49 protein-coding genes, 4 tRNA genes, 3 rRNA genes, 1 pseudogene and 1 other annotated feature (2 of these 58 only partly in view) are annotated in these 57,671 nt (G+C 43.6%); of the genes and pseudogenes, 39 read left to right on the top strand and 18 right to left on the bottom strand.

The window, feature by feature from the left end; genetic code table 11:
- From LDO37_RS15060 to LDO37_RS15045, 4 genes are all read right to left on the bottom strand, one after another.
- Positions 1-89, bottom strand: the start of a protein-coding gene (locus tag LDO37_RS15060) for a putative bifunctional diguanylate cyclase/phosphodiesterase (RefSeq protein WP_126606214.1). It extends 2,236 nt beyond the left edge of the window; only the first 89 of its 2,325 coding nucleotides appear in the window; its start codon is at positions 87-89; its stop codon lies off the left edge, out of view.
- A 245-nt stretch (positions 90-334) separates the two neighbouring features.
- Positions 335-1,504, bottom strand: coding sequence for a prephenate dehydratase (pheA, locus tag LDO37_RS15055; protein ID WP_126606213.1), 1,170 nt, complete (start codon positions 1,502-1,504; stop codon positions 335-337).
- A 15-nt stretch (positions 1,505-1,519) separates the two neighbouring features.
- Positions 1,520-1,645, bottom strand: a sequence feature (Phe leader region).
- 115 nt (positions 1,646-1,760) lie between these two features.
- Complete coding sequence (hpf, locus tag LDO37_RS15050; RefSeq protein ID WP_101112311.1) at positions 1,761-2,093, bottom strand: ribosome hibernation-promoting factor, HPF/YfiA family; 333 nt, start codon at positions 2,091-2,093, stop codon at positions 1,761-1,763.
- A 377-nt stretch (positions 2,094-2,470) separates the two neighbouring features.
- On the bottom strand, positions 2,471-3,193 hold the full coding sequence (locus LDO37_RS15045) for an outer membrane protein assembly factor BamD (RefSeq protein ID WP_126606212.1): 723 nt from the start codon (positions 3,191-3,193) through the stop codon (positions 2,471-2,473).
- A gap of 136 nt (positions 3,194-3,329) precedes the next feature.
- Between LDO37_RS15045 and rluD the strand changes: the two genes are divergently transcribed.
- The 17 genes from rluD (at position 3,330) to LDO37_RS14960 (ending at position 19,867) form a co-directional block, all read left to right on the top strand.
- A complete protein-coding gene (gene rluD, locus LDO37_RS15040; RefSeq protein ID WP_126606211.1) occupies positions 3,330-4,304 on the top strand; it encodes a 23S rRNA pseudouridine(1911/1915/1917) synthase RluD in 975 nt (324 codons plus the stop codon).
- Between the two features lies 1 nt (position 4,305).
- Positions 4,306-5,031 (top strand): peptidoglycan editing factor PgeF, encoded by a 726-nt coding sequence (gene pgeF, locus LDO37_RS15035; protein WP_126606210.1) that lies wholly within the window; start codon positions 4,306-4,308, stop codon positions 5,029-5,031.
- Between the two features lie 439 nt (positions 5,032-5,470).
- Entirely contained in the window at positions 5,471-8,047 is a 2,577-nt protein-coding gene (gene clpB / locus LDO37_RS15030; RefSeq protein WP_126606209.1) for an ATP-dependent chaperone ClpB, read from the top strand.
- Positions 8,048-8,565: 518 nt separating this feature from the next.
- A 16S ribosomal RNA gene (locus LDO37_RS15025) occupies positions 8,566-10,096 on the top strand.
- 66 nt (positions 10,097-10,162) lie between these two features.
- Positions 10,163-10,239: transfer RNA gene (locus tag LDO37_RS15020), tRNA-Ile, on the top strand.
- Positions 10,240-10,276: 37 nt separating this feature from the next.
- Positions 10,277-10,352, top strand: a tRNA-Ala gene (locus LDO37_RS15015).
- 312 nt (positions 10,353-10,664) lie between these two features.
- Positions 10,665-13,551, top strand: a 23S ribosomal RNA gene (locus LDO37_RS15010).
- A 144-nt stretch (positions 13,552-13,695) separates the two neighbouring features.
- Positions 13,696-13,811: ribosomal RNA gene (gene rrf, locus LDO37_RS15005) — 5S ribosomal RNA — on the top strand.
- Together the 16S, 23S and 5S rRNA genes with 4 tRNA genes alongside form the textbook arrangement of a ribosomal RNA operon.
- An 88-nt stretch (positions 13,812-13,899) precedes the next feature.
- A tRNA-Asp gene (locus LDO37_RS15000) sits at positions 13,900-13,976 on the top strand.
- A gap of 35 nt (positions 13,977-14,011) precedes the next feature.
- A tRNA-Trp gene (locus LDO37_RS14995) sits at positions 14,012-14,088 on the top strand.
- 490 nt (positions 14,089-14,578) lie between these two features.
- Positions 14,579-15,364 carry a DUF3450 domain-containing protein gene (locus LDO37_RS14990; RefSeq protein ID WP_126609866.1) on the top strand — a complete coding sequence of 262 codons (786 nt, stop codon included), beginning with the start codon at positions 14,579-14,581 and terminating at the stop codon, positions 15,362-15,364.
- Between the two features lies 1 nt (position 15,365).
- The gene (locus tag LDO37_RS14985) at positions 15,366-16,697 is read left to right on the top strand and encodes a MotA/TolQ/ExbB proton channel family protein (RefSeq protein ID WP_126609865.1); all 1,332 of its coding nucleotides are present in this window, start codon (positions 15,366-15,368) and stop codon (positions 16,695-16,697) included.
- A 1-nt stretch (position 16,698) separates the two neighbouring features.
- On the top strand, positions 16,699-17,244 hold the full coding sequence (locus LDO37_RS14980; RefSeq protein WP_101110866.1) for a MotA/TolQ/ExbB proton channel family protein: 546 nt from the start codon (positions 16,699-16,701) through the stop codon (positions 17,242-17,244).
- On the top strand, positions 17,241-17,648 hold the full coding sequence (locus LDO37_RS14975) for an ExbD/TolR family protein (RefSeq protein ID WP_101110865.1): 408 nt from the start codon (positions 17,241-17,243) through the stop codon (positions 17,646-17,648). The genes LDO37_RS14980 and LDO37_RS14975 overlap by 4 nt, the downstream gene beginning before the upstream one ends.
- Before the next feature lie 9 nt (positions 17,649-17,657).
- Positions 17,658-18,272, top strand: coding sequence for an energy transducer TonB (locus LDO37_RS14970; protein ID WP_126609864.1), 615 nt, complete (start codon positions 17,658-17,660; stop codon positions 18,270-18,272).
- A 2-nt stretch (positions 18,273-18,274) separates the two neighbouring features.
- Positions 18,275-19,480, top strand: a complete 1,206-nt coding sequence (locus LDO37_RS14965; RefSeq protein WP_224055253.1) for a tetratricopeptide repeat protein — start codon at positions 18,275-18,277, stop codon at positions 19,478-19,480.
- A 54-nt stretch (positions 19,481-19,534) separates the two neighbouring features.
- Complete coding sequence (locus LDO37_RS14960) at positions 19,535-19,867, top strand: DUF1904 domain-containing protein (protein ID WP_126609862.1); 333 nt, start codon at positions 19,535-19,537, stop codon at positions 19,865-19,867.
- A 43-nt stretch (positions 19,868-19,910) separates the two neighbouring features.
- On the opposite strand, the gene LDO37_RS14955 is transcribed toward LDO37_RS14960, so the two are convergent.
- From LDO37_RS14955 to rdgC, 4 genes are all read right to left on the bottom strand, one after another.
- A complete protein-coding gene (locus LDO37_RS14955; RefSeq protein WP_101110861.1) occupies positions 19,911-20,165 on the bottom strand; it encodes a YfhL family 4Fe-4S dicluster ferredoxin in 255 nt (84 codons plus the stop codon).
- 3 nt (positions 20,166-20,168) lie between these two features.
- Positions 20,169-21,554 carry a prephenate-dependent tRNA uridine(34) hydroxylase TrhP gene (gene trhP, locus LDO37_RS14950; RefSeq protein ID WP_126609861.1) on the bottom strand — a complete coding sequence of 462 codons (1,386 nt, stop codon included), beginning with the start codon at positions 21,552-21,554 and terminating at the stop codon, positions 20,169-20,171.
- Positions 21,555-21,723: 169 nt separating this feature from the next.
- Positions 21,724-22,647 carry a hypothetical protein gene (locus LDO37_RS14945; RefSeq protein ID WP_126609860.1) on the bottom strand — a complete coding sequence of 308 codons (924 nt, stop codon included), beginning with the start codon at positions 22,645-22,647 and terminating at the stop codon, positions 21,724-21,726.
- Between the two features lie 146 nt (positions 22,648-22,793).
- On the bottom strand, positions 22,794-23,705 hold the full coding sequence (rdgC, locus tag LDO37_RS14940; protein ID WP_224055252.1) for a recombination-associated protein RdgC: 912 nt from the start codon (positions 23,703-23,705) through the stop codon (positions 22,794-22,796).
- 182 nt (positions 23,706-23,887) lie between these two features.
- Here rdgC and phoB point away from each other — a divergent pair, with 182 nt between their 5' ends.
- The 3 genes from phoB to LDO37_RS14925 are packed head-to-tail and all read left to right on the top strand — an operon-like array spanning position 23,888 to position 26,847.
- A complete protein-coding gene (gene phoB / locus LDO37_RS14935; protein WP_101110881.1) occupies positions 23,888-24,577 on the top strand; it encodes a phosphate regulon transcriptional regulator PhoB in 690 nt (229 codons plus the stop codon).
- 18 nt (positions 24,578-24,595) lie between these two features.
- Complete coding sequence (phoR, locus tag LDO37_RS14930; RefSeq protein WP_126610100.1) at positions 24,596-25,903, top strand: phosphate regulon sensor histidine kinase PhoR; 1,308 nt, start codon at positions 24,596-24,598, stop codon at positions 25,901-25,903.
- The gene (locus LDO37_RS14925) at positions 25,900-26,847 is read left to right on the top strand and encodes a PstS family phosphate ABC transporter substrate-binding protein (protein WP_126610099.1); all 948 of its coding nucleotides are present in this window, start codon (positions 25,900-25,902) and stop codon (positions 26,845-26,847) included. Before phoR ends, LDO37_RS14925 begins: the two co-directional genes overlap by 4 nt.
- 76 nt (positions 26,848-26,923) lie before the next feature.
- On the opposite strand, the gene ppx is transcribed toward LDO37_RS14925, so the two are convergent.
- Together ppx and ppk1 are read right to left on the bottom strand one after the other, a co-directional pair.
- A complete protein-coding gene (ppx, locus tag LDO37_RS14920) occupies positions 26,924-28,420 on the bottom strand; it encodes an exopolyphosphatase (protein ID WP_126610098.1) in 1,497 nt (498 codons plus the stop codon).
- Positions 28,407-30,506 carry a polyphosphate kinase 1 gene (gene ppk1, locus LDO37_RS14915; protein WP_126610097.1) on the bottom strand — a complete coding sequence of 700 codons (2,100 nt, stop codon included), beginning with the start codon at positions 30,504-30,506 and terminating at the stop codon, positions 28,407-28,409. The genes ppx and ppk1 overlap by 14 nt, the downstream gene beginning before the upstream one ends.
- Before the next feature lie 195 nt (positions 30,507-30,701).
- Here ppk1 and LDO37_RS14910 point away from each other — a divergent pair, with 195 nt between their 5' ends.
- From LDO37_RS14910 to LDO37_RS14890, 5 genes and pseudogenes are all read left to right on the top strand, one after another.
- A complete protein-coding gene (locus tag LDO37_RS14910; RefSeq protein WP_126610096.1) occupies positions 30,702-32,909 on the top strand; it encodes an ABC transporter permease subunit in 2,208 nt (735 codons plus the stop codon).
- A 25-nt stretch (positions 32,910-32,934) separates the two neighbouring features.
- On the top strand, positions 32,935-34,581 hold the full coding sequence (gene pstA, locus LDO37_RS14905; protein ID WP_126610095.1) for a phosphate ABC transporter permease PstA: 1,647 nt from the start codon (positions 32,935-32,937) through the stop codon (positions 34,579-34,581).
- A 2-nt stretch (positions 34,582-34,583) separates the two neighbouring features.
- Positions 34,584-35,405, top strand: coding sequence for a phosphate ABC transporter ATP-binding protein PstB (pstB, locus tag LDO37_RS14900; RefSeq protein ID WP_101110852.1), 822 nt, complete (start codon positions 34,584-34,586; stop codon positions 35,403-35,405).
- 63 nt (positions 35,406-35,468) lie between these two features.
- Positions 35,469-36,167 (top strand): phosphate signaling complex protein PhoU, encoded by a 699-nt coding sequence (gene phoU / locus LDO37_RS14895; protein ID WP_101110851.1) that lies wholly within the window; start codon positions 35,469-35,471, stop codon positions 36,165-36,167.
- A gap of 266 nt (positions 36,168-36,433) precedes the next feature.
- Positions 36,434-37,644: pseudogene (locus tag LDO37_RS14890) on the top strand (IS4-like element ISVsa5 family transposase).
- A gap of 70 nt (positions 37,645-37,714) precedes the next feature.
- On the opposite strand, the gene LDO37_RS14885 reads toward LDO37_RS14890, so the two are convergent.
- The 4 genes from LDO37_RS14885 to LDO37_RS14870 all read right to left on the bottom strand — a co-directional run bounded on the left by LDO37_RS14885 (position 37,715) and on the right by LDO37_RS14870 (position 41,055).
- Positions 37,715-38,329: a YadA C-terminal domain-containing protein gene (locus LDO37_RS14885; protein WP_126610094.1), complete on the bottom strand. Its 615-nt coding sequence runs from the start codon at positions 38,327-38,329 to the stop codon at positions 37,715-37,717.
- A gap of 173 nt (positions 38,330-38,502) precedes the next feature.
- Complete coding sequence (locus tag LDO37_RS14880) at positions 38,503-39,420, bottom strand: LysR family transcriptional regulator (RefSeq protein ID WP_126610093.1); 918 nt, start codon at positions 39,418-39,420, stop codon at positions 38,503-38,505.
- A gap of 72 nt (positions 39,421-39,492) precedes the next feature.
- Positions 39,493-40,230, bottom strand: a complete 738-nt coding sequence (locus LDO37_RS14875) for a copper homeostasis protein CutC (protein ID WP_126610092.1) — start codon at positions 40,228-40,230, stop codon at positions 39,493-39,495.
- A 216-nt stretch (positions 40,231-40,446) separates the two neighbouring features.
- A complete protein-coding gene (locus LDO37_RS14870) occupies positions 40,447-41,055 on the bottom strand; it encodes a peroxiredoxin C (RefSeq protein ID WP_101110847.1) in 609 nt (202 codons plus the stop codon).
- A gap of 186 nt (positions 41,056-41,241) precedes the next feature.
- Here LDO37_RS14870 and LDO37_RS14865 point away from each other — a divergent pair, with 186 nt between their 5' ends.
- Entirely contained in the window at positions 41,242-42,147 is a 906-nt protein-coding gene (locus LDO37_RS14865; RefSeq protein ID WP_126610091.1) for a hydrogen peroxide-inducible genes activator, read from the top strand.
- A gap of 65 nt (positions 42,148-42,212) precedes the next feature.
- Here the strand turns inward: LDO37_RS14865 and LDO37_RS14860 are convergent, their stop codons facing one another.
- The 3 genes from LDO37_RS14860 to LDO37_RS14850 all read right to left on the bottom strand — a co-directional run bounded on the left by LDO37_RS14860 (position 42,213) and on the right by LDO37_RS14850 (position 44,403).
- Entirely contained in the window at positions 42,213-43,202 is a 990-nt protein-coding gene (locus tag LDO37_RS14860) for a BtrH N-terminal domain-containing protein (protein WP_126610090.1), read from the bottom strand.
- Between the two features lie 10 nt (positions 43,203-43,212).
- Positions 43,213-43,761 (bottom strand): PadR family transcriptional regulator, encoded by a 549-nt coding sequence (locus tag LDO37_RS14855; RefSeq protein WP_126610089.1) that lies wholly within the window; start codon positions 43,759-43,761, stop codon positions 43,213-43,215.
- Positions 43,762-43,959: 198 nt separating this feature from the next.
- Positions 43,960-44,403: a CBS domain-containing protein gene (locus tag LDO37_RS14850; protein WP_126610088.1), complete on the bottom strand. Its 444-nt coding sequence runs from the start codon at positions 44,401-44,403 to the stop codon at positions 43,960-43,962.
- 353 nt (positions 44,404-44,756) lie between these two features.
- On the opposite strand from LDO37_RS14850, the gene LDO37_RS14845 reads away from it, so the two are divergent.
- From LDO37_RS14845 to secF, 6 genes are all read left to right on the top strand, one after another.
- Positions 44,757-45,917 (top strand): S1 family peptidase, encoded by a 1,161-nt coding sequence (locus LDO37_RS14845; RefSeq protein ID WP_126610087.1) that lies wholly within the window; start codon positions 44,757-44,759, stop codon positions 45,915-45,917.
- A 174-nt stretch (positions 45,918-46,091) separates the two neighbouring features.
- Complete coding sequence (gene queA / locus LDO37_RS14840) at positions 46,092-47,144, top strand: tRNA preQ1(34) S-adenosylmethionine ribosyltransferase-isomerase QueA (RefSeq protein WP_126610086.1); 1,053 nt, start codon at positions 46,092-46,094, stop codon at positions 47,142-47,144.
- A gap of 242 nt (positions 47,145-47,386) precedes the next feature.
- Complete coding sequence (gene tgt / locus LDO37_RS14835; protein ID WP_104400506.1) at positions 47,387-48,517, top strand: tRNA guanosine(34) transglycosylase Tgt; 1,131 nt, start codon at positions 47,387-47,389, stop codon at positions 48,515-48,517.
- Positions 48,518-48,605: 88 nt separating this feature from the next.
- Positions 48,606-48,938 (top strand): preprotein translocase subunit YajC, encoded by a 333-nt coding sequence (yajC, locus tag LDO37_RS14830; protein ID WP_101110838.1) that lies wholly within the window; start codon positions 48,606-48,608, stop codon positions 48,936-48,938.
- Between the two features lie 21 nt (positions 48,939-48,959).
- A complete protein-coding gene (gene secD, locus LDO37_RS14825) occupies positions 48,960-50,816 on the top strand; it encodes a protein translocase subunit SecD (RefSeq protein WP_101110837.1) in 1,857 nt (618 codons plus the stop codon).
- 9 nt (positions 50,817-50,825) lie between these two features.
- A complete protein-coding gene (secF, locus tag LDO37_RS14820; RefSeq protein WP_126610085.1) occupies positions 50,826-51,773 on the top strand; it encodes a protein translocase subunit SecF in 948 nt (315 codons plus the stop codon).
- Positions 51,774-51,958: 185 nt separating this feature from the next.
- Here the strand turns inward: secF and suhB are convergent, their stop codons facing one another.
- Entirely contained in the window at positions 51,959-52,762 is an 804-nt protein-coding gene (gene suhB, locus LDO37_RS14815) for an inositol-1-monophosphatase (protein ID WP_101110835.1), read from the bottom strand.
- Positions 52,763-52,994: 232 nt separating this feature from the next.
- On the opposite strand from suhB, the gene trmJ reads away from it, so the two are divergent.
- From trmJ to hscA, 7 genes are all read left to right on the top strand, one after another.
- Positions 52,995-53,726: a tRNA (cytosine(32)/uridine(32)-2'-O)-methyltransferase TrmJ gene (gene trmJ, locus LDO37_RS14810; RefSeq protein ID WP_126610084.1), complete on the top strand. Its 732-nt coding sequence runs from the start codon at positions 52,995-52,997 to the stop codon at positions 53,724-53,726.
- A 113-nt stretch (positions 53,727-53,839) separates the two neighbouring features.
- Complete coding sequence (iscR, locus tag LDO37_RS14805) at positions 53,840-54,346, top strand: Fe-S cluster assembly transcriptional regulator IscR (protein WP_126610083.1); 507 nt, start codon at positions 53,840-53,842, stop codon at positions 54,344-54,346.
- A 50-nt stretch (positions 54,347-54,396) separates the two neighbouring features.
- Positions 54,397-55,611, top strand: a complete 1,215-nt coding sequence (locus LDO37_RS14800) for an IscS subfamily cysteine desulfurase (protein WP_104400501.1) — start codon at positions 54,397-54,399, stop codon at positions 55,609-55,611.
- Between the two features lie 33 nt (positions 55,612-55,644).
- Positions 55,645-56,028 carry a Fe-S cluster assembly scaffold IscU gene (iscU, locus tag LDO37_RS14795; RefSeq protein WP_101110831.1) on the top strand — a complete coding sequence of 128 codons (384 nt, stop codon included), beginning with the start codon at positions 55,645-55,647 and terminating at the stop codon, positions 56,026-56,028.
- Between the two features lie 64 nt (positions 56,029-56,092).
- Positions 56,093-56,416 (top strand): iron-sulfur cluster assembly protein IscA, encoded by a 324-nt coding sequence (gene iscA, locus LDO37_RS14790; protein WP_101110830.1) that lies wholly within the window; start codon positions 56,093-56,095, stop codon positions 56,414-56,416.
- A gap of 104 nt (positions 56,417-56,520) precedes the next feature.
- The gene (gene hscB, locus LDO37_RS14785) at positions 56,521-57,036 is read left to right on the top strand and encodes a co-chaperone HscB (protein ID WP_101110829.1); all 516 of its coding nucleotides are present in this window, start codon (positions 56,521-56,523) and stop codon (positions 57,034-57,036) included.
- Between the two features lie 13 nt (positions 57,037-57,049).
- Positions 57,050-57,671 carry the 5' end (the start) of a Fe-S protein assembly chaperone HscA gene (gene hscA / locus LDO37_RS14780; protein ID WP_126610082.1) on the top strand. The gene runs 1,232 nt beyond the window's last position, so 622 of the gene's 1,854 nt are visible here — the first part of the coding sequence; its start codon is at positions 57,050-57,052; its stop codon lies beyond the right edge, outside the window.

Below are 57,671 nucleotides of genomic sequence, written 5' to 3'. Positions count from 1 at the left end.
TGCCCTAAGTAAATGATGTAACTTGAAATAGCGGCACTGAGTACAACGACTGGGATTATGAGAAGTAGGGTTCGTTTGCTGAGCTTCATTCTATATACATACGTTCCATCAATGAATACGACTTACCCAAACTGAGGGAAAACAAGGATCTGGAGATTGGGTTTTCACGCAACGCGAATAGGTGAAAGTTACCTTAAAATAGGATCGTTGTAGTGTGAGAAATGACTTAACTTTAAGAATTGAGCGCTCTTCTGCGCTGAATAGGGTGGAAAATGGGAGTAAGCTCACCCTTTGTGTGGGAGTGAGCCACGTATAACCTGAGAGAGATTACCTGTTAACCCAAGGAGACTTGTGTTGCTTCTACATTTTCGATCGGGTAGCAGCCAAGCACTTTTAAATGAGTGGTCAGCTTTATAACTTCTGAAATAGCATTATTCATTTCTTCCGAGTCGAGATGCGCTTCTAGATCGATATAGAACATTTCTTCCCAAGGGTTACCCATTATAGGGCGCGACTCCAATTTGGTCATATTGATGCCATATCGCTGCAAGACTAAGAGAGTCTCGACAAGCGAACCTGCTTGCTGCGATGTCGACATGATCAACGTTGTCTTTGCAGGGATCTGGGTAGACACTTCAACCGGTTTGCGCGCAACCACAATAAAACGCGTGTGGTTTTCGGTTTGATTGGCAATATTGCCTTGAATGGACTGCAAGCCATACAGTTTCCCACTAGAAGCATTACCAATAGCCGCGACATCTTTTCTGTCTAAATCTTTCACTTTCTGCATTGCATCCGCAGTGCTGACACAAGACTCCAAGGTGACACCATTTAAGTGAGAGAGAAACTCACTGCATTGCTGATGAGGTTGTGGATGTGAGTAAAGCGTTTTTATATCTTCGATTCGAACGTCAGAAGTAGCGACAAGGCAATGCTCAATTGGAAGAGTCAGTTCACCGACGATATACAGCGTAGTATGCTGCAGGAGATCGTAGACTTCGTTTATTGAACCTGAGCTTGTGTTTTCAATTGGGAGAACACCGTAGTCAGCATGACCAGACTCAACGGTAGAAGCGATTTCTTTGAAATGTTCGCAATTCAGCTCAATGAGTTCAGTATTTTTACGGCTAAAATACTGGTGGCTTGCTAAATGCGAATATGAGCCTCTTGCACCAAGAAACGCTACGCGAGCTAATGGTTTCCTGCTCTCACCTGGATTTACTAGGTTTTGTAAGTATGCCTGTTGCAGCAATACTGAGTCTTCAATAATGGTATGAAAAATCTTAGTGATGTATGGGGCATCTAATTGATACTTATCTTTACCATTATTAATCAGCTTTACGAGTAGTTGTTGCTCGCGTTTGGCGTCGCGTACAGGCTTTGATGTTTCAACTTTGCTTTTTGCTACTTCGATACTGAGTTCACGCCTTTCCGATAGCAATTTTAGAAGCTGATCATCCAGCTCGTTAAGGCGCGATCTTATACCGTCCAGTCTGTCTGTCATTTTGTTATTATCCTTATAAAAAAAGCCCCCCAATTTTGGGAGGCTTTCTGTTCGTTTTTGACTTTTCTTTTAGTAAACGACTTCTGCCCCCCAATTCAGGAGATAAAAAAGAAGTCAAAAAAGAACAGGGTGATTGTTTGCATATTTACTGTTGTTTGGTGGGTGTTTATACACAATAAGCAATGCAGCTATATATCGTCAAGTAAAAAAATGGCGCCGTTTGGCGCCATTAAGTAAGACTAAAATAAAGATAGTGTTATTCGGTTTCTTCCAACTCAGGTTTGTTGGAATGGCTAGCTCTACGAGCTTCTGGCTTATGACGCAGTTTGTTCAGCTGACGTTCTAGTTTTTGTTCGGCTTCATTGACTGCAATGTATAAGTCTTCATTTGTAGCTGAAGCGATGAGTTGTCCTTTTGGTACTGAGATGATCGCTTCAATCTTCATTTGTTTGTTCGGCTCTTCACTGATGGTTGCTTGGCAACCAATAAACTCAACTTGCCACTTTTCTAGCTTTTTGAATTTACCTTCAATGTGATTGCGGATGGCAGAGGTGATGTCGATGTTTTTACCAGTGATGTTTACTTTCATATTGTTTTTCCTCTGTTTCGTCCCTCATTGGGTTAACTCCAGATTACTTATCCGGCTTGAAAAGAATGTGATCTAAATCAATATTTTTAATGGAGTAATTCGATTTGGATACGAATGTGATCTCAGACAAAACCTAGATGGAATTCTGAAAAAAAGACTTGTTGAACGGGGAAAAATGTTTAAATTGGTAAGGGTAAGCACGCTAGAAATACTCTATTTTTAGGGGGCAAATACGACTCAACAAAGACGACCGTCTAAAGTTTGCTCGCTAAGTATTTGTGATGCTAATCACATCAATATATCCCGTTTCCTCCAATTGATTTATTTGAAAATAAAAAAGCAGCCGAAGCTGCTTTTCTGTCTGCATTTAGGAAAACCTAAACAGGGTTAAGACTGATCAATTTCTCAGTTCGTTCTATCGCATCTTCCAAACCAAGCATTTTGTATGCCTCTAGCTGGATGGCGAGAGATTTACGTGCTGCTTCTGTGTCTGGAAAAGTCTTTTGGAGTTCCTGACATCGATTAATGGCGGCAATCCAAGCTTCGCGTCTTAGATAAAAATCGGCGGTTGCTAAATCATACTCTGCCAAGCGATTCTTAAGGGAGAACATGCGTTGCTGCGCATCTTCAGCGTAAGGGCTACCTGGGTATCGTTGAAGTAGACGTTTGAAATCATTGAATGCTGATTTCACTGGCTCTGGGTCTCTATCTGAACGATCAACATTAAATAAATCGTGCATGTTGTTTCTATCTTGAGCCATGTGCGTCAAACCGCGCATATAGAGGACCCAGTCAGACTTTTCATGCGTCGGGTTGAGTCGAGTGAATCGAGATATCGTGGCTAAGCCAAGTGCCAAATCATTATTCTTATAGTACGCGTAGATCAGATCCAGTTGTACTTGTTCAGAATAGGGACCAAAAGGATAGCGTGAATCTAACGCCTCTAATTTATCAATTGCGGTACGCCAATGACCTACTTGGAGCGATAACTTCGCATCAGAATACAAATTTGCTGGTGGCAAATCAGGCACAACGTCTCTGTTAGAGCATCCAACCAGAAGCCCCAAAGCCAATAAGCCTGATAATGTATGCTTTTTCATGTCCGCACTTTGTTCCTTACATTAAATATTTCTTGGTGTCCGTTACTTTCGTTCGGTTAACGGATACAATGACGCAATTCTATTATTTTATCCATACTAGTGGGTATTAGTCTCACGGTTTTTAAAAAAGTTCGATATGGCTCAGCAGATTGAATTAACAAGTACAGTAAAAGACAGCCAATTGGGTCAACGCCTAGATCAGGCTGTCGCCGAATTATTCACCGATTTTTCTCGCTCACGCTTAAAAGAGTGGCTTTTGGGAGGCAAAATCCAAGTCAATGGTGAGGTTATAACGAAGCCTCGCGTAAAAGTCATGGGGGGCGAAGAAATTGTCCTTCAAGCAGAACTGGAAGATGAGGAGCGTTGGGAAGCTCAAGATATTCCCCTAGACATTATCTATGAGGACGATGACATCATCGTTATCAATAAGCCTAGAGATTTTGTTGTTCACCCTGGTGCAGGTACACCTGACGGAACGGTTTTGAATGCGCTTCTGCATCATTATCCTGATATCGCAGAAGTACCGCGTGCAGGCATTGTTCATCGTCTAGATAAAGATACAACAGGTCTAATGGTCGTTGCGAAAACGGTACCCGCTCAAACGCGTTTGGTCCGTGCTTTGCAGAAAAGAAATATTACTCGTGAATATGAAGCCATTGCAATTGGTCGAATGACGGCGGGTGGTATGATTGAAAAAGGCATTGGTCGTCACTCTACTAAGAGAACATTGATGGCCGTGAGTGAACTAGGAAAACCTGCGGTTACACATTACCGTGTGGCAGAGCATTTCCGTGAACACACTCGTATCCGGCTCCGTTTGGAAACGGGCCGTACACACCAGATTCGTGTTCATATGTCCTACTTACAACATCCTTTGCTAGGAGATATTGCGTACGGTGGTCGGGCTAGAATTCCAAAAGGTGCATCAGATGAGCTGACGGATATGATCCGTGGATTTGATCGACAAGCCCTTCACGCTGTGATGCTTCGATTTGCTCACCCTACAACCAAAGAAGAATTGGAGTTTCATGCTCCTGTTCCAGATGACATGGTTAAAATGGCAGAAGCTCTGCGCTTGGATGCAAAAGAAAACCCGCTAGACGATTATTGATATGAAGTGGATTTATCCGAATTGGGATGCACCCAAAAATGTGAAAGCGATTAGCTCCACGCGCTTGGGAGGTGTATCTCAAGGTTCTTACGCTGGTTTGAATCTTGGGACACACGTGGGTGATGAAAGCGACCTTGTTGCTGAAAATCGTTCTCGCTTAATGACGGCATCCGGTATGCCTTCAGCTCCAATTTGGTTAAATCAAATTCATTCTACCCATGTCGTGTCAATGGTTTCCGCTTCGGAGGAAATCATTAGTGCGGATGGAACATTTACCACTCAGCCTAATATTGTTTGTTCCGCCATGACAGCAGATTGTTTGCCTGTATTACTAACGGACACGAAGGGTACACAGATCGCGGCAGTTCACGCTGGATGGCGTGGTTTGGCTGGTGGGATCTTAGAAAAAGCACTACAAAATTTTTCTGGAGACGTAATGGCTTGGTTAGGGCCTGCTATAGGTCAGGCTGCGTTTGAAGTTGGGGAGGATGTTGTTGAAGCGTTTACTTCTGTAAACGATCGAGCTATCTGCGCTTTCGAACAAGGTCAAAATTCAGGGAAATGGTTTGCAAACATGAGTATGCTTGCCACTCAGCGCCTCAATTCAGAAGGGGTATCACTGGTTTACGATAGTGGGCAGTGTACATTCAGTGACCCTCACTTATTTTATTCTTATCGACGTGATGGCGTTACTGGTCGTCAATCCAGTTTTATTTGGTTGGAATAGTTCTCCTCCTATACAAAACTATGTATACCCAAATGACCTCAAAATGCAGGATTCAGAGCCTCATAGTCTGTTCCAGTTCAAGGAGAAGGACGCAGTGGAATGACGAGTCCTTTCCAAGTTCTTTGACGATGAAATGGAACAGAATATGGGCTCCCAAGGGCGAGTTTAACTGGCTTTCATACTTCGTTACCGATTCTTGATTTAGAATAACTATATCTTCAAATCGATGCCTTGCCTGAAAGCCAGTTAACTCTCGCTGAACCTAGCATCTTGAGGTTACTTGGGTATATATCGTGAATAGGCTCATCTATATCTGTTCTTTTTAGTGAATTCTTTGGGTTCAGTAGGAATATATACTTAGTTCCTCCCCTTGAAATTGTAGTATGGCGTACCTATCTCCTAACCTAGTTAAAGAACATTAAAAAGGTTGGAGGTTGTTATGCGTCTTGATCGATTCACCAGCAAATTTCAGGTTGCTATTTCTGACGCACAATCCTTAGCGCTAGGGCGCGATCATCAATATATAGAGCCAGTTCATCTATTAGTTTCGCTTCTAAATCAAGATGGCAGTGCCATAAGACCTTTGCTGACTATGCTGAATGTCGACGTTGTACAGTTGCGTTCAAAATTAAGCGAGATGATGGATCGTTTGCCAAAAGTCAGTGGTATTGGTGGCGATGTTCAATTGTCTTCTGCCATGGGCACACTATTCAACATGTGTGACAAGGTTGCTCAGAAGCGCCAAGATGCTTATATCTCATCTGAAATCTTCTTATTGGCTGCCATTGAAGATAAAGGTCCACTTGGCATATTACTTAAAGAGTTGGGATTAACAGAAGCTAAGATTTCAGAAGCCATCGAAAAAGTACGTGGCGGGCAGAAAGTGGACGATCCTAATGCTGAAGACAAACGCCAAGCGCTCGAAAAATTTACCATAGATTTAACCGAGCGAGCAGAGCAGGGCAAGTTAGACCCTGTGATTGGTCGTGATGATGAAATCCGTCGTACCATTCAAGTACTGCAGCGCCGCACAAAAAATAACCCTGTCATTATTGGTGAGCCTGGCGTAGGTAAAACAGCCATTGTCGAAGGTTTGGCTCAACGCATTATCAACAATGAAGTACCAGAGGGGCTTAGAGGTCGTCGAGTTTTATCCTTGGATATGGGGTCATTGGTCGCGGGTGCAAAATATCGAGGGGAATTTGAAGAGCGTTTGAAATCCGTTTTGAATGAATTATCGAAAGAAGAAGGTAATGTCATTCTATTTATAGATGAACTTCATACGATGGTTGGAGCGGGTAAAGGTGAAGGCTCTATGGATGCCGGCAATATGCTAAAACCGGCATTGGCGAGAGGAGAGCTTCATTGCGTCGGCGCGACAACTCTAGATGAATACCGCCAATACATCGAAAAAGATCCCGCCTTAGAACGTCGCTTTCAAAAAGTATTGGTAGATGAACCGTCGGTTGAAGATACTGTGGCGATATTACGTGGTCTTAAAGAGCGCTATGAATTACACCATCACGTCGAAATTACAGATCCAGCAATTGTTGCTGCAGCGGGTTTATCACACCGATACGTATCAGACCGCCAATTGCCTGATAAAGCTATTGACTTGATCGATGAAGCAGCTTCAAGCATCAGAATGCAAATAGACTCGAAGCCGGAATCTCTAGATAAACTTGAACGCAAGATCATCCAGCTAAAAATCGAGCAACAAGCTCTAGTGAATGAACATGATGATGCGAGTTCTAAACGCCTAAAAGCACTCAACAGTGAATTGGAAGTAAAAGAGCGTGATTACGCGGAACTAGAAGAAATTTGGAAAGCAGAAAAAGCAGCACTTTCTGGCACACAGCATATTAAAAGCGAACTCGAACAAGCTCGGATGGATATGGATTTTGCAAGAAGGGCTGGCGATTTAAATCGGATGTCTGAACTGCAATATGGGCGAATTCCTGAATTAGAAAAGCAGTTAGATCTCGCGACTCAAGCTGAAATGCAAGAGATGACTTTGCTTAAAAACAAAGTGTCGGATGCTGAAATAGCAGAGGTGCTTTCGAAACAAACGGGTATACCCGTTTCCAAAATGCTTGAAGCAGAAAAAGAAAAGCTGCTCCGCATGGAAGAGGTACTGCATAAGCGCGTTATTGGTCAGCAAGAAGCGGTTGAGGTTGTATCGAATGCCATAAGAAGAAGCCGAGCAGGGCTTTCTGATCCCAATAAACCGATCGGTTCTTTCCTATTCCTAGGACCAACAGGAGTCGGCAAAACTGAACTTTGTAAAACATTGGCGAGCTTTATGTTCGATAGTGAAGATGCCATGGTACGCATCGATATGTCCGAGTTTATGGAGAAGCACTCTCTTGCACGTTTAGTCGGAGCACCTCCTGGTTACGTTGGGTATGAAGAGGGTGGCTATTTAACAGAAGCTGTGCGTCGTAAACCTTACTCGGTCATTCTGCTTGATGAGGTGGAAAAAGCGCACCCTGATGTTTTCAACATCCTCTTGCAAGTTTTAGACGATGGGCGGTTAACAGATGGGCAGGGTCGAACGGTTGATTTTCGTAATACCGTAGTGATCATGACGTCTAATCTTGGCTCATCTCGTATTCAGGAAAACTTTGCCACTCTAGATTATGAAGGAATCAAAAATGAAGTGATGGAGGTTGTAGGCAAACACTTCCGTCCTGAGTTTTTAAATAGAGTGGATGAAAGTGTCGTGTTCCATCCTTTAGGGAAAGCACACATAAAGTCTATCGCATCTATACAGTTATTAAGGCTTGGAAACCGTATGGCTGAAAAAGGTTATGAGTTGGAAGTATCAGATAAAGCGCTAGATCTGATTTCTGAGGTAGGTTTTGATCCAGTCTTTGGTGCAAGGCCACTTAAGCGCGCGATTCAGCAAAGTGTCGAAAACCCATTAGCAAAAGCCATTCTTGCAGGGAAAGTGAATCCCGATAAGAAGGTACAGTTACTTGTAAACAAAGATAGAATCATTGCTCATCAAGCTTAAGATAAAATTGGTGAGTTAATAAAAGAGGGGTTTTCCCCTCTTTTTGCTTACATATAGCCCACTATGGTGTGATTCTGAGCAATCAAACGGTTAACATCATTTTTTTTTGATTTTGTACTTGCGCGTTGAAACGAAGTCCCTATAATGCCGCCTCGTTGTCACGGATTAATCGAGATATTAAGAGTGACAGCAAGACGGAATAACTGAGTTGAAAAAAGTGTTTGACACAACAACTTAAGTAGCTAAAATGTCCGTCCGCTTTGAGAAGAACATTCGAAAAAGCAACGCTCTTTAACAATATAGACCTATCAATCTGTGTGGGCACTCGTTGATGATAATCCAAATAGATACTTCGGTATCAATTTAGGTTTCAATGAACTGAGTGACCAATCGATGATAGCTTTCTTTAGAAAGCAATCATTGGCACAGTCAATTCATTATCGTTCTGTTGGAACGATAATAGCTTTAAATTACATACGTAGTTTGAAGTCAGTATTCATTGAGCCGAACAAAATCTTAAATTGAAGAGTTTGATCATGGCTCAGATTGAACGCTGGCGGCAGGCCTAACACATGCAAGTCGAGCGGAAACGAGAATAGCTTGCTATTCGGCGTCGAGCGGCGGACGGGTGAGTAATGCCTGGGAAATTGCCCTGATGTGGGGGATAACCATTGGAAACGATGGCTAATACCGCATAACGCCTTCGGGCCAAAGAGGGGGACCTTCGGGCCTCTCGCGTCAGGATATGCCCAGGTGGGATTAGCTAGTTGGTGAGGTAAAGGCTCACCAAGGCGACGATCCCTAGCTGGTCTGAGAGGATGATCAGCCACACTGGAACTGAGACACGGTCCAGACTCCTACGGGAGGCAGCAGTGGGGAATATTGCACAATGGGCGCAAGCCTGATGCAGCCATGCCGCGTGTATGAAGAAGGCCTTCGGGTTGTAAAGTACTTTCAGCAGTGAGGAAGGGTGTGAAGTTAATAGCTTCCTATCTTGACGTTAGCTGCAGAAGAAGCACCGGCTAACTCCGTGCCAGCAGCCGCGGTAATACGGAGGGTGCGAGCGTTAATCGGAATTACTGGGCGTAAAGCGCATGCAGGTGGTTTGTTAAGTCAGATGTGAAAGCCTGGGCTCAACCTCGGAACCGCATTTGAAACTGGCAGGCTAGAGTACTGTAGAGGGGGTAGAATTTCAGGTGTAGCGGTGAAATGCGTAGAGATCTGAAGGAATACCAGTGGCGAAGGCGTACCCTGGACAGATACTGACACTCAGATGCGAAAGCGTGGGGAGCAAACAGGATTAGATACCCTGGTAGTCCACGCCGTAAACGATGTCTACTTGGAGGTTGTGGTACTTGAGCCGTGGCTTTCGGAGCTAACGCGTTAAGTAGACCGCCTGGGGAGTACGGTCGCAAGATTAAAACTCAAATGAATTGACGGGTATCGCACAAGCGGTGGAGCATGTGGTTTAATTCGATGCAACGCGAAGAACCTTACCTACTCTTGACATCCATAGAACTTAGCAGAGATGCTTTGGTGCCTTCGGGAACTATGAGACAGGTGCTGCATGGCTGTCGTCAGCTCGTGTTGTGAAATGTTGGGTTAAGTCCCGCAACGAGCGCAACCCTTATCCTTGTTTGCCAGCACGTAATGGTGGGAACTCCAGGGAGACTGCCGGTGATAAACCGGAGGAAGGTGGGGACGACGTCAAGTCATCATACTCTTACGAGTAGGGGCTACACACGTGCTACAATGGCGCATACAGAGGGCGGCCAACCAGCGATGGTGAGCGAATCCCAAAAAGTGCGTCGTAGTCCGGATTGGAGTCTGCAACTCGACTCCATGAAGTCGGAATCGCTAGTAATCGTGGATCAGAATGCCACGGTGAATACGTTCCTATACACACCGCCCGTCACACCATGGGAGTGGGCTGCAAAAGAAGTAGGTAGTTTAACCTTCGGGGGGACGCTTACCACTTTGTGGTTCATGACTGGGGTGAAGTCGTAACAAGGTAGCCCTAGGGGAACCTGGGGCTGGATCACCTCCTTATACGATGATTATCGTGATGAGTACCCACACAGATTGATACGGTTTATAACAGTTAAGAGTAATGTTGGGTCTGTAGCTCAGCTGGTTAGAGCGCTCGCCTGATAAGCGGGAGGTCGGTGGTTCAAGTCCACTCAGACCCACCAATCTTGCCAAAAGCAAGATTCCAGCAACATTATTGATGGGGCTATAGCTCAGCTGGGAGAGCGCCTGCCTTGCACGCAGGAGGTCAGCAGTTCGATCCTGCTTAGCTCCACCATCTTTAAGTATTTTCTTAATACAGAATATTTAGAAATGGTTCTTAACGAATCACGCTCTTTAACAATTTGGAAAGCTGACGAATAACAACAATCCCCTTATCTTCGGATAAGCGTTGTTATTCAAATTAAAAGTTCTCAAATCCTAGATGACTTGTTCATTTAGGTACCAACACACATTCAAGTGTTCTTGGGTTTTCACGAAAGTGAAAACATATTTGAGTCCGGCAAAATCGAAGTGTTGTCTCGCTCATAATAAAGAGACAACGATAAACCTTGGTTGTTTGCCATACAGAAACCTTTTGGGGTTGTATGGTTAAGTGACTAAGCGTACACGGTGGATGCCTTGGCAGTCAGAGGCGACGAAGGACGTATTAACTTGCGATAAGCGTAGATTAGGCAGTAAAAGCCACTTGAGTCTACGATTTCCGAATGGGGAAACCCACTTACATAAGTAAGTATCCTGTTGTGAATACATAGCAGCAGGAGGCAAACTGGGGGAACTGAAACATCTAAGTACCCCGAGGAAGAGAAATCAACCGAGATCCCGAAAGTAGCGGCGAGCGAAATTGGGTTAGCCCTTAAGCTTTTTGTGCGTCAGGTGAAGTCTCTGGAAAGGGACGCGATACAGGGTGATAGCCCCGTAACCGACAACGCACATTGAGTGAAATCGAGTAAGGCGGGACACGTGATATCCTGTCTGAATATGGGGGGACCATCCTCCAAGGCTAAATACTACTGACTGACCGATAGTGAACCAGTACCGTGAGGGAAAGGCGAAAAGAACCCCTGTGAGGGGAGTGAAATAGAACCTGAAACCGTGTACGTACAAGCAGTAGGAGCACCTTTGTGGTGTGACTGCGTACCTTTTGTATAATGGGTCAGCGACTTATATTCAGTGGCAAGGTTAACCGTTTAGGGGAGCCGTAGGGAAACCGAGTCTTAACTGGGCGTTCAGTCTCTGGATATAGACCCGAAACCAGGTGATCTAGCCATGGGCAGGTTGAAGGTTGAGTAACATCAACTGGAGGACCGAACCGACTAATGTTGAAAAATTAGCGGATGACTTGTGGCTAGGGGTGAAAGGCTACCAATCAAACCTGGAGATAGCTGGTTCTCCCCGAAAGCTATTTAGGTAGCGCCTCGGACGAATACTACTGGGGGTAGAGCACTGTTAAGGCTAGGGGGTCATCCCGACTTACCAACCCTTTGCAAACTCCGAATACCAGTAAGTACTATCCGGGAGACACACGGCGGGTGCTAACGTCCGTCGTGGAGAGGGAAACAACCCAGACCGCCAGCTAAGGTCCCAAATTACTACTAAGTGGGAAACGATGTGGGAAGGCTCAGACAGCCAGGATGTTGGCTTAGAAGCAGCCATCATTTAAAGAAAGCGTAATAGCTCACTGGTCGAGTCGGTGCGCGGAAGATGTAACGGGGCTAAGTAGTAAACCGAAGCTGCGGCTGCAATCTTTTGATTGCGGGGTAGGGGAGCGTTCTGTAAGCCGTTGAAGGTGGTCTGTAAGGGCTGCTGGAGGTATCAGAAGTGCGAATGCTGACATGAGTAACGATAAAGGGAGTGAAAAACTCCCTCGCCGGAAGACCAAGGGTTCCTGTCCAACGTTAATCGGGGCAGGGTAAGTCGACCCCTAAGGCGAGGCTGAAAAGCGTAGTCGATGGGAAACGGGTTAATATTCCCGTACTTCTTACAATTGCGATGGGGGGACGGAGAAGGCTAAGTGGCCGCGATGGTTGTCCAGGTTCAAGTGCGTAGGCTGATGGTTTAGGTAAATCCGGACCGTCATTAAGGCTGAGACACGACGTCGAGCTGCTACGGCAGTGAAGTCATTGATGCCATGCTTCCAGGAAAAGCCTCTAAGCTTCAGATTGTAAGGAATCGTACCCCAAACCGACACAGGTGGTCGGGTAGAGAATACCAAGGCGCTTGAGAGAACTCGGGTGAAGGAACTAGGCAAAATGGTACCGTAACTTCGGGAGAAGGTACGCTCTTGACGGTGAAGTCCCTCGCGGATGGAGCTATTAGGAGTCGCAGATACCAGGTGGCTGCAACTGTTTATTAAAAACACAGCACTGTGCAAAATCGTAAGATGACGTATACGGTGTGACGCCTGCCCGGTGCCGGAAGGTTAATTGATGGGGTTAGTCTTCGGACGAAGCTCTTGATCGAAGCCCCGGTAAACGGCGGCCGTAACTATAACGGTCCTAAGGTAGCGAAATTCCTTGTCGGGTAAGTTCCGACCTGCACGAATGGCGTAATGATGCCACGCTGTCTCCACCCGAGACTCAGTGAAATTGAAATCGCTGTGAAGATGCAGTGTACCCGCGGCTAGACGGAAAGACCCCGTGAACCTTTACTACAGCTTGGCACTGAACATTGAACCTACATGTGTAGGATAGGTGGGAGGCTTTGAAACCATGTCGCTAGATATGGTGGAGCCGTCCTTGAAATACCACCCTTGTAGCTTTGATGTTCTAACTTACCCCATTATCTGGGGTGAGGACAGTGCCTGGTGGGTAGTTTGACTGGGGCGGTCTCCTCCCAAAGAGTAACGGAGGAGCACGAAGGTGGGCTAAACACGGTTGGACATCGTGTGGTTAGTGCAATGGCATAAGCCCGCTTGACTGCGAGAATGACAATTCGAGCAGGTGCGAAAGCAGGTCATAGTGATCCGGTGGTTCTGAATGGAAGGTACATCGCTCAACGGATAAAAGGTACTCCGGGGATAACAGGCTGATACCGCCCAAGAGTTCATATCGACGGCGGTGTTTGGCACCTCGATGTCGGCTCATCACATCCTGGGGCTGAAGTCGGTCCCAAGGGTATGGCTGTTCGCCATTTAAAGTGGTACGCGAGCTGGGTTTAGAACGTCGTGAGACAGTTCGGTCCCTATCTGCCGTGGGCGTTGGAAGATTGAAGGGGGCTGCTCCTAGTACGAGAGGACCGGAGTGGACGAACCTCTGGTGTTCGGGTTGTCATGCCAATGGCATTGCCCGGTAGCTAAGTTCGGAATCGATAACCGCTGAAAGCATCTAAGCGGGAAGCGAGCCCTGAGATGAGTCTTCCCTGATACTTTAAGTATCCTAAAGGGTTGTTCGAGACCAGAACGTTGATAGGCAGGGTGTGTAAGCGTTGTGAGGCGTTGAGCTAACCTGTACTAATTGCCCGTGAGGCTTAACCATACAACACCCAAGGGGTTTTGCGCAGAAATTGTTCCAGACAATTTCCTGCACTTCCTACATCCATGTAGGTCGTGGACTCAGATAAGAACAGATTGAATGTGTAAGAACCAGAACTTAAAAACAGCTTTCCAGATTAAGAATTTGCTTGGCGACCATAGCGTTGTGGACCCACCTGACTCCATGCCGAACTCAGAAGTGAAACGCAATAGCGCCGATGGTAGTGTGGGGTTTCCCCATGTGAGAGTAGGACATCGCCGTTTCCTTGTTTTCAGATTTTGAAAAATCTGAAGGCAAAACTAAATAAAGCAATCTAACCATAAGACTTTATTTAGTAAGAGATACCACTGCGGAGTGGTAGTTCAGTTGGTTAGAATACCGGCCTGTCACGCCGGGGGTCGCGGGTTCGAGTCCCGTCCACTCCGCCACTTATTCGAGTGTCGACTCATAAAATACGAATTACAGGGGTGTAGCTCCAATTGGCAGAGCAGCGGATTCCAAATCCGCGTGTTGGGAGTTCGAATCTCTCCACCCCTGCCATATTTGAAAGCCTCGTCGAAAGACGAGGCTTTTTTGTACCTATTGATTTCTCAATTTTGGAAACTGCTAGCTAAGGTACTGTTCGATCCAATCAGCCTTCTCGCATACCTACTTCGTTCTCTTTGCTATATACATAAACATGAGTCGATAGCAGAGTTTTTTTGTCTACTGCTTTATTTATCTGAATTACCAACCGAGTTAAACCCATACACTAAAGGTTTCTTGCCCATTAGACGATTATGCTGTTAAGTCGTAATCGGCTTGAACTAAAAATGTTAAGAATCTCGATAATTTACATTTAGAATCTTATCAAATGTAAAAGATAAGAAAGTTAATGAAAATTATTCCCATCTTTGATTTAATATTCGCCTTAATTGCTATACATCGATTTTGAAACTAGGCGACCTTATTAGGTAGTATCTTAAGTTTCAAAACGTTGTTCATTCATACCACATGTGCTTGGCGATACGGATTCGCCTGAGAATTACTAATGAAAGAGATAGTTTCTAAAGGGGCAAAAACTCTAGTTGTGATAGTCGCAGCTATGGGAATACCTAATACTTTGTATGCTGATGACTTGGATAAAGCCAGAGCAATTGAAAAGAAAACCAATAAGGTTATTCAAAAAGCTCAATCGAACGTAGATGCTAACGTCGAGGCGTCATTTACTCTTCAATCCGAGATAGAGCAATTAGAAACTCAAATAGATAACCTAACTCTTTATAGAGATCATTTGACTAAATTGGTCTCTAGTCAAACTTCAGAATTAGTTAGCTTGGAACAACAGCTAAATGATATTGAAGATACTCGCCAAGGTATTGTTCCTCTCATGTATCGAATGATTGATGGGTTAGATTCCATTATTAGTCAGGATGTTCCTTTGCGAAAAGTAACACGTCAGAAGCGATTGGAAGATATTAGACTCTTGATGGGGCGAGCTGATATAGCTGAAGCAGAGAAGTACAGAAGAATTCTTGAAGCCTACCAAATAGAAATAGATTATGGGACCAAGTTAGGGGCCTATCCTGCCGAAATTCAATTCGAAGGCACCACTCGTCAAGTTGAGCAATTGTATTTCGGTCGAGTAAGTCTTGTTGCGAGAAGTCTAGATCATAAGCAATTTTGGGTATGGCGCCAAGAAAGCAAAACTTGGAATGAGCTATCTAAAGACAAAGGGTTGGAAGTAAACAAAGCTTTTGCTATGGCTGCAAAACAGCAGGCTCCTTCAGTAGTTACATTACCTCTTTCAATTAGTTCTATAGAGAAGGGGCTGTAGTATGAAATATGTTCTGAATACATTAGGCCTTATTGCAGCCATTGTTACTTTCTCTTCATTCGCTGAACAAAGCCTTTCCCAAATCGACAATAGTGCAAATAAGGTTTACCAAGCTGAACGCGCACACAATGCTACGCGTGTTCAGCTAACAAAAGAGCAAAAAATAGAATTGGCGAACAAGAAAGCGCAATTAGAAAAAGCGTTAGCCGAACTAGAAAAAGAAAATACCCAACTTAGTGAGCAGTTTAGTGTCAATGAACGACTGCTGTCAGAAAAAGAAAAACAGCTGCAAATTGAAACAGGTAGCTTAGGTGAATTATTTGGTGTTGTAAGGCAGTCTGCTAAAGAAGTAAAACAAGACTACCAAAATTCACTTATTACAGATGCTGACGAACAGTTGATTCTTGTGGAAAGAGTGATCAGTACAGATGCGCTACCTTCGTTAAAAATGCTGGAAGATTTTTGGTTATCAGCATCATTTAAAATTCAAGAGAGCGGACAATTAAGCAAAGTTACGGTTCCTTTTGTTAACGGAGACGGTACGCATTCAGATCAAGCCGCTATTAGGTTAGGTGATATGGCTTTGATTTCAAGCCTGGGCTACTTGAAATGGGATTCAAAAAACAAGTTTTCAACGGCGTATCAGGCGCTTCCTAAAGATGCTTCAACGAGTTCAGATGTTACTGCTGGTGCCGATATTCTTTTAGATCCCACTCGCGGTCTGTTGCTTGAACAATATGCAAACCAACCAAATTTGAAACAACGAATTGAGCAAGGTGGGGTGGTAGGTAAGATAATCATTGCGCTTTTGGCTTCTGGTTTATTGATTGCCTTGTTCAGAGGAACTGTTTTACTGATAACTCAAGCTCGAATTTCTCAACAGCTTAAAAAACCAGAACAGCCAGGAAACAACCCAATGGGGAGAATTCTCCAGGCATTTGATAATGACAAGCAGCAGTCAATCGATGCTATAGAGCTTCGATTACTAGAAAGAATACTTGATGAACAGCATGGACTAGAGAAAGGGCTTTCAATGCTTAAGTTGATGGCCGCACTAGCTCCAATGCTAGGTTTACTCGGTACCGTAACGGGCATGATTGAAACTTTCCAAGTGATAACGCAGTTTGGCAATAGTGATCCGAAAGTGATGGCTGGCGGGATCTCTATGGCACTGGTTACCACTGTGATGGGACTTGTTGCTGCGATGCCTCTACTACTTGCTCATAATTTCCTTTCAAGTAGAGCGGAAGCAATCAAAGATACTCTTGAAAAGCAAGGCGTGAGTATAGTCGCTCAACGAGCAGAGTCTGAGCAAATGGCTGAGGCTGCTTAAAATGATCGAAAACTTAGCACTGGTTTACCAGCAAACAGAAGTCAATACATTGGCTGAGTTTATGGCGAAAGGTGGACAAGTACTCTGGTGGTTGGCTGGTGTGGTTTTTTTATGTTGGTTATTGATTGTTGAACGTATTATTTTCTTTAGCTTTAGTTTTGGGAAGCAAAAGAGAAGCTGGATCGAAGCATGGCAAAAGCGTGAAGACCATCAGTCGTGGTATGCATTAGCGCAAAAAAATGGCGTGATGCAGAAAGCCAATTTACAGCTGAATCAGCATTTAGATTTTATCAAGGCTCTTGTTAGTTTATGTCCTATGTTGGGATTACTTGGCACAGTAACAGGAATGATAGCTGTCTTTGATTTAATGGCACTGGCTGGTAGTAGCGAACCAAAATTGATGGCATCTGGTATATCGATGGCTACCCTTCCAACTATGGCTGGTATGGTCGCAGCATTAGCGGGTATGTTTGCCCACTCAAGGCTTGTAAAAATGGCAAATAAAAAAGCACTGAAACTCGAACAACAATTAAGGAGTGGCGAATGAGGTTAGTTCGTCCAACAAAAGCAAAGGAAGATGCAACGGTCGATTTGACTTCCATGCTGGATATCGTATTTATCATGCTTATATTTTTCATCGTGACTAGTTCGTTTGTGAAAGAGTCTGGTGTTGAAGTTAATCGCCCGCAAGCGGCTCACGCAAGTAGCCAGAAAGACGCTGGGATATTTATCGCTATTACGGCTTCTAATGACGTCTACATCGATAAGCGAAGAGTGGACGTTGAACGAGTTCAGGCTGTTTTGGAAACAGTTCTACTTGATAAGCCAGATGCCAGCTTAGTTATTCAGGCAGATAAGCATTCATACAATGGCACAGTTGTTGAGGTGATGGATGCTGCGAAGGGGGCTGGTGTCGATAAGATCGCGCTGGCTACCGAAGACAAAAGGTAAGTATGTTTCATGAAAAGATTGTTACTTGCCTTACCGTTAGCGTTTGTTATTGCTTCTTCGTTATTCTATTTTATGGCTTGGATGGTAAGTAGCCAAAAAGGGAAGCTCGAAGAATCGAAACCAGCGGTAATGTTTGATTTGGTAATGCAAGAACCTGAAGCAAATGTTCAGCGCCGACAGAGGCAATTACCTGATCCACCAAAGTTGCCGGATCAACCGAAACCATTGCCAACTTCAACCCCTAATGTAACTCAAACGCAGATGCCTCAAATGTTGTCGGCACCTAAATTGGCTTTGGCTAACTTAGGCGTAGCGATTTCTATGCCTTCTCTCGATGGGATTGGTCAAGACCAACAAGCTTTACCTCTCTATCGTGTCGAACCTAGATACCCGCCTAGAGCTCAAAAACGTCGCATGGAAGGGTATGTCATATTGAGCTTCACAATTGATGAACAGGGGCGTCCAGAAGATATTAATTTATTAGAAGTTCATCCAAACAAAATTTTTGTTCGTGAAGCTATGAATGCACTTAAGCGATGGAAGTATCAGCCAAAACTTGAGGGTGGCAAAGCGGTTAAGCAGTTGAACCAAAGAGTGAAGATAGAATTTAAAATGAGCAAATAACCATGAAGCGAATTTTTTCAATACTGTTAGGTGTTTTGCTAATTGTTACGAACATGAATGTTCACGCGGACAAGTTATCTAGCTACGCGGGTAAAAAACTTCATAAAGCCAGTCAGTTACAGCAGGAAGATAAGCTAGATGAAGCCATCTCTCTGATGGAAAACATGGATTTGAAGTCTGATTATGACAAAGCATTCGCCAATAGAATTTTAGGTGTTTATTACTGGCAGTCTGAAAAGGCAAGCAAGGCCATCGTAGCGCTGAATAAGTCCGTTGATGTAAAAGCACTGCAACCTAAAGAACAATGGAAAACAAGGCAAATGCTCGCCGACATACAGTTCTCCGAGCAGAAATTTAATGATGCTAATAGAAACTACTTAACACTTTTAAAAAATGATTATCCTACTTCTGACAGTAGCGAGAAAAATCAATTAGCTAAAGATAAAAATGATATTCAGCTTCGTATGTCCATGGCTTATTATCAGCAGCAAAATTGGAAGTCGTCATTAAGCCGTATAAAACGCTATCAACCTCGTGATACTAAGGAAACGCTACAAGCACTTAAAATTCGAGTTGTATCTGAACTTCAGCTAGAAAAATGGAAAGATGCTGAAAAAACCGTTGGTAGGATAATTCGATTCGAACCCAATCAAAAGTCGTGGTGGCAGCAACTTATTTCTACTCAGCTTCAGCAAGGAAAACAACGCAGTGCTTTGGAAAGTTATGCGTTAAGTAAACTTCAAGGAATACGACTAACGCAGAGCGAGTACGTTGTTTTGGCACAGCTTTATGGGCAACATAGAATGCCAGAGAAAGCTGCACGCATACTTAAAGAGATGTTTAACGAGTACCCTAAATCCCAAAGCGAAAAACATTTGAAGCTACAGGCAAATTATTGGCAAATAGCGAAAGAATGGAATAAAGCTATCAATGGATGGCAACGAGTAGCCAGTATGAATCCCAAATACCATTGGCGCCTTGCACAACTTTTGATCCAACAGTCTCGCTACAAACAAGCGTTGGGAATAATTGATAAAGCTAAACCCTACGCAAATCGAAATGATTTCTCGATGGCAAAGATACGGCTGTTGTACAAACTGAATCGATATCAAGATGCGTTAGCTGAAGCTAAAAGGCTGGATGAAAAGGTTCCATCCAGCGCTGCTAAGGGGTGGGTAAGCTACCTAAGCAATAAGGTTTCTTCCTAACAAACTTTACCAAGCGTGATATGCTTTCGCTCAAATTACAAAAGGAAGCATGTCATGCCACATCTACGTTATAGAGCTGTAGAGCCTCAAACAGTCCAATCTTTATCAGAAACACTGATAGAAGATCTTCAGCCTTTAATGGATTGCCCAAAAGAAGACTTCACATTTGAGTACATCTATACCACATTTTTCCACAGTGGAAATGTCGACCCAGCCTACCCATTTGTGGAGGTATTGTGGTTTGACCGAGGCCAGGACATTCAAGATAAAGTGGCTATGGTATTAACAGATGAAGTCCGTAAGGTTGTAGGGAAGGACGTGGACGTTGCTGTAATATTTACAGCACTGACTGCGACTCAATACTATGACAATGGTAAGCATTATTAATGCTCGAACGAATTGAAAAAGTCCTGGGAATTCCCAGGACTTTTTATGCTAGACCTTGAATAATGACAAACTTTTCTAACAGCTGTTCATCAGTCTCAATATTATTGGGATCCGTGATGATACATTTTGTTATTGGACATACCGACTGACAAGTCGGCTTCTCATAATGACCTTTGCACTCAGTACATAAATTTGGGTCAATTTCGTAAATGCTGTCTCCCATTGTAATTGCCCCATTTGGGCACTCGGGATCGCACATGTCGCAATTGATGCAGCTGTCTTTAATCAGCAGTGCCATTTCTTACTTACCCGTAGCGTTACGTGTATCCTGCCCTGGGTTGAGGTTACGCATAAGTAGACCATAACTAAGATCCATATCTTCAGGCACTGGGATAAATACAAAGTGACCGTTGCCTTTTGCATCGTCTACTGGCTGAGATTTTCTATTCTCCATCGCTTCAAGCGTAAATATCACATTGCCATTTGGCGTCATAAGTTCAAGGCTATCACCTAAAAGAAACTTATTTTTCACCTCAACTTCAGCAAGATCTCCACGTCTCTTACCCGTAAATTCACCGACAAACTGCTGCGAATCGGATATAGAATAGCCATAATCGTAGTTTTGGTAAGCGTCATGAGTATGACGGCGAAGGAACCCTTCGGTGTAACCTCTGTGCGCGAGGCTCTCTAATGTCCCCATCAAAGACTCATCGAATGGCTTGCCTGCAACGGCATCATCGATGGCTTTACGATACACCTGCGCTGTACGAGCGCAGTAGTAAAATGATTTGGTACGCCCTTCAATTTTAAGAGAGTGAACCCCCATTTTCGTGAGGCGTTCAACGTGCTGAATGGCCCGAAGATCTTTCGAGTTCATGATGTAAGTACCGTGCTCATCTTCAAACGCAGCCATTTTTTCTTCTGGACGGTGGCTCTCAGATAGTAAAACAACTTCATCGGTCGGTTTACCAAGTCCAAGCGTGTTGTCTGGTCGCTCGTCTTTGACTTCGATGGATTGAGCTTCAGCAGGGTCGAATTTCTCTACAATCTGACCTGATTCGTCTTCTTTGCCTTTTTCTACATTGTATTCCCAGCGGCATGCGTTTGTGCACGTACCTTGGTTTGGGTCGCGTTTATTCATGTACCCAGAGAGAAGGCAGCGACCAGAATATGCCATACATAAGGCACCATGTACGAATACTTCTAATTCTGTTTCCGGGCAATGTTCACGAATCTCTTCAATCTCTTCTAACGACAACTCACGGGATACGATCACGCGTTCAATGCCGTTGGCAGCCCAAAACTTCACTGTCGCCCAGTTAACAGCATTAGCCTGAACAGATAGGTGGATTGGCATATCTGGGAACGCTTCACGAACCATCATGATAAGACCTGGATCAGACATAATCAGCGCATCTGGACCCATTTCTACAACAGGTTTGAGATCGCGGATAAAGGTTTTTAGCTTTGAGTTATGCGGTTGAATATTACAAACCACGTAAAGCTTTTTACCTTGAGCATGAGCTTCATCGATGCCTATTTTTAGGTTTTCATGATTGAATTCGTTATTGCGAACGCGAAGGCTATAGCGAGGTTGACCTGCGTAGACCGCATCGGCGCCATAGGCAAATGCGTAGCGCATATTTTTAAGGCTTCCCGCCGGCGACAGTAATTCTGGTTTGAACATTGCTTCTTCTCTATTTCTGATTTCAAGTCAGACCGATGCCACCCAGTGGCATCGGAGGGCGCAAATTTTACGCTTTCTGGAAGCTTCTTACCAGTAAATTTGTAAGGGTTATTATGAACAGCATCGGTTTAGAGCGCTTTCTATCTCTACCACTTATTCTTAACAACAATTAGAAATGACACGGAGAATGGTTAGTACTTTTTAAGTTACCTTGTTTAGTTACATAAAGGCTAAAAGAACCAATTGGTGGCAAAGATTGAAAACATTTCCCATCCTCTAACTCTAGCTCAACACGAGTATTTTCTTTATCACCAACGAAAAATTTAATGGTAGAGTACTTATTAGTCAGACTGGAAAGGATATATTGCTTGTTACTTATTATCTTACCATCCGAGCTGTTTTCTATTTTACTCAATGTTCCATTGGTGTAAGAAAAGCTACGTTTTCTGTTTGAACCTTGGCTATTTAAACGCGGGGTATAGTTGATGGAGGACACCCTAGAGTTATTGTCCCATTCTACTGTCTGTTCACCGAAATCATTTGTAAGCAACGCTAGGCGCCCATCATTCCGATATTGTCTGAACTCTTCAGAATCAACTTGGTTTGTGTTGGATTTGAAACTTCTTACCTCTTTTAGCTGGTTATCTTCGTATTGGAATAAAAAATATTTATCTGAGTCACTGTTAGTATAATAGAGATCTACTCGTACTAACTGTCCATTTTCATATTGATACTTCTCGATATATTCAGATTTATCTTCATATAGCTTCTCTACCTCGATAATGCGATTAGTAGAGTCATACTCATATCTCATAGTCATAGAGGCATGGCCATTCAGAGAGCTTATTTGGTTTGACTTGCTTTGAGGATTTTTGAATCCATACTCTTTGATTATGTAGCCATCATCATTGTATGTTGAGGTGTAGCTAACGTCGTAAATCTCATCATCGTCAAAGTAAAGAATTTCTTTTGATATTCGATATGAAGTTTTAGCTGGTTCTTGGAGCGTACTTACAGGTGTATCAGAACCAGCATTACAGCCCAGTAGAAGGATGGATGTAATGAAAGGGAATAGTGAACAGTTAAGTTTCATGATGCGATATTGAATATAAAATAGATGATTGACTGTAAACTCTTAGTGTCTCTAAATCCCTAAAATATTAAATATTTATGATATCAATCATAATATCGGGCGTCTAAATTTAAGAAGGTACTTGCTAGTACCTTCTTATTAGAAAATCACTCGCTATGCGGCAATCCACCCAGCGCTTCGAATAGCGAAGGGAGAAAGGCGCTGAATTCGCCGCACATCAGGGAGAAATCGGCATCAAATCTTGCGGCTTGATCATCTCGAGGAATGTCTTCATTTTGATCTTTTAGCTCATCACTGAACTTTAAGCGCTTAATGCTACTGTCTTCTGCGAGAACAAATTCAATTCGGTCTTCCCAGTTTAGCGCGAGTTTGGTAACAAGTTTGTCTGCTTCAATGTGGGATAAGATCTCATCAGCAGAAAGCTCCTGTTTTTTGCAGCGGATAACACCGCCATCTTCTAAAACAGATTTCAATTCAGCCTCATCCAAAATAGTAAAGCCTGATGCCGCATTGGATGATTTCACCCAATCAGTCATTGTCGATTCAACCGCTTGTTCTGGAATGGCTGGAACAACAGGTAGGCTACCCATGGTTTTACGCAAAAGCGCCAATACGTCTTCTGCTTTTTTGTAGCTGCTGGCATCAACCAGAATGAAGCCTTCTTTCGGCAAGATAAGGACATAGGTAACATTGCTTTTACTGAAAGCACGCGGTAGTAAATCAATAATGATGTCTTCTTTTAGCGTGTCTTTTTCTTTTTTCTTCAGTGGGCGACCTTCTTCTGATTCCATCGCCTCTACTTTTGCGTTTAGAGATTCTTTAATCACGGACGCAGGAAGCATTTTTTCTTCTTTCTTGGCGCAGATAAGAATTTGGTTATCAGAAACATGAGTCATCATGTCTCCATGTCTACCCATTGCAGTCGTCCAGCCAAACTTTTGTTTATCTTGGCTACCACAAGGCGTGAAACGGAATTCTTGCAGCTGTTCTTCCAGTTTGTCGGCGTTAAATTCGATACCACGATTGAAGCGATATACTAGGCAGTTTTTAAACCACATATCTGATCTCATCTCTTTCTATTTAGGGAACTGATGATAGGGGATTTTTTCTCAGTTGTCTTATTAGACCGAGGAAAAATCATAATGAAAGTTATATGAAAATTTGTTTTCAAGGGTCACAAAAGTGTCATAATTAATCATGATAATGCATGACGTTGATTAAATTTAAAGGTAATTCAATTATGTCTAGAAGGATTCTGGTGGTTGAAGATGAAGCGCCGATCAGAGAGATGCTGTGTTTTGTGCTTGAACAAAAAGGTTACCAAGCTGTTGAAGCGGAAGATTACGATACTGCCATCAGCAAATTATGTGAACCATACCCAGACCTGATTTTGTTGGATTGGATGCTACCAGGTGGCTCTGGCATTAATTTTATTAAGCATTTAAAGCGCGAAGAACTGACAAAAAATATTCCTGTCGTCATGCTGACAGCACGCGGTGAGGAAGAGGACAAAGTTCGTGGGCTTGAGGTGGGAGCGGATGATTACATCACCAAACCATTCTCACCTAAAGAACTGATAGCTCGACTCAAAGCTGTTATTCGTCGTGTGACACCTACCGCATTAGAAGACATCATTGACGTTCAAGGGTTAAAACTCGACCCTGTATCTCACCGAGTGACGGCCAATGAAGAAGCTCTGGATATGGGGCCGACTGAATTTAAAATGCTGCATTTCTTCATGACTCACCAAGAGCGTGTATATAGCCGTGAGCAATTGCTTAACAATGTTTGGGGTACCAACGTTTATGTCGAAGATCGTACAGTAGATGTACATATTCGACGCCTTCGAAAAGCACTTGAAGGTGCTGGTCATGATAAGCTGGTTCAAACTGTGCGTGGCGCAGGCTACCGCTTCTCTACACGAGCTTAAGAACAAAGCGGAGAGCGAATGGTAGAAAGGTTAACTTGGAAAAAGCTAGTTTGGTCGCTGGCTTTTTTTTACCTACCCTGGGTTGTAGTAGGTTGGATATTTGGACACATGCCGTGGTTGCTTCTTGCCGCTACGGCTATTCAGCTTGGGTGGCAGTTACATAACCAAGTTCGCCTATCTACATGGCTTTGGGACGACAAGCGCTTAACCCCTCCTGCTGGAACTGGAATGTGGGAATCTCTATTTAATGGGATTTACCGCATTCAGCAAAGACAAAGAAAGAAGCGTAAAGAGCTGACGAACCTTATTCGTCGTTTTCGCAATGGTGCAGAATCCCTTCCTGATGCAGTAGTGGTATTTCGAGGGGAAGGCAATATCGTATGGTGCAACAAGCTTGCTCAGCACCTATTGGGGTTTCGATGGCCAGACGATTCAGGTCAGCCTATTTCCAATCTCATTCGCACTCCCGATTTTATCAAGTACCTAAATAAGCAGGACTTTTCTGAGCCTTTGGAAATGCGTTCACCTTTAAACGTGGAACGTATTCTTGAACTTCGTATCGTGCCTTATACCGAAGGTGAACACTTAATGGTTGTGCGCGATGTATCTCAGGTGAAACAGTTGGAAGGTATGCGACGCAATTTCTTTGCAAATGTCTCTCATGAATTACGCACCCCGATGACAGTACTTCAAGGCTATTTAGAGATGACTCAAGACCCTGAAATGCTAGTTGGTCCCATGTGGGGCAAAGCTCATGGGGTGATGACGGAGCAGCTTAACCGCATGAACAGTTTGGTAAACCAACTTCTCACGCTCTCTAAAATTGAAGCAGCACCAATGCATGAATTGGATGAAGTGGTCAATGTCCCCGCAATGCTGGAGGTACTAGAAAAAGAGGCATCCACATTGAGTGGCGATAACCAACATGTACTGAAATTTAATGTGGATCCAAAACTGAGAGTCTTGGGGGACGAAGATCAGCTTCGCAGCGCCATTTCCAACTTGGTTTACAATGCGGTGAAGTACACGCCTCCAGGCGCAGAAGTTGCTGTCCAATGGCGAGATACCCCAGATGGACCTGAGTTAAAGGTTTCAGATACAGGGGATGGTATTGAGCCTCAACACATTCATCGCCTGACAGAACGTTTTTATCGAATCGATAAGGATCGTTCGAGAGAGACAGGAGGAAGTGGACTAGGATTGGCTATTGTGAAGCATGCACTTAGTCACCATGATTCATATCTCGATATTCAAAGTGAAGTTGGAAAAGGGAGCTGTTTCTCTTTTGTGCTTCCTAAGAAATTGTCGGTAGAGTCACTCCGATGAGAAGTTTTGTCCTTCTATTCACTACATTATTTTTACCTCAGATTATCCATGCTGAAGAGGCTTTGGATCCCTACCAAAAAGTGAATGGGATATCAGGAAACTTATCGTCTGTTGGCTCTGATACGTTAGCAAGCATGATGACTTCTTGGGTAGAAGAGTTTAACGATATTTATCCCAATATAAATGTCCAAGTCCAAGCATCAGGCTCATCGACGGCAACCCCTGCTTTAGTAGAAGAAACCGCTCAATTTGGACCAATGAGCCGACCAATGCGCGCTCGAGAGGTTGAAGCATTTGAGCGTCAACACGGTTACAAGCCGACAGCTTTAAGAGTGGCTATAGACGCCATTGGAATTTTTGTGCACCGTGATAACGCAATACAGGGGCTTAACTTTACCCAGATCGACAGCATTTTCTCGTCAACATTGCGTTGTGGAGCAAAAGAACCCATTCAAAACTGGCAACAATTGGGGATCAAGCAAGAGTGGGCGAAAAGACGTTTGCAGTTGTTTGGTCGTAACTCAGTGTCGGGTACGTACGGCTACTTCAAGAAAAATGCACTGTGTGGTGGGGATTTCAAGCGAAATGTAAACGAGCAGCCAGGAAGCGCTTCTGTCGTCCAATCCGTTGCTTCATCCATTAATTCTATTGGTTATTCTGGGGTTGGCTATTTGGTATCGGGTGTGCGACTTTTGCCTATTGCTAATCAAGGTGATGATTTTATAGAGGCTAGTCGAGATAATATTCTTTCTGGTGATTACCCGCTTTCACGCTTCCTATACGTTTATGTAAATAAACATCCCACAAATCCTTTAGGTGATCTAGAAGCTGAATTTGTTCGGTACATATTTTCTGAGCAGGGGCAGGCTCTTGTATCTAAGGATGGCTACGTGCCAATTTCATATGAAATGGCGCAAGCAGAGCTTGAAAAAGTCGGGCTTTAACGCGTTTAACTTGTAGCGAGTTAGACTTTTAGTATGCTAGGTTTTAGCGTATATAAGCCTGAACAGGACGATGTTTTTAGTATTCCAAAACCCAGTCAGCAGTCTTCCAGATTTCCCTTTCAAGGGCTAAATCGGCTTCCAGAAGCTTGTTGTCTTCTAGCCAGTTTTCATCGGCACACTTCAAGCGCCACGTATGTTCTTCTAGCTCGATTTGAATGTTAGGTGTCGGTGAGTCATTCCGTTGCCCGTTAATCAACACCGCAAGGCGCATAATACGGATTAAAGGAAGGATATGCTTTGTTTTAAATAAGGCAAACTCGGGGAGATCGTGCAGCTTTAGAGCTTTGCGTTGAAAGCGAGCCAGTGTAGCGAGTACAAGTTGCTGCTCCTGATTAAACCCTGGCATATTCGTATTTCTTAGGATGTACTCGGAATGGCGATGAAAGCCCTGGTAGCTGATACTCAGTCCAACTTCATGCAATAAAGCACTCCATCCAAGCAAATCAAACAATTCACTGGATTTTTTGATGCCTATTTGGGGGGCTAATTGTTTAAGAAAACCATTGGCTTGTTTACGAACCTTATCGGCATGTTCTAAATCGACTAAATGCTTTCTCGCGAGGTTTTCCGTTGTCCGCATGCGAATGTCACTTCGTTCAAATCGCTCTTCCATTTCGTAGAGCAAACCTTCACGTAACGCACCCGGAGAAAAATGCAGTTTCTCAATCGAGAGGGCTTTGAATATGCCTTCTAGGATCACCACACCCGCAGCAAATACGGGTTGCCTTTCTTCTGCGAGCCCCGGTAAAGAAATATCATCAATAGAGTCAAACTGCAGCAGTTCATCAATCAAATGTTGAAGCCTTTTAAGGGTGATGATGCCGTCTTCGTACCCCATATTGATGAGGACTTCGCGTACCGCTTTTGTGGTTCCTGATGAACCTATGGCAACATCCCAGCCATGCTTTATGTACTTATTAGCAAGGGACTCTAAACGTTGCTCAACAGCAATTTCAGCATTAGTGAAGTTTTTACGGTTGAGTTTACCGTTCGTAAAATACTTCTCGGTAAAACTGACGCAACCCATGCGCTTACTATTGATCATAGTGGGTTCAAAACCAGTACCAATGATCATTTCCGTACTGCCTCCACCAATATCGATCACCAACTTAGTTTCGGATTCTGGTTGAGTGTGAGCGACACCGGTGTAGATTAATCGACCTTCTTCAAGACCGGATATGATTTCTATGGGAAAAGGTAAAATACTGGCGGCTCGTTGAATAAAGATATGAGCATTATTGGCTTGCCTGAGCGTATGGGTTGCAGCAATACGTACGTTTTCAGGAGCAAAGCCCTGCAAGCGTTCTGCAAATATCGTTAAGCAATCTAATCCACGCTGTATTGCGGCATTGTCGATATTGTTTAAATCATCCAAGCCAGATGCTAACCGGACTCGCTGTTTATGGCGACTTACGATTTGAAGATCTTGTTCGACGACTTTTGCAACGACCATATGGAAGCTATTTGAGCCCAAGTCGATAGCCGCAATCTCTCTCGATTCAATGTTTGTCATGACTTATTGATGATGCCATTTTTTTCTTTTCCTGTTTTTCAATGTGCTTCAAATAGTCATAAATAGCAATTTGTGAACGAACTTTTCTTTTATTTCCGCGTGGTACATATGTATTACTCATTTCTTTATCAATACGACGAGCCTTTACGGTATCGGTAAAATGTATATTGATGATATCAATGATCCTACGCTTGAGTTTTGGGTCACGTATCGGGACGGCAACTTCAATTCGGTGATCAATATTTCTCGTCATCCAATCAGCAGAAGAAATGTACACGAGAGGATCGCCACTATTTTCAGTAATTAACACGCGGGGGTGCTCTAAGAATCGGTCGACAATACTTATTATTTGAATATTTTCGCTGACACCTTCAATACCGGGGACTAATGCGCACATACCCCGGATCACCATCCGAATTTTCACACCTGCATTATTTGCACTGTACAGCCTGTTGACGAGCCCTTTATCCTCCAAGTTGTTGACTTTTAGGGTTATGCTGGCAGGATTTCCTGTTTTAGCATGTGCAATTTCATTATCGATAAGTTGATACAGCGTTTGTCTTGAATTACGTGGCGAGACGATCAGTTCATTAAACTTCACCGGACGGTATGGGTTTTCTATGTAACCAAATACATTGCGTACTTCATTGGTAATTTCTTTTTTGGATGTGAGCAAAGAAAAGTCAGTGTAAATTCGAGCTGTTTTTTCGTGGAAATTTCCGGTCCCTATGTGAGCATATCGTGTAATATCTTCCCCTTCTCTACGGCTGATCAGTAACAACTTGGAGTGAATTTTTAGCCCCGGAGCACCAAAAATAACCTGCACTCCTGCTTCCGTTAATACACGAGACCATTCGATATTCGCTTCTTCATCAAATCTGGCTTGCAGTTCAATAACTACCGTGACTTGCTTACCATTGTGTACCGCGTCAATCAGAGAGTTGAGCAACCGAGAATTTTTTGCCACTCGATAGATATTGATTTTGATTGCCAGTACTTTTGGATCGAACGAAGCTTGCCTTACAAACTCATTGATATGATCGAAAGTATGGTAAGGGTAGTAGAGCAAAATATCTTGCGCGCGCAGCGCTTCAAATGCATTTGTATATCGGTCGAAATCTGTCGAGCGAATTGGCTGCAACGTTTTGTTCTCTAAGTAATCTCGCCCCACGTTTGGGAAGTCAATAAAATCTTTGAAGTTATGATATCGACCGCCGGGAATGAGGCTGTCGAAGTTGGACATTTGCAGTTTTTGGCATAAAAACGTGAGCATTTGCTCTGGCATATCTCGTTGATAAATAAAACGAACAGGCATGGCGGTTAAGCGTTGACTCAAGCCTTCAGACATTTGTTCCAACAAGCTATGCTCGAGCTCATGGCTTAAATCGTATTCGGCATCGCGTGTCATTTTCATTGCGTAGCATTTTAGTTCTTCGTACTCAAAGAAGCCTCGGAAAATGTCGTCTAAACAAAATCGGATAATGTTATCGAGCAAAATAATGGTTTTGCGTCTCTTTCCTTTTTGTTCTGGCACCATGATAAAGCGGGGCAGATTCTCGGTAGGAATCTCCACCAAGGAGTACAAAGGGGCATCATTGCTAAGCATTTCTACACTTAAGTATGAATATTCGTCTTTAAGGAATTGAAGTACGTCGATCTCATCCGTCATGAGAAGTGGCGTTATATGTGGGAGAACTTCTTTCTGGAAGTATTTTCTAACCCACTTTTCCTGATGCTCATTTAACTGAGTTTCATTGACGAGAAATATTCGGTGTCTCGCCATTTCTAGAATCAGTTCGTTGTAGAGCTCGTCAAAATCTTGGTTGAGCTTTAATGCCTTAGATTGCATCTTACTGAGTAAGCGTTTGGAATTATCATTTCCTCCCCGCTCTTGATTAATGAGAATACGGCGTTTTACATCGGCAAATCTTACTTTGTAGAACTCGTCCAAGTTATTGGAGAATATCCCGAGGAAGCGCACTCGCTCTATGAGGGGGACGGATTTGTCTGCTGCTTCCTGCAGCACTCGCTCATTGAATGAAAGCCAACTAAGTTCCTTTTCTACATACAACTTTTCCGCGCTCATAAATGATTCCAGACTGAGAGGTTTGTTGAGAATTCACTCAATGAAATTAGATTGTTTTTGTGACGTTTTTATTTCAGCATACAATTGCATTAGGCAGGAGTACGCAAATTTCAAGGATTTATCGGAAGTCTGTAATATTTTTGTCATCCAATCGACATATTATGACAGTGACTATAAAAAGGTAGACCATAAGAGATGCTCCACACAGAATTTTCATTAAAAGAACGCGATCGTAAGCGGTTGATAAAAGACCGGTTTATGAGGTACGTAGTGAAAGCTGGTGGCATCAGTGTTTTAGTCGCATTGCTATTGATATTTTTCTATTTATTGCTCATGGTGCTGCCCGTCTTTTCTTCAGCGAACATTGAGCGTGTTTCTAGCGTACCTGCCCAATCTTCTAACACCTCAACGTCTCACTCAAATAAGCCTATTGCAGCCGGCGTAGATGATTACGGTCAGCTAGGCTATTTCCTTATGGAATCAGGGGACCTCGCGTTTATTGACCTCACTGATGGTCGTATTGTGCAGTCTCAATCCATTTCTACAAACGCACTTTCATACTCAGGTATGCCCGCAAGTTTGGGGTGGCATGCATTCGTTTCTGGAAATGAGGGCATTAGTGCCGTAAAACCGAGCTTCTCTGTGCAGTTCAATGACCAAGGTCGAATCATTACGCCGAGAGTGGATACTGCAAGTTATGAGATACCCAATGGCATCGTTAATCAATCACAAGTAGTTTCTCATTTTACGTTTGCTATTGATGATGAAAATGCCACCTTTGCCATATTGAATGAAAGCAATCAGTTATTCAGCTGGCGAGAAAATGATGGAGAACCTTCCCAATCGACCTCTTTCGGAACGGTTGAAAATATCATCGATATTAAGATGACACCGGACGGGCAGCAGCTATTCATATTAACACCGCAAGAAATGGTGGTAATGGCGTGGGGGCAGGGACAAGGCTTCTCCGTTCGAGAAGTTGTGGATGTAACACAAGGCGGGGATAAACGTGCTTTATCCATGTCGCTGCTCGCAGGGGCGCAATCGGTACTCATTCAATATACGGATAATACCGTCGCTCAATGGTTTGATGTATTAAAAGACCGAATCCGAACCCTGACCTATATCCGAGATTTTGAGTTGTCCGGTAATGCGGAACTACTATTGCCAGAATTTTACCGTAAAGGTTTTTATGCCTTTGATAATAAAGGTCAAATAGAAAGCTTTTATACCACTAGCGAAGAAAAAACGTTCTCTGCTCCACTATTGCAAGAAGATGTAAAAATTGCAGCGGTATCAAGTAATGAAGATAGCTTGCTGGTGGTGAGTCACAGCCGTATCGATGTTTATTCGGTTGATAATGAATATCCTGAAATTTCACTTTCCGCACTGTGGCAATCAGTTTGGTACGAAGGTTATCCAGAGCCACAATTTGTCTGGCAATCCACTTCGGGAAGTGATGACTTTGAAGCAAAATTTAGCCTAGTGCCGATTGCTTTTGGGACGTTGAAAGCGGCGTTTTTTGCCATGATTTTCGCTGTGCCTATCGCCGTGCTAGGTGCAGTTTATACTGCTTACTTCATGTCTACCCCTATGCGAAAAGTGGTAAAACCAGCCATTGAGATAATGGAGGCTTTGCCAACGGTTATTATCGGCTTTTTGGCTGGGCTGTGGTTGGCTCCCGTTGTCGAGGCGCATTTGCCTTCAACTTTAGCGCTGGTCATCTTATTGCCCTTATCGACCATTATCATTGGGTGGCTGTGGCACCTACTGCCATCGAAGTGGTTGTCTGAAGTTCCGAATGGATTGCATGGTTTGATTCTTGTACCAGCATTGTTGTTGGTGACGTTTGGCATTATTTCGTTTAGTCATGAAGTTGAGCTCTTTCTGTTTGGTGGCGATGTGCGGGTTTATTTGGCTGATATTGGGATCGACTATGACCAAAGAAACGCGCTTGTTGTTGGCTTAGCGATGGGGTTTGCGGTGATTCCAACGATATTTACTATCTCAGAGGATGCGATTTTCTCCGTGCCTAAACATCTATCTGATGGCTCATTAGCGTTAGGTGCGACTAAGTGGCAAACCTTGATATATGTTGTATTACTCACCGCTAGCCCTGGTATATTTTCGGCTGTGATGATGGGGCTTGGTCGAGCGGTGGGGGAAACCATGATTGTTTTGATGGCGACAGGCAATACACCGATCATGGACTGGAATATTTTTGAAGGAATGCGCAGCTTGTCTGCCACCATTGCGATTGAAATGCCAGAGTCTGACGTGGGTAGCTCCCATTATCGTTTGCTGTTTCTCGCTGCCTTGATTCTGTTTGTATTCACCTTTTTTGTTAACTCCTTGGCTGAGTGGGTAAGGCAGCGCTTGAGAGACAAATATCGCGCACTTTGATGGCGTATGTTAAGTGAGAGTTTTTGTGTCGAATTGGTTTAAATCGGGTGCACCTTGGATATGGTTAACGGCTGGCGCGGTAAGTGTTAGTTTGATATCTGTATTAGCGGTGTTGCTTTTGATTGGTTGGAAAGGGCTCAGTTATTTCTGGCCTGCGCCTCTGTATGAATGGCAGTCTCCAAACGGCAGTAAAGTTGTTGGTCAACTGTATCAACGCAAAACAGTGCCGATTGAACGATTGAACCAGCAACCTATCAATACACCTGATCTAGATATTACGGCAGAGAGTGTCGATAGATTGAGTATCAAAATTGCTAACCGAGATAGAAACCAGCTCGATTTTATCACTGTATTCGATTTTGAATTAAGTGAACCGACAAAACCAAGTTCGTGGGCAGTAATAGAAAGGACCCAACAAGGGGATTTTTATGGCAAGCCAGTTGGTTTTCGAAGCAATGTTGCCACACAAGACGTATCCATTGATGAATTCCTAGAGCAAGGGATTGAAAGCGTAGAACAAGCGCGTGAACACATTGCTTCCATCACGCACTCTCAACTCAAACATTACAATGCCTTGCTTGGGAATATACGTCTAGAGCAGAAAAAGCATGAGTTGAACGGTACTCTGGATGAAGAAAAACTCAATGAGTTAACTAAGCGAAAAGAGAGTGTCGAGAATTACCTGTTTCAAATAGAAAGTCGCTTAACCGAACTAAGGCAACTTCACATCGATGAAGCGCTGATCGTTGAAGATATGAATGGTGAGAGAGTGTTTGTTCCTCTTACCAATATTTTAGATATCTGGTACCCCAACGACATGTCTGTTTCTGAAAAATTTTTGCATTGGTTGAAACAAGTTAAAAAGTTTTTGAGCGATGACCCACGCGAAGGTAATTCAGAAGGCGGCGTGTTCCCAGCTATTTTTGGTACGGTATTCTTAGTGATGGTGATGTCGATTGTCGTGATGCCGCTTGGTGTTATCGCCGCTATCTATTTGAACGAATACGCCAAAAATAATGCGCTAACCAGAACCATTCGAATTGCCGTGATAAACTTAGCGGGAGTACCTTCTATTGTTTACGGAGTCTTCGGGCTCGGCTTTTTTGTCTACAGTATTGGCGGCTCAATTGATAGCCTCTTTTACTCAGATAACTTGCCTTCTCCGACGTTTGGAACGCCAGGTTTATTGTGGTCTGCTTTAACATTGGCTCTGCTTACACTTCCTGTAGTGATCGTTGCGACTGAAGAAGGCTTAGCCCGAATCCCAGGTTCTGTGAGGCAAGGCTCTTTGGCTTTAGGGGCAACTCAATTTGAAACGTTATGGCGCATCGTGTTACCGATGGCCAGCCCAGCCATTATGACCGGGCTGATACTTGCGGTTGCGCGGGCTGCAGGTGAGGTTGCGCCTTTGATGTTGGTTGGGGTAGTTAAGCTTGCGCCTAGTTTGCCAATCGATGGTGATTTTCCGTTTATCCATTTAGATCGAAAATTCATGCATCTCGGATTTCATATTTATGATGTGGGCTTTCAGTCGCCCAATATTGAAGCGGCAAGACCATTGGTTTATGCCACATCATTTTTGCTCGTGACGGTGATTGTTGGGCTTAACCTGACCGCCATTAGTATTCGCAACAACTTACGCGAAAAATATCGCACCTTAGGACAAGACTAACCATGTTTTCAATTAACTCGACTTTTGGTTATGAGAACCTCATAGACGTAAACAATCTGACTCCTGAGCAGATTGCTATTTCGATCGAGTCTCTGAATTTGTTCTATCAAGGCACGCAGCAAGCTTTGCACGACGTTACAATGAATATCCCTAAAGGGCAGGTAACTGCGTTTATAGGACCATCTGGTTGCGGTAAGTCGACATTATTACGCTGTATTAACCGCATGAATGACCTGGTTGAAGGATGTGTGGTTAGTGGCAAAGTGAAATTGCACGGTAAAAATGTGTATCACCCACAAGTTGATGTACCTACGTTACGCCGCCGTGTAGGTATGGTGTTTCAAAGGCCTAATCCGTTTCCAAAATCCATTTATGAAAATGTTGTCTATGGGTTGAGATTACAAGGGATAAGTAATAGTCGAGCGCTGGATGACGCTGCGGAACAAGCGTTAACGGCGGCTGCCTTGTGGGAAGAAGTAAAAGATAGACTGCATGAAAATGCGTTTGGTTTATCCGGAGGACAACAACAAAGATTGGTGATAGCAAGAGCCATTGCCATTGAACCTGAGGTGTTGCTGCTAGATGAGCCTACCTCCGCACTCGACCCTATCTCTACACTTACGATAGAGGAGCTCATTAACGAGCTGAAAACCAAATATACCGTTGTCATTGTGACTCATAACATGCAACAAGCGGCGAGAGTAAGTGATCATACTGCGTTTATCCATCAAGGTAAGTTGGTCGAGTATGGGGATACAGACTCGATTTTCACTTCGCCAAAGAAAAAGCAAACCGAAGATTACATTACAGGTCGCTATGGGTAATTTGTTGGAAGCGTCTCCAATGAATACACTTATTTAATATACGTACAAGGGGTTCTACAGTTTATGCAGTTTGGTCGCCATATCTCTGGTCAGTTTAATGTGGAGCTTGAGTCTATTCGTACCCATGTTTTAACCATGGGGGGGCTTGTAGAACAGCAACTCACGTTTGCCATGCAAGCTTTGCACAAACAAGACATAGAACTCGCAAAGAAAGTGGTCAAAGACGATCATAAGGTCAATTCGATGGAAGTGGCGATTGATGAGGCTTGTACGCGTATTATTGCCAAGCGCCAGCCGACGGCGAAAGATCTTCGGCTGATAATGGCGATCATAAAAACGATCACTGACTTGGAGCGAATTGGAGATGTTGCCACGCGAATTGCACGTGTGGCTATAGAGTCAGAATCGGTAAAAGTACGAACTTGGCAAGTCTCGCTTGAGCCTTTGAGCCGTCAGGCCATCAACATGTTACACCAAGTGTTGGACGCTTTCGCGCGCATGGATGTCGATGCAGCCGCTGAAGTGTACAAACAAGATGACAAGCTGGATGCGGAGTATGAAGCGGTTATCCGTCAGTTAATGACTTATATGATGGAAGATCCGCGCTGTATACCCGCTGTGTTGCAGGTTATGTGGTCAGCAAGGGCGATTGAACGAATAGGCGACCGCTGTCAGAACATTTGTGAGTACATTATCTACTTTGTAAAAGGCAAAGACGTTCGCCATCTTAGTGAGCAGGATATCGACGATATCATCAAGTAATGTCTTACCGAATCGCAATGTTATTAAAAGCAGAGGTACTTGAGTATAAATAAAAAGAACCTCTGGAAGGGCAGAGGCGAGAGCTACCAAAGGTAAATGACTCAAAACATGCAAATTAATCACAGAAAGGTTAATTTGAGAAATTAGAAAGGTTAAGTTCTGATGAATCCCCTAATGATTTTGGTAAAAATCATTAAGTTAAGGTGGATACACATCTTGTCATATGATCAAATGGTTTCGCGAAAAATCAATAATCAGACAACAAGATGTGCGAACTCGATATTTTACACGACTCTCTTTACCAATTCTGCCCCGAATTACACTTAAAACGACTCAACAGCTTAACGTTGGCTTGCCACGCATTACTTGACTGTAAAACTCTCACTCTTACCGAACTTGGCCGTAACCTGCCAACCAAAGCGAGAACAAAACATAACATCAAACGAATCGACCGATTGTTAGGTAATCGTCACCTCCACAAAGAGAGACTCGCTGTATACCGTTGGCATGCTAGCTTTATCTGTTCGGGCAATACGATGCCCATTGTACTTGTTGACTGGTCTGATATTCGTGAGCAAAAACGGCTTATGGTATTGCGAGCTTCAGTCGCACTACACGGTCGTTCTGTTACTCTTTATGAGAAAGCGTTCCCGCTTTCAGAGCAATGTTCAAAGAAAGCTCATGACCAATTTCTAGCCGACCTTGCGAGCATTCTACCGAGTAACACCACACCGCTCATTGTCAGTGATGCTGGCTTTAAAGTGCCATGGTATAAATCCGTTGAGAAGCTGGGTTGGTACTGGTTAAGTCGAGTAAGAGGAAAAGTACAATATGCAGACCTAGGAGCGGAAAACTGGAAACCTATCAGCAACTTACATGATATGTCATCTAGTCACTCAAAGACTTTAGGCTATAAGAGGCTGACTAAAAGCAATCCAATCTCATGCCAAATTCTATTGTATAAATCTCGCTCTAAAGCTACCGAAAAAATCAGCGCTCGACACGGACTCATTGTCACCACCCGTCACCTAAAATCTACTCAGCGTCGGCAAAGGAGCCATGGATTCTAGCAACTAACTTACCTGTTGAAATTCGAACACCCAAACAACTTGTTAATATCTATTCGAAGCGAATGCAGATTGAAGAAACCTTCCGAGACTTGAAAAGTCCTGCCTACGGACTAGGCCTACGCCATAGCCGAACGAGCAGCTCAGAGCGTTTTGATATCATGCTGCTAATCGCCCTGATGCTTCAACTAACATGTTGGCTTGCGGGCGTTCATGCTCAGAAACAAGGTTGGGACAAGCACTTCCAGGCTAACACAGTCAGAAATCGAAACGTACTCTCAACAGTTCGCTTAGGCATGGAAGTTTTGCGGCATTCTGGCTACACAATAACAAGGGAAGACTTACTCGTGGCTGCAACCCTACTAGCTCAAAATTTATTCACACATGGTTACGCTTTGGGGAAATTATGAGGGGATCTCTCAGGGTTAAGTTCTAAAATAAAAGCCTGATCTCCCTTCAAATCAGGCTCCGTTGGACTCGTTATTTAAACTTGAACTGAACGCCAACACCGCCAGCGACTTCAGATGAAGAGTACTTACCAGAAGATTCGTAGTGGAAAGTCCCCGATACGCTTACTCTATCCGATACCCCGTAGGCACCGCCTAAAGCTAACGCTTCTTTGCTTCCCGAGAATCCAACACCAGCACCCATAGCGAATTCACCAGTCGTCACAAATGGACGTGCGTTCGTGACCGCGTGTAATCCAGCTCGGATACCGTGAATTTGTTCAGATTGCTCATCAAATCTTTCATTCATTTCTTGTTCTAATTTATCGAAAGCAATCTCTAAGTCACCCACGCCAGTTGCAGGTACGCCCCAGTCTGGTGTTGAGCCATAATCCGGTGCGTCAATTCCCCAATCTGGAGTATTGTCCATAGGTGGTTGTACAGGGTTAGCTGGAACACCAAAATCTGGGTCGACGTGCCCCCAGTCAGGAGTATCACCAAAATCAGGCTGAATCGGGTTTGTCGGCTCACTTGGCGTTGGTACTCCCCAGTCTGGATTGCCTCCCGGAGCACCAATGTCAGGTTGAGTACTAGCTAAAGCTATCGCAGGAAGAAGTAAAACTGAAAGTGCTAATACCGTCTTTTTCATAATGTAACTCTCTTAAAATTCATGTGAAAAGTAATCAGCATCCTGCTTAATCGGCTTTTTCTTTTGCCGTTGTCTTTCCTATGAGCTGAATATTAAGGAGTTATTTGATTGGGTTCTAAACAGTTCTCGTTATCTTGATTATAAGTAAAGGTTATTATTTGGTTGAATTGTCTCTATCGTAATAAGTTATTTAGCAAGATGTGCAACCAGTTAACTATGGGGTTGTTTCTATTTTTTAGATGGAAGTAACTGTAGAGCGGGTACCCATATTTGTATTCATCTTCGATATCAATCTCTATAGAACGTAAGTAGGGGTAGTCTTCCACTGGAAATGCGGATAAAGATGGGAAAAGCATATCCGTATTACGGACAACGTCTATTACTGTAAATGGAAATTCACTTCTAAAAGCGACCGTGTGTTTCAGCCCTTTTTTATTCAAAATCGATGAAGATTCTGCTTCATTGTCACTAATATCAGGAATGATAAGAGAGGCAATAGGGTAGGTGACGGCTTCTTCTGGTGTGACAAAGTTTGATGTAATGGGGTGTTCTTTTCTGACGAGAATAACTGCTCTCGTATCAACTAGATGCCTTGAGCTAATTGTTTTGGATGTTTTGATGTTATTGTAGTTTACAGCAATCAAAACCTCTCCATTTTCAATCTCTTGGCATGTATTTTTCCCCCAATTCAGAAATTGAATATCGGCATTCGGTGCCTCTTTATGTAACTTTTGATAGAGTTTTCCAGCCAAAGAAAAAAGAACGGGAGATGCCAAAGCAATTTTAACCGTACCTTCAATTTTTTCCGGATCAAATTCATACGACTGGTTTAGCGCATTTGAAAGTGCATCCATATGAGGGGTGATTCGCTTTGCTAATTCTTCAGCAAAATGGGTTGCTCTCATACCATTTCGACTTTTAACAAACAGGTCATCGTCAAAGTGGTTTCTCAATTTCTGAAGCGCTTGGCTTATGGCAGGCTGAGAAACGAATAGGCGTTCAGAAGCTTTACGCATATTCAGTTCTTGAGAAAGAACTAAAAAAGTTCTCAAGAGGTTTAAATCCAGTGTTGCAAACAAATCCTTTGCCATGAGCAGTATAACTTTCCGAAAACGTCTTAAGGGGCAATATTACCAGAGAAGTGAGTTTTCGGAAGTTCAGAGTTATTTCAGTTGCTGAGCGACAGAGCGAATGGTGTCTGTGTTTGTTACTGGAATTGAAAAATCGTCGATATCGGTATTGCCCATTTTTGCTTGTTCAGACACATAAAGCATATGGCTTGAACGAGTTGTTTTACCGGAAAGGTGAACTTCAGTGACCCCTGTTTCTGCCACAATCTGTTTTACGTTTGAAGGTGTTACACCAGCACCGACCATGATATTTAACGAATTCCCAACGTGTTCTTTCATTAGCTTGATCGTGCCGATACCTGATAGTGCATTGCTTGCTTGGCCAGATGTTAATATGCGCTCACATCCCAATTCCTGAATATCCTGAAGCGCTTGAATAACATCGCAGCATTGATCAATGGCTCTGTGAAAAGTTACGCCCATTCGATCTGCGGCAGCAATGAGTTGTTTGCAGATATTTTTATCAATGTATCCATCGGGGGTTAACGCACCGATCACAATGCCATCTAACCCAGCTTCTTTTGCCGCCTCGATGTCTTCAAGCATGGACTCGACATCATTTTCGTTGAAGAGAAAATCCCCCTGTCTTGGTCGGATCATGGCATAGATAGGAATACTGGATAGACGAGAGGCTTGCTTCATTAAGCCTAGGCTGGGAGTTAGCCCACCTAAAGAGAGTGACGAGCATAGCTCTATTCGTGTCGCTCCACCTTCGATGGCATTAAGTAAGGATTCTAGGTTGTCGACACACACTTCAAGTTGATAACTCATTGACTGTTTGGCTTTCCACGTCAGAAATAGTCTATTCAGAATAGACAAGTTAACTATTTCAGTATGTGAGGTAATACTCATGTAAGCAAAAAAGAAAAGCCCGAAGAATCATCTTCGGGCTTTCTAAGGCTAACTACGACTTAATCTTGGCTGCGTGCTATTTGCTATCTAATTCAGCCACACTCACCGTTGAGCTTGATGAGAGTTAAGTGGTTATTACTTGCTTAGGTCGTCAGCGTGCTCAGATAGGAATGCTGCAACACCTTTTGGAGATGCGTCCATACCTGATTTACCTTCTTCCCATTGTGCAGGACAAACTTCACCGTTCTTCTCGTGGAAGTTTAGTGCGTCTACCATGCGTAGCATTTCGTCGATGTTACGACCTAGTGGAAGATCGTTAACTACTTGGTGACGTACAAGACCGTCAGCATCGATTAGGAATGAACCACGGAAAGCAACACCAGCTTCTGGGTGCTCAACGTCGTATGCTTTGCAGATCTCGTGCTTAACGTCAGCAACTAGAGGGTATTTTACTTGACCGATACCGCCATCTTCGATAGCAGTGTTACGCCATGCGTTGTGAGAGAACTGAGAATCGATAGAAACACCGATTACTTCAACGCCTTTCGCTTGGAAATCTTCCAGGCGGTTATCAAAAGCGATTAGCTCAGAAGGACAAACGAATGTGAAGTCTAGAGGGTAGAAGAAAATTACCGCTTTCTTACCTTTAGTGAATTCTGCAAAGTTGAAGTTATCAACGATCTCACCGTTGCCTAGAACTGCTGCAGCAGTAAAGTCAGGGGCTTGACGACCTACTAGTACCATTTTTTGCTCCTAAAATAGAGTTATTGCCAACCATTGTGAATTGGCTTCCTGTTTCAACGAGACAAACTATAGTACATAAAGTAGGATAGAAAAAAGCGAAATTAATAGATTAAGTTAATCGAAAAAAGCGATGAGCTTATTCTGTAATCAAATCACAAAAGTCTCACAAAATTGTAAAAATATCATATGAATAAGTGGCCAAGTTTAAAGCAGCTACATTACCTCATTACTCTATTTGAAACGCGCCATTTCGGCGATGCGGCAGAGAAATGTTTCGTTAGCCAATCAACGCTGAGCAAAGGCATCCAAAATCTAGAAGAATTGATCGGATGCCCTTTGTACGAGAAAAAAGACAAGAAGAGCCCCTTAGTCTTTACCCCAGTCGGAGACAAGGTTGTGCAGCAAGGGCGAGAGCTGTTGGCTAAAGGGCAAGATCTTGTTGAGTTAGGTAGCCTATGCCAAGGGGAGTCCATGCAAGGGCAACTTAGAGTAGGTTGCATCCCGACGATCGCTCCATTTCTACTGAGCGACCTAGTGCAAGAGGTGAATCAGCGTTTTCCAAACCTCAACTTGTTACTAAGAGAAGATACCACCACGAATTTGTTGGCAGCACTTCGCCACGGTGAGTTAGATGTACTGATCCTAGCTTTGCCTGTCGACATTGGCGGTATGGATAGCAAAATTGTTGGGCAGGATCCTTTTAGGATGGTGATTAGCGCGAATCACGCCAGCACGATTCGAGTGCCGATTCGCTACGACGATTTACCCGATGAGTTTGTTTTTCTTTTAGAGAATGAGCACTGCTTAACCGAACACGCTGTTTCTGCTTGTAAGTTAACTAAAAAAGAAAAAATTAACCCATTTACGGCAACTAGCCTTCATACGCTCGTTCAAATGGTGGCAAATGGATTAGGGACGACTTTTATTCCCCAAATGGCGATAGAACATGGGTTGCTGGAAAACCAAAACTTGGTAGTGATTGAACCACCAGGTCAGCATGCATATCGAGATATCGGTTTAGTTTGGCGACCGAGCTCATCACGGCTTGAAAGCTTCCATAAATTAGCCGATTTGGTTTCAGAGCTCTTATGACTGACTGTGCAGCATGGTTTGTTTGCTGCACATATTCTTAAAAGTTACTGGGTATATAGTTTTGTTTATTTTTGGTCAGCCAGTAGACTCATCGCGTTGAATTCTTTTTCTGATAAGCTTGCTAGAAGTGTACAAGCTTCTAGTAAGCGTACTTCATCGAAGTTTTCCCCTGCTTCGTGAATACACTGGGCAACTTGAGTCCAATCTTTCGCTACCCCTTCGAATATCTTCTTTGCTTGATTAAGCTCTGGTGCCCCCAAGCTTGAATAAGCTTCTTCCAAAAAGTCTCGATACATATTGCGGAATAGGGCACCGCCTGTCCCCGCTTTTTCCATAATCATCGCTGTGGTTGTGAATTCATATTCTAGGTTCTTACTCTGTTTGAACCATGATTTTAGTTCTTGGCTGGTTTTGAAAATTCCTTTGTAGCCAAGATTTTTTATGGGTGGGTTTATGTGCTGACGTGCATTGTTTTTGATGGACGTTTTTAAGGCGTGATTCAAATCAAACGGTTTTTTTGGAGGTTGAATGGTGTACATCAAATTTTTGGCGGCCATCGGACCTTTTTCATTTCTAGCCATAGCGAGATTGTTTAGCTTAGATTTGACCAAGCCATGTGAAGGGGAGGTATCAACCAAGTAAGCAAATTCATCGTCATAGCCATACATCGCAGCAAAGTGCCCGGCAAAATGTACCTTCGCACCAAAATATTCTAGATGGTAACAGTCCAGTTGCAAGCCAACGGCGATACCATTGTCTAAGGCTTCTTTTACGTTGCTCCACGCCTTTTTGACTGAACTTGTCTCTTTGAATTCAACCTCTAACGATAAATTTTTTGCGAGGTTACGGGTAATTTCTCCTGGTTTTAGCCGTCCCCCAATAAAGGGGAATCCCATACTTTTCATATTCCAATAAACAAACCCTAGCCCCTCTCCTAAGCCAAAAAGCATGGGTTCAGAAAGTTCTATACCTACTTGTTTGAGTAAACATCCAGTGGTATTTGTTTCGCAGTGTACGCCGTTGAAAGTATCAAAAGGCTGAATTACATGAGTCATAAGCGATCCTTTAACTATCTGCTGATAAATCCTTCAGTACGCTATTTGCAAAGTTGACTTCCATTTGAAGGGCGTCGAATGAATATTGGAACAGCCAGCGCACGTTTTGGGGAAGCCCTTTTCCCCCTTGAGCTATATATGTCGTGTGTTCTAGTTCATGTCTTCGATTTTTGAGTGCGATAGCCCTTTCTTTAAACAGCATCTTTTGTTCTTCCCTGTTAAGAATCGAAAGAGCTGAAATACATAGGCGAAAGCGAGAATCTTTTAACCGGAGTGCCTGAATCCCATTTTCCACTTCTTGTTTAAGGTGGCTTGTTCCCGCAGGAAGCAAAAAATATTTCTTAGGTGTAGGACCTTTCCCTTTCTTTGCTATATCCAGCTCCGCTCTAACGAGTTCTTTTTTGGCGAGTTTGTTTAGGCTGACGTAAATAGATGTCATGCCAATCTCAGCCCATTCACGAAAACCCCGTTGTTCAACCAAGCGATTAATGTCGTAGCCAGACATGTTCCCATCTTGATGGAGGAGATGAAGCAGCATTAATTCAGTATTTGATAGCATTGTATTTCGAACCTTTAAATCATTAATTCAATATAACACTAGTGAAATATTAATATAGAACTGTTAACGCGAATTTGGTGGTTCATCTTAATACTAAGACAAAAAGGGCGCGCACTTCTTTTAAAAGGCAGCGCGCTTATACACTTTCAATTCAACAACGGATCCAACCACGGACCTTGGCTTGTGTTGAAAATGAAATTAAAAATCAGCCTTTGCTGGTTCCGTATCTTCTTCTATTTCAAGTAGGTTAATGGCGATACCAACAAAATCTGTATCCGTAATAATGCCAACCAACTTACCATGCTCAACAACAGGCAGGCATCCAATTTTATGCTTTTGCATATATATCGCGCTTTCTCTTAGCCCTGCCTTTGGTGACACAGCAATGACTTTTGAAACCATTACTTTGTCTATTGGCGTGGCGAGAGTGAAAGAGCCAGCTTGCGCCTCTTTGGTGAGCACCGATTCTTGAGTTGCTAATACATCTCGTTGAGAAATAACACCAAGAAGTTTTGAATCGGTGTCAATGATGGGTACATGACGAATGTCATGCTCGGCCATAAGGTTCTTGGCGTCTTGTAGTGAATGAGACCGCAAAAGAGTATGAGGGTTGCGAGTCATCATATCTTCAATCTTGATCATCTCGACCTCCTGCTTATTGTCATCCTACTTTCAATATAGGTAGTTATCTGCATATTAACTGGGAGGTGAATCTCTATTTTAGGTTAATTTTTCAAAAGAATTGGGGAGGAATAATCGGGATCAGTTTTTTTGGTAAAGCCTTTGAGTGGTTTGATTGTTTTTATAAGTCTAGATTAAGAATCCTTGAAGGAGAAATTCTAGGTTTTTGCGACTCATAAAGCGGTTTTGTGAAATTTTTTCTTTTTATAAACAAAAGATTATATGTCACGTCTCGCATAAGTATTTATTGATGGTTCTTTGCACAAAATGAATCTTTCACACTGTGCCCAGAAAGGTTAGTTCAAGGCATAAACATGAAAAAAATTCTAGCGAGTATGGCTATTTTGGCCGGGATGTGGAGCGTCAATTCTTTTGCAATCGTCGATGGTGAGATAGTTACCGATACTACAGCGAAAAGCCGTGTCGCGATTCGATCAAGTGATATGGCTGAGTTACCTCATTGTACAGGTACGTTGGTGGCTCCAAACTGGGTACTTACTGCTGCTCATTGCCTCGTTTTCCCTCTAGAAAATGGAGATTATAAAGTCTTACACCCATCGGACTTATCAATTTCTGTACGGAGCATAACACTAACAGGTGTGGGTACTGGAGATGTCTATGTTCCTTCTCACGTTATAATTTATCCCAAGTACACTCGGTATTCTGAATCAAAACTCGGTAATGACAACCAAGTAGAGCTTAAAGCTCTGGAGTTAGATCACGATGTTGCTTTAATACGTTTGGAAAACTCTGTGAGAATATCTGGAGTCTCACCTGTGACTTTGGCTTCAAATGATGAGATGAAAGTTATAGAAGAGGAGTTGAATGAAGATTGGAAGACCCACAATCGAAACAACGAACGTAGTGAGAATGTTGTGGGGTACGGGTGGGGGTTCACTGATGCAAACGCATCAGTTGCGACAGACTCGCTACGTAAAGGTAACTTTACTTTTTATCCGACAGCGGATTGCTATGTTCGGCTAACGAGTGACGAAAGTTTCCCTGCTTTAATGGGGGGACCATGGAATACGAGTAAAATTTGTACCTTACCTTCTTCGCCTCGTGACTTAGGCTCTGCGGTTGGAACTTTATATGGTGTACATGTTTGTAACGGAGACAGCGGCGGACCATTAATGTACGAACGCAATGGTAAAAACATACAAATTGGAATTGCAAGTGGAGTACCTTTACTTCAACCGAATTGCGGCTCTTATACTAAGCCTGCGTTCTATGCAAAAGTAAGTACCTATTATGGGTGGATTCAAAGTTACGTAGCGAACGACAAAATACCTAGTGAAAAAGTAGTACTTCCAGACGTTGTTATCGATGCAAGAGAAGAACTTGAACATAAAGAAAACTGCAAGGAAGGAATATCAACAAGAAACTGCAATTTTAAGCAGCCGGATGGGGCTTCTGCTCCAGGGTTGTGGTTCCTGATGGCTATCGGTCTTCTGGGCTGGATTCGCCGAAAGTAACTCGTCATAATGCCACTCTCAGGAGTGGCGCTTTTCACGGCTGAACAACGCTCTGTCAATGACGCGATACGCCCGTTTACAATAAAGCCACCATCAATACTTGCTATTGACTATGTGACGCCTATACTACTTCCCCTGCGTAATTCCCAGTCATTTTTATAAAGACCAATAGCAATGCAAGTATCCGATTTTCATTTTGAGCTTCCTGATGAGCTGATCGCTCGTTACCCACAACCTGAACGTACTGCTAGCAGACTACTTCAACTTGAAGGCGACAGCGGAGCGTTAATCGATGGTACCTTCAAAGATGTTCTAGAACAGGTACAACCTGGCGATCTACTGGTATTTAATAACACACGCGTTATTCCTGCTCGTATGTTTGGGCGCAAAGCTTCTGGTGGCAAGTTAGAAGCGTTAGTTGAGCGAGTGTTAGATGAGCATACTATTTTGGCTCATGTTCGCTGCTCGAAGCCGCCTAAGCCGGGAACAGAGCTTTTCCTCGGTGAAAATGATGAATATCTTGCTGAAATGGTTGCGCGCCACGATGTGCTATTTGAGATTAAATTTAAGTCAGACAAGAACGTCTTAGATATTCTTAACGATATTGGGCACATGCCACTTCCGCCTTATATTGATCGCCCCGATGAAGACACCGACAAAGAGCGCTATCAAACGGTATATAACGAAAAACCAGGAGCGGTAGCGGCGCCTACGGCAGGCTTACATTTTGATGAAGCACTGTTGGAACAAATAAAAGGTAAAGGTGTCGAATTTGCTTACGTTACTTTGCATGTAGGAGCGGGTACTTTTCAGCCTGTGCGGGTTGATAATATCAACGATCATCACATGCATGCAGAATATGTCGAAGTTCCTCAAGATGTGGTTGACGCAATCGCAGCAACTAAAAAACGCGGTGGCCGGGTTATTGCTGTTGGTACGACGTCGGTACGTTCATTAGAGAGCGCGGCTCAAGAGGCAAAAAAGAAAGGTGTTGAGTTTGAACCATTTTTTGGTGACACCGAAATCTTCATCTATCCAGGTTATGAATATCAATTGGTTGATTGCTTGATTACCAACTTCCATCTACCGGAATCAACACTCATCATGTTAGTCAGTGCATTTGCTGGTTACGATAATGTGATGAGAGCATACGAACATGCTGTTCAAGAACAGTACCGCTTCTTTAGTTATGGTGATGCCATGTTTATCACCAAAAAGCGGGGCTAATCAGACAATTAACGGGCGTATTTCGATATACTCCCGTTTGTTTCACTCAAGGAGCCAGTGAAGCTTATCTCAAAGTGATGTCACAATGCTGAATAAAGCATCACGGGGTCACTTAGGGGTTTTAGGAAAGGATAATCCTGTCACACCTCTTAGACAGAGTGTGAAGGAGCGCGATGAGCTAAAGCTGGTTGGCGCAAAGTACGTAAATAGTCAGATTGTTTCTCTGGCGTATTGGAGGCTTCGTGAAACTTACATACGAATTAAAAAAGACAAATGGTAATGCTCGCCGTGGGCAGCTTACTTTTGAACGTGGAACCGTTCAAACCCCTGCATTTATGCCTGTAGGTACTTACGGTACCGTAAAAGGGATGACTCCTGAAGAAGTGAAGGGGACAGGCGCTGAAATTCTGTTAGGCAATACGTTCCACCTGTGGCTACGCCCAGGGCAAGAAGTGATGAAAATGCATGGCGATTTGCACGATTTCATGAATTGGCACGGTCCTATTCTTACGGATTCAGGCGGCTTTCAAGTATTCAGCCTTGGCGATATCCGAAAAATTACTGAAGAGGGCGTGCATTTTCGCAACCCTGTAAACGGTGACAGAATATTCATGGACGCCGAAAAGTCGATGGAAATTCAGAAAGATCTAGGTTCTGATGTTGTTATGATTTTCGACGAATGTACGCCATACCCTGCGACGCACGACGAAGCTAAAAAATCCATGGAAATGTCACTTCGTTGGGCGCAACGCAGCCGTGACCACTTTGACAAGTTAGATAACCAAAACTCTTTGTTTGGTATTGTTCAAGGTGGCGTCTATGAAGATTTGCGAGACGTGTCGGTTAAAGGTCTCACAGACATAGGTTTTGATGGGTATGCTGTTGGTGGTTTAGCGGTTGGTGAACCGAAAGAAGACATGCATAGAGTACTTGAGCATACCTGCCCTCAGTTGCCTGAAGATAAGCCTAGATACCTTATGGGTGTTGGTAAACCAGAGGACTTAGTGGAAGGCGTACGCCGTGGTATCGACATGTTCGATTGTGTGATGCCTACACGAAATGCACGCAACGGACACTTGTTTGTGACTGGTGGTGTGATCAAGATCCGCAATGCGACACATAAAACCGATACAACCCCTTTGGATCCTGAGTGTGACTGTTACACTTGCCAAAACTATTCAAAGGCGTATTTGCATCATCTAGACCGTTGTAATGAAATCCTTGGTTCTAGATTGAATACTATTCACAACCTACGTTATTACCAACGTGTTATGGAAAGTATCCGTACTGCCATCGATGAAGATCGCTTCGACCAATTTGTTGAAGATTTTTACGCACGTCGCAACCGCGAAGTGCCACCGTTGAATAAATAGTTGTGCGTTATTGCTCGGCTCTTGAAAGTCGGGCAATACGTCCCAATTTATTGACTACTAAATAAAATAATATAGAGGATGTTTCTCAATGAGTTTGATTTCTGTTGCACACGCCGCGGGTGAAGGTGCTCCACAAGGTGGTGGTTTTGAAATGATCATCATGTTGGGTATGTTTGCGGTTATTTTTTACTTCATGATTTACCGCCCACAAGCTAAGCGTTCAAAAGAGCACAAAAACCTAATGGCAGGAATGCAGAAAGGTGATGAAGTGCTAACCAATGGTGGTCTAGTTGGTAAGATTGCAAAAATCTCTGAAGACAACGACTACATTGCGATTGCATTGAACGACAACAACGAAGTGACTATTAAGAAAGACTTTGTTACTGCAGTGCTGCCAAAGGGTACACTGAAATCTCTGTAAAACAGCTAAAGGATCCTCGCTGTGTTAAACCGTTATCCTTTGTGGAAGTACCTGATGGTGATGTTACTCATCCTTGTCAGCGCATTGTATGCACTTCCGAATATTTATGGTGAAGATCCGGCTATTCAAGTTACTGGGGCACGTGGTGCCTCAGTAGATATGTCAACGCTGGATGCTGTTACCGAAGTTCTTGAAAAAGAAAACCTCCCTAAAAAGTCCATCGCACTAGAAAATGGCTCCATTCTTGTTCGCTTTTTAGATACCGATACTCAAATCAGTGCGCGTGATGCTATCAACACAGCATTAGGAAAAGAAGCCATTGTTGCTCTTAACCTCGCTCCTGCTACCCCAGAGTGGCTCGATGCCATTGGTGCTACGCCGATGAAGCTGGGGCTGGATCTTCGTGGTGGTGTTCACTTCCTTATGGAAGTAGACATGGACGCTGCGATGGAAAAGCTTGTTGGTCAGCAAGAAGAAGCGTTTCGTAGTGAATTACGTGAGCAACGTATTCGTTATCGTGCTATTCGCAAATCAGGTAAAGATGCCGTTGAAATCGTTCTAAGAGACGCAGAGCAGCTTGAACAAGCTGAAAGCTTGCTTGAAAGAACGCATCAAGACATGATTTTTGTCGACAACAGCACAAGCAGCCGTTTCTCTCTTAGAGCGACATTCACCGAGCAGCGCTTGCAAGAAATTCGTAACTATGCGGTTGAGCAAAATATAACTATTTTGCGTAATCGTGTGAACGAGCTTGGTGTTGCTGAACCATTAGTTCAACGTCAAGGTGCTAGCCGAATCGTTGTTGAGCTTCCTGGTGTTCAAGATACTGCTCGAGCAAAAGAAATCTTAGGTGCAACCGCTACACTTGAATTCCGTGAAGTGGATGATAAAGCTGACTTGGCAGCGGCGGCGCGTGGTCGTGCTCCTGCAGGCAGTGAAATCAAGTTTGATCGTGATGGTCGCCCTGTTGTTCTGAAAAAGCGCATTATTCTTGGTGGCTCAAGCATCACTGATGCAAGTTCGAGTGCCGATGAATACGGTCGTCCGCAAGTTAACATTAACTTAGACAGTGAAGGTGGCAGTAAAATGTCCAGCTTCTCTAAGAAGAATGTTGGCAAGTTGATGGCTACCGTGTTTGCTGAATACAAAGACAGTGGTCGCCGTACACCTGAAGGCAAAGTAATCCTCAACAAGCATGAAGAAGTCATTAACCAAGCGACCATTCAAACGGCACTTGGTCGAAGCTTCCGAATTACTGGTATTGATTCTGCTGCAGAAGCTCACAACCTTGCGTTGCTGCTTCGTGCTGGTGCACTAATCGCGCCAATCTCTATTGTTGAAGAGCGTACAATCGGTCCTTCTATGGGACAGCAAAACATCGATATGGGTATTCAAGCGTGTATCTTTGGTTTGGTTGCTGTGATGTTGTTCTGCCTAGTTTACTACCGTAAGTTTGGTATTTTTGCCAACCTAGCGTTAATCGCTAACATCATCTTGATTATTGGTGTGATGTCGATGATTCCGGGTGCGACAATGACGCTTCCAGGTATTGCAGGTATTGTACTGACCGTTGGTATGGCGGTGGATGCGAATGTCCTCATCTTTGAGCGTATCCGAGAGGAGCTTCGTGATGGTCGAAACCCTCAGCAAGCGATTCATCAAGGTTATGCGAACGCATTCAGTACCATTGCCGATGCCAACATCACCACTCTAATTACTGCAATCATCCTATTTGCAGTAGGTACAGGTGCGATTAAAGGCTTTGCTGTCACACTGTCTATCGGTATTTTAACCTCCATGTTTACTGCCATTATTGGTACACGTTGTGTCGTGAACCTGCTTTATGGCGGCAAGCGCATCAACAAGTTGTCGATCTAAGGAATTATCATGTTTCAGATATTGAAAACAGACAAAATGATCGACTTCATGCGTTGGTCGAAAGGTGCCTTTGTTCTTTCTGTCTTACTTATCGTGGGTGCAATAGGCACACTAGCTGGTAAGGGGTTGAACTGGGGGCTGGACTTCACTGGTGGTACGCTGATTGAAGTCGGTTTTGAGCAACCAGCAAACTTGGAAGATGTACGAGCGGCACTTGAAGCGAAAGGCTTCGGTGACGCGACCGTTCAGAATTTCGGCTCATCTCGCGATGTAATGGTTCGTCTTCGTCCGCGTGATGGAGTAAAAGGTGAAACTCTTGGTAATCAAATTCTTGATGCAATAAAAGAGGGCACTGGCGAAAACCTAGAAATGCGTCGTATTGAGTTTGTTGGTCCCAACGTGGGCGATGAGCTAACAGAAGCAGGTGGTCTGGCGATTCTGACAGCACTTATCTGTATTTTGATTTATGTATCGATTCGCTTCGAATGGCGTTTAGCTGCAGGTGCCGTATTGGCATTGGCGCACGACGTTATCATCACTTTAGGGGTGTTCTCCTTACTGCAAATCGAGGTTGATTTAACCATCGTAGCCGCCTTGCTAACGGTTGTCGGGTACTCACTCAACGATACCATCGTTGTATTTGACCGTATCCGAGAAAACTTCCGTAAGATGCGTAAAGGTGAACCTGCCGAGGTAATGAATAGCTCTGTAACTCAAACCCTAAGCCGTACCTTGATTACATCTGGTACCACTTTGTTTGTAGTTATCGCGTTGTTTACCCAAGGTGGAGCGATGATTCATGGCTTCGCTACTGCGCTACTTCTTGGTATTACAGTGGGTACGTACTCTTCTATTTACGTAGCTTCTGCATTAGCCCTGAAGCTTGGCATTACTCGCGAGCACCTTATGCCTCCTCAGATCGAGAAAGAGGGCGAAGAACTCGAAGAGTTACCTTAGTCCACAGACAACTAAGTCTTATCTTAAAGCCACCTAACTCAGGTGGCTTTTTTGTATTCTGGAGTTGTGGGCTGATATAAGGTTAGACACTTTGCAAGTGACAATAAAAAACACCCAGTAACTTTACTGCTTGAGAGCGTTTAGTTACTGGGTGTTTTAGATATTCAGCTTGTGACAGTGAAGAATTACTTCAGGATAGCTTCATTACCGTTTTCGCGGATGTGTTTTAGAATTGCTTTTACACCGCGTGGGCTAGAGCCAACAATATTACCAGACTGCATGTAGTTTGTGCCGCCTGCAAAGTCAGTTAGGATAGCACCTGCTTCACGAGCAATAAGCTCACCCGCAGCCATGTCCCAAGGTTTTAAGCCAAGCTCAAAGAAACCGTCCACACGACCTGCCGCTAGGTAACACAAATCAAGTGCTGCGCTGCCTGTGCGTCGGAAATCGGCACATTCAGTGAACAGACCGGAAACAATCTTCATGTAAGATTCTGAGTGCTGCTTTTGCTTGAATGGGAAGCCTGTTGCTAAAACAGTACCTTGAAGGTCTTTAAGTGGCGTTACTCGGATGCGAGCATTGTTAAGTTGAGCACCAGAGCCGCGCTGAGCAGTAAACAGCTCATTTTGCATTGGGTCATATACACAAGCTACTTCTGTTTTGCCCTTCATTCGAACAGCAATGGATACAGAGAAGTGAGGAAGACCTTTTAAGAAGTTTGTCGTGCCATCCAGTGGGTCGATGATCCATTGTACGTCCTTATCTTTACCTTCGATAAGACCGTTTTCTTCAGCAACGATACAGTGCTCTGGGTAAGAGGCTTTAATGGTATCGATGATCAGAGCTTCTGCTTCTTTGTCTACGTTAGTAACAAAGTCATTGCTGCCTTTTTGAGTAGATTCAATTTTGTCAGCGTTTTCTAGTGATTTAGCAATATGATTGCCTGCTTTTCGCGCAGCGCGAATAGCAATGTTAAGCATTGGATGCATACAGTTTTTCCCAACGGATGTTAAAGAACGATAAAGCGGCGGGGAGTATATCAGAGTATCGGTAAAAAGGAAGTGGTTATTTTTTGAGCTTAAAACTTGTTTTGAACGATCAACTTCGTTGTCACTTTTTAGCAATGTGAAGGAATCTACTGCTGTCTGAGGGAGAGGGATAACCTTTTTTAGAGTGTTGTGATACTATTTCGCGGTTTTTAAATAGTCGGTAAATTACACCATGTTAGACCAAGTAAAAGTTGTCCTCGTTGGTACGTCACACTCTGGAAATATTGGCAGCGCAGCGCGTGCAATGAAAGTGATGGGGCTGTCCAACATGGTCTTGGTCGATCCTCAATGTGAAGTCGACTCCCAATCTGTTGCGTTAGCAGCCGGTGCTAGTGAAATTGCTCTCAATGCGAAAGTAGTGAAGACGCTAGAAGAAGCCGTTGAAGACTGTGGTCTTGTTGTTGGCTCTAGTGCGCGTTCTAGAACATTAGAATGGCCAATGTTAGAGCCCCGAGAGTGCGGAGAGCTATTCGCGTTGGAAGGTAAAAAACATCCCGTTGCCCTTGTATTTGGGCGAGAAAGAACGGGGTTAACCAATGACGAATTACAACGTTGTCATTTTCATGTTTGTATCCCCGCTAACCCAGAATACAGTTCTTTGAATCTTGCTATGGCGGTTCAGACCTTGGCGTATGAGGTGCGAGTAGCCCACCTCAATGACGTCGCAAGTGAACACCCAGCACCGCAAGAAAGCGATTATCCTAGGCACAAAGAGCTTGAAATGTTCTATGAGCATCTTGAAAAAGTCATCACTCAAACCCAGTTTTTAGATGACAGAAACCCAGGTCAGGTGATGAATAAATTACGACGTTTATTTTCTAGAGCACGCCCTGAAGCCCAAGAAATCAATATTCTTAGAGGGATTTTAACGTCCGTACAAAAGAATCTGTCGAATGAAAAATAACCATTAACTTTGCGTGGTTAAATACCTGACTAAAACAGTCAAATAAATACTTGACCAATTTAGTCGGGTATGGAAAAATTCTATCCACAAACTTACTGTGGATACGGTGTGATATGAGACTTACATCTAAAGGAAGGTATGCAGTAACGGCAATGTTAGATGTTGCTCTGCATTCACAAGAAAGCCCAGTGCCACTGGCTGATATTTCAGAGCGTCAGGGCATTTCTTTATCTTACTTAGAACAATTATTTTCTAAGTTACGTAAAGCTGGTTTAGTTGCAAGTGTACGCGGACCTGGTGGTGGCTACCGTCTTGGTACTGATGCGGACGATATTGCTGTCGGTATGGTGATTGCTGCTGTAGATGAATCTGTCGATGCAACGAAATGTAATGGTAAAGCGGACTGTCAAGGTGGTTCCCGCTGCCTCACTCACACGCTTTGGCGCGACTTGAGTGCTAGAATTAGTGAGTTCTTAAACAATATCACTCTAGGTGAGTTGATGTTGGACAACGAAGTATTAGAAATATCTGATCGTCAGGGTATCGACTTGGTGATCAATCATGGGTTTGGACAAAAAAATACAAGCACCGCCCCCATCGGTGTAAATGTACGCTCATAGATAGCGTCTATATAACCGCTTAAGCGGACAATATTACATTGGAGTAACAAATGAAACTGCCCATTTATTTTGATTACTCAGCAACATGCCCTGTTGATGTGCGCGTTGCTGAAAAAATGGTTCAGTACATGACGATGGATGGGACGTTTGGTAACCCTGCATCTCGTTCTCATCGTTATGGCTGGCAGGCAGAAGAAGCAGTAGACACTGCTCGTGAGCAAATCGCTGAACTATTAAACGCTGACCCAAGAGAAATTATTTTTACCTCGGGCGCAACAGAATCTGACAACCTAGCAATTAAAGGTGCGGCGCACTTTTACGGCAAAAAAGGCAAGCACGTTATTACGTGTAAAACCGAACATAAAGCGGTTCTTGATCCGTGCCGCCAGCTAGAGCGTGAAGGTTATGAAGTGACATACATTGAGCCAGAATCCAATGGCATTATTGATCTGAATAAACTTCAAGCAGCAATGCGAGAGGATACTGTTCTAGTATCTATCATGCATGTTAACAACGAAATCGGTGTCATTCAGGACATTTCTGCTATCGGCGAACTTTGCCGTGAGCGCAAGATTATCTTTCATGTTGATGCTGCACAGTCTGCTGGCAAAGTGCCACTAGATGTTCAGGAAATGAAAGTCGATCTTATTTCTATGTCTGCGCATAAAGCATACGGTCCTAAAGGTATTGGTGCATTGTACGTTCGTCGCAAACCACGTATTCGCCTAGAAGCGCAAATTCATGGTGGCGGTCACGAGCGTGGTTTCCGTTCTGGTACCTTGGCGACTCACCAAATTGTTGGTATGGGTGAAGCCTTCCGCATTGCAAAAGAAGAAATGCAAAAAGATTTCGACCATGCAAAGTCATTGCGTGATCGTATGTTGAAAGGTCTTGAGGGAATGGAAGCATTGACGATCAATGGTGATCTAGAGCAACGCGTTCCTCACAATCTCAATATCAGTTTTGCATTTGTTGAGGGTGAATCTCTGCTTATGGCACTGAAAGACCTGGCTGTTTCTTCTGGCTCTGCATGTACATCAGCAAGCCTTGAGCCTTCGTATGTTCTACGTGCTCTAGGGTTGGATGACGAGCTAGCGCATAGCTCCATTCGTTTTTCTTTTGGTCGTTTAACGACAGAAGAAGACATCGATTACGCCGTTGAAAAGATTCGTGTTGCAGTGGATAAACTGCGCGACATGTCTCCTCTATGGGATATGTACAAAGAAGGTGTAGATTTGAGCACAGTTGAATGGGCTCACCACTAGTCTCAAGGATATAGAGGATTCGAGGTAAAAATTATGGCATACAGCGAAAAAGTTATAGACCATTACGAAAACCCACGCAACGTTGGTTCATTCGATAAAGAAGACCCATCCATTGGTAGTGGTATGGTTGGCGCGCCAGCATGTGGCGACGTTATGAAACTGCAAATCAAAGTGTCTTCTGAAGGCATCATTGAAGACGCGAAATTTAAAACTTATGGCTGCGGTAGTGCCATTGCTTCTAGCTCTCTAATCACCGAGTGGGTGAAAGGTAAGAGTATTGACGAAGCAGCGGCGATCAAAAATGCAGAAATTGCTGAAGAACTTGAATTACCACCGGTAAAAGTTCACTGTTCTATCCTTGCTGAGGATGCAATTAAAGCTGCTGTTTCTGATTACAAAAAGAAACACGAGTCATAATTGTAAATGGAAGGAGTTAGCGCTTCTTCCATTTTAATTTCACTAAAGATTAGCAGGTTGCAGTATGGCCATTACCATGACAGAAGCGGCGACAAGCCGTGTCAGATCATTTCTAGATAATCGAGGCAAAGGCATCGGTTTAAGACTTGGGGTGAAAACCACAGGTTGCTCCGGAATGGCTTATGTTCTCGAATTTGTTGATGTTCTTAATGAAGAAGATGAAATCTTTGAGCAGGACAATGTGAAAATAATCATTGATCCTAAGAGCTTAGTATACCTAGACGGGACTGAGTTGGACTTCGTAAAAGAAGGCTTGAATGAAGGTTTTCAGTTTAACAACCCCAACGTTAAAGGCGAGTGTGGTTGTGGTGAAAGCTTTAATGTCTGATAAATAAGCTCAACAAATACATCGATTTAAAACGCAGTGAACGCTGCGTTTTGTGCTTGCCACTTATCTTTATTTTTTGCCCAGATTTCACTGAGAGTCAGAAAATGGATCATTTTGAATTGTTTGGCATTTCTCGCCAGTTTGATCTCGATGTTGCTGCGTTATCCACTCAGTTCAGAGAGCTTCAACGCCAATTCCATCCAGATAAATTCGCGACTGCATCCGAGCGAGATCGCCTTCTTGCCGTGCAAAAAGCCGCGCAAATCAATGATGCTTTCCAAGTACTAAAACAACCGATTTCTCGTGCTGAATACCTTCTTTCTCTTAAAGGGGTAGACATTCGGAATGAGCAAAACACGATGCAAGATCCTATGTTTTTAATGGAACAGATGGAGCTAAGGGAAGCGTTAGAGGATATTGAGTCATCATCAGATCCAGAGTCTGAATTATTCGATTTTGAGAAAAAGGTCAGTAAACTGTATCAATCGCTTTTGAGCGAGATGGTTCAGGCATTAACTGATAACACACTGGAAAACGCTGCGAATGGTATTCGTAAGCTAAAATTTATTGCCAAATTACAAAATGAAATAGAGCAGTTGGAAGACAAACTGCTCGGATAATAAAGGACATTCAATGGCATTACTTCAAATTGCAGAACCGGGTCAAAGTTCAGCACCACACGAGCATCGTTTGGCGGCTGGCATTGACTTGGGGACGACGAACTCACTGGTGGCATCTGTTCTTAGCGGAACAGCAAAACCACTAGTCGATGAGCAGAATGAAAGCATTTTGCCATCGGTTGTCTATTATGGTTCTGATACTACATTAGTCGGAGAAAAAGCGCGTGAGCACGCTCAGTCCGATCCCAAGCAAACGATCATTTCCGCTAAACGGCTTATTGGTCGTTCTTTAGGTGATATTAAAACACGCTACCCTTCTCTTCCTTATACTTTTATTGAAAGTGAAAATGGTCTGCCATTAATAGAGACTTCAAAAGGCAACGTTAATCCAATCCAAGTTTCTTCTGAAATTTTGCAAGCATTGGGTAAACGTGCAGAAGAGGCGCTCGGTGGAGAGTTGACCGGCGTAGTGATTACGGTTCCTGCGTACTTTGACGATGCGCAGCGCGCAGGTACGAAAGATGCCGCAACACTTGCGGGGTTGAATGTTCTTCGATTGTTGAACGAGCCAACAGCAGCAGCCATCGCTTATGGGCTCGATTCCGCTCAGGAAGGTGTGATCGCCGTTTACGATT

The organism is Vibrio penaeicida, assembly GCF_019977755.1.
GTDB lineage: Bacteria > Pseudomonadota > Gammaproteobacteria > Enterobacterales > Vibrionaceae > Vibrio > Vibrio penaeicida.
This window is presented reverse-complemented; position numbering and strand designations above follow the sequence as displayed.

Coding starts and splice junctions, on each gene's coding strand:
- pheA (WP_126606213.1), bottom strand. CDS start 1,504: ATGACAGACAGACTGGACGGTATAAGATCGCGCCTTAACGAGCTGGAT.
- hpf (WP_101112311.1), bottom strand. CDS start 2,093: ATGAAAGTAAACATCACTGGTAAAAACATCGACATCACCTCTGCCATC.
- LDO37_RS15045 (WP_126606212.1), bottom strand. CDS start 3,193: ATGAAAAAGCATACATTATCAGGCTTATTGGCTTTGGGGCTTCTGGTT.
- rluD (WP_126606211.1), top strand. CDS start 3,330: ATGGCTCAGCAGATTGAATTAACAAGTACAGTAAAAGACAGCCAATTG.
- pgeF (WP_126606210.1), top strand. CDS start 4,306: ATGAAGTGGATTTATCCGAATTGGGATGCACCCAAAAATGTGAAAGCG.
- clpB (WP_126606209.1), top strand. CDS start 5,471: ATGCGTCTTGATCGATTCACCAGCAAATTTCAGGTTGCTATTTCTGAC.
- LDO37_RS14990 (WP_126609866.1), top strand. CDS start 14,579: ATGAAAGAGATAGTTTCTAAAGGGGCAAAAACTCTAGTTGTGATAGTC.
- LDO37_RS14985 (WP_126609865.1), top strand. CDS start 15,366: ATGAAATATGTTCTGAATACATTAGGCCTTATTGCAGCCATTGTTACT.
- LDO37_RS14980 (WP_101110866.1), top strand. CDS start 16,699: ATGATCGAAAACTTAGCACTGGTTTACCAGCAAACAGAAGTCAATACA.
- LDO37_RS14975 (WP_101110865.1), top strand. CDS start 17,241: ATGAGGTTAGTTCGTCCAACAAAAGCAAAGGAAGATGCAACGGTCGAT.
- LDO37_RS14970 (WP_126609864.1), top strand. CDS start 17,658: ATGAAAAGATTGTTACTTGCCTTACCGTTAGCGTTTGTTATTGCTTCT.
- LDO37_RS14965 (WP_224055253.1), top strand. CDS start 18,275: ATGAAGCGAATTTTTTCAATACTGTTAGGTGTTTTGCTAATTGTTACG.
- LDO37_RS14960 (WP_126609862.1), top strand. CDS start 19,535: ATGCCACATCTACGTTATAGAGCTGTAGAGCCTCAAACAGTCCAATCT.
- LDO37_RS14955 (WP_101110861.1), bottom strand. CDS start 20,165: ATGGCACTGCTGATTAAAGACAGCTGCATCAATTGCGACATGTGCGAT.
- trhP (WP_126609861.1), bottom strand. CDS start 21,554: ATGTTCAAACCAGAATTACTGTCGCCGGCGGGAAGCCTTAAAAATATG.
- LDO37_RS14945 (WP_126609860.1), bottom strand. CDS start 22,647: ATGAAACTTAACTGTTCACTATTCCCTTTCATTACATCCATCCTTCTA.
- rdgC (WP_224055252.1), bottom strand. CDS start 23,705: ATGTGGTTTAAAAACTGCCTAGTATATCGCTTCAATCGTGGTATCGAA.
- phoB (WP_101110881.1), top strand. CDS start 23,888: ATGTCTAGAAGGATTCTGGTGGTTGAAGATGAAGCGCCGATCAGAGAG.
- phoR (WP_126610100.1), top strand. CDS start 24,596: ATGGTAGAAAGGTTAACTTGGAAAAAGCTAGTTTGGTCGCTGGCTTTT.
- LDO37_RS14925 (WP_126610099.1), top strand. CDS start 25,900: ATGAGAAGTTTTGTCCTTCTATTCACTACATTATTTTTACCTCAGATT.
- ppx (WP_126610098.1), bottom strand. CDS start 28,420: ATGACAAACATTGAATCGAGAGAGATTGCGGCTATCGACTTGGGCTCA.
- ppk1 (WP_126610097.1), bottom strand. CDS start 30,506: ATGAGCGCGGAAAAGTTGTATGTAGAAAAGGAACTTAGTTGGCTTTCA.
- LDO37_RS14910 (WP_126610096.1), top strand. CDS start 30,702: ATGCTCCACACAGAATTTTCATTAAAAGAACGCGATCGTAAGCGGTTG.
- pstB (WP_101110852.1), top strand. CDS start 34,584: ATGTTTTCAATTAACTCGACTTTTGGTTATGAGAACCTCATAGACGTA.
- phoU (WP_101110851.1), top strand. CDS start 35,469: ATGCAGTTTGGTCGCCATATCTCTGGTCAGTTTAATGTGGAGCTTGAG.
- LDO37_RS14885 (WP_126610094.1), bottom strand. CDS start 38,329: ATGAAAAAGACGGTATTAGCACTTTCAGTTTTACTTCTTCCTGCGATA.
- LDO37_RS14880 (WP_126610093.1), bottom strand. CDS start 39,420: ATGGCAAAGGATTTGTTTGCAACACTGGATTTAAACCTCTTGAGAACT.
- LDO37_RS14875 (WP_126610092.1), bottom strand. CDS start 40,230: ATGAGTTATCAACTTGAAGTGTGTGTCGACAACCTAGAATCCTTACTT.
- LDO37_RS14870 (WP_101110847.1), bottom strand. CDS start 41,055: ATGGTACTAGTAGGTCGTCAAGCCCCTGACTTTACTGCTGCAGCAGTT.
- LDO37_RS14865 (WP_126610091.1), top strand. CDS start 41,242: ATGAATAAGTGGCCAAGTTTAAAGCAGCTACATTACCTCATTACTCTA.
- LDO37_RS14860 (WP_126610090.1), bottom strand. CDS start 43,202: ATGACTCATGTAATTCAGCCTTTTGATACTTTCAACGGCGTACACTGC.
- LDO37_RS14855 (WP_126610089.1), bottom strand. CDS start 43,761: ATGCTATCAAATACTGAATTAATGCTGCTTCATCTCCTCCATCAAGAT.
- LDO37_RS14850 (WP_126610088.1), bottom strand. CDS start 44,403: ATGATCAAGATTGAAGATATGATGACTCGCAACCCTCATACTCTTTTG.
- LDO37_RS14845 (WP_126610087.1), top strand. CDS start 44,757: ATGAAAAAAATTCTAGCGAGTATGGCTATTTTGGCCGGGATGTGGAGC.
- queA (WP_126610086.1), top strand. CDS start 46,092: ATGCAAGTATCCGATTTTCATTTTGAGCTTCCTGATGAGCTGATCGCT.
- yajC (WP_101110838.1), top strand. CDS start 48,606: ATGAGTTTGATTTCTGTTGCACACGCCGCGGGTGAAGGTGCTCCACAA.
- secF (WP_126610085.1), top strand. CDS start 50,826: ATGTTTCAGATATTGAAAACAGACAAAATGATCGACTTCATGCGTTGG.
- suhB (WP_101110835.1), bottom strand. CDS start 52,762: ATGCATCCAATGCTTAACATTGCTATTCGCGCTGCGCGAAAAGCAGGC.
- trmJ (WP_126610084.1), top strand. CDS start 52,995: ATGTTAGACCAAGTAAAAGTTGTCCTCGTTGGTACGTCACACTCTGGA.
- iscR (WP_126610083.1), top strand. CDS start 53,840: ATGAGACTTACATCTAAAGGAAGGTATGCAGTAACGGCAATGTTAGAT.
- LDO37_RS14800 (WP_104400501.1), top strand. CDS start 54,397: ATGAAACTGCCCATTTATTTTGATTACTCAGCAACATGCCCTGTTGAT.
- iscU (WP_101110831.1), top strand. CDS start 55,645: ATGGCATACAGCGAAAAAGTTATAGACCATTACGAAAACCCACGCAAC.
- iscA (WP_101110830.1), top strand. CDS start 56,093: ATGGCCATTACCATGACAGAAGCGGCGACAAGCCGTGTCAGATCATTT.
- hscB (WP_101110829.1), top strand. CDS start 56,521: ATGGATCATTTTGAATTGTTTGGCATTTCTCGCCAGTTTGATCTCGAT.